Origin of the sequence: Micromonospora sp. Llam0 (assembly GCF_003751085.1) — a bacterium.
GTDB lineage: Bacteria > Actinomycetota > Actinomycetes > Mycobacteriales > Micromonosporaceae > Micromonospora_E.
The window spans coordinates 4026662-4084332 of sequence record NZ_RJJY01000001.1; the positions used below are offsets into that span (position 1 = coordinate 4026662).

Consider the following 57671-nt stretch of genomic DNA (forward strand, 5'->3'; position numbering starts at 1 on the left):
GAGTGGATTCTGGACGGCTTCGGCAAGGGCACCGACGAGTGGAAGAAGGACGCCGTCGCCGCGATGCAGGTGGACAAGGGTGCCGCCGCCTTCGCCACCCGGGCGCTCAACGGCATCCGGGTCCAGCTGGCCAGCCGGTTCGGCGTCATCGACGACATCCTGGAGGCTCGGCGGCAGCAATTCTGGGCGAGTCTGGTTACCGCACTCGGGCCCGGGCTGGCGCCGCTGCTGGACGACGCCGTGCCGGCGGTCGCGCTGTCCCGGCTGGCCGACCGTCTGGCCGACGCGTCGGCTCCCTGCCCCGGCCTGAGCCGGTCGCTGCGCGACGTGCTCGACATCAGGCTGGACTACCGGACCCGGGTACTGCCCCGACTGGTACGCGCGTTGCGACTCCTGCAACCGGAGCCGGGCAGCGGGATGCCGGGTGCGCTCACGTCGATCCTGCCGATCCCGCGCACCGCCGACGGCGCGGACGAGCTGTTCCTGCGGGTCACCCACCTGGCCAGGGAGGCAGCCCACGACGTGGCCGGGATCTTGTCCGGTGAGCCGAGCCTGATGGTGACCGCGTTGTTCGCCTACGGCGAGCAGTTCGAGGACTCGTTCATCCGGTCCGACACGTCGGAGGCGGAGTTCCGCCGGCTGGTGGAGAACTTCCGGGACCAGTTGTGGCCGTCCGAGACAGCCGGACCGGCCCTGGCCACCGCCCGGTACCAGCGGTTGCGGGGTGCGCTCGGCGCGGTCCGGGAAGCGCTCGACGGCACGACCGTCCCGGGGTCCGCCGCGGCACCGAGCCCGACGTCCGTCCCAGCGCAGGAGGGGAACCAGCGGTGACAGCCCAGACGTTCAAGGTCGCGGTGGTCGGTCCGTCCCGGGTGGGCAAGACCACCCTGCTGACCGCGATTCTGTCGGACACCAATCGGATGCTCGCCGGCACGCCGGTCAGCGTGGCGATGGACGAGGCGACCGAGAAGCGGGTCTCGGTCCAGCGCAAGGAGCTGCGCAGGGCGATCGAGGCGCAGGAGTTCAACCCCGCCGCGCTGGAGGGAAACCAGCAGATCGTCCACTACCACGTCTCGCTGCGCGCCGCCGGCGACGAGGCACTCGAGATTCCGTTCGACATCCTCGACTACCCGGGCGGTTGGCTCGACCCGGCGAAACGGGCCGACGTACCGCACGCCCAGCAGCGGTGGCCGCAGTGCGAGCGGCACATCGAGGACAGCGTGATGCTACTGGTGCCGATCGACTCGGCGGTGCTGATGGAAGCGGTCACCCCGGCGCACCGGCGGGCCGTGCCGGACCTGCTCGGTCTGGAGGACACCGAGGCGATGGTGCGCAAGTGGGCCCGGTCCCGCAACCGGGAGGAGCACCGTCAAGAGCCGGCGGTGCTGGTGCTCGCCCCGATGAAGTGCGAAAAGTACTTCGACGACAACGGTGGCACGGGACGCGACGCCGGCCGGCTGCGCGCGACGATCCGGGCGAAGTACGCCAACGTGCTGGAGATCGTGCGGGAGGAGGCCCAGGACCGGCCGGTGCGGATCGTGTACGCGCCGATCGACACCTACGGGTGTGTCGAACTGATGGACACCGAATGGGTCGACGACGGCAGTGGGCAGCTGTTGTTCCGCGGTCACTACCGGTTCCGGGGGAACCCGCCCAGGATCTCGGTGAAGGCCGCCGGGTCGGTGATGCAGCAGCTGTGCGGCTGCCTCATCGACGGTCGCGACGCGGCCGAGGCGGAGAATCTGGCCGGCTACCGGGTCGGCGTCCGAAACCTGTTGGATCGGCATGCGCAGCCGAAGGGTTTCTGGGGCACGCTCGGCTACCACCTCGGCGGTGAAGCCGCCGAGAACCGGCGCGACCGGACGTATCTCGGTGGCCAGATCGACGCCGCCACCCGGCGCCGGATCCAGCTGACCGAGGCCGTGGAGAAGCTGGCGAAGATGCCGCAGGACCAACGGATCGAGGAGTGGTGACGGTGCACGCGTACCTGCTGACTCGGGGCACCCCCCGCAACCTGGACTACGCCTTCCTGGGCTCGGAACCCGCGACGCACTGGTGGGACCGGCTGTCGGACGCCAACTTCATCAACATCGACAGGTTCGAGGTGGCCGCCAGGGCCGACGGCAGCGGGCTGAGTCTGCTGCTGTCCGGGCTGCCGTCCGCCCGGCGGGACAGCATCGGCACCCCGATCCGGTTCACCGTGGTGGTGGACGGCCTGCAGGACGACCCCGAGCTGCTCGCCGACCTGGTCGCGGTCGCGCTCAGCCCGGCCGGGCGGGCCGCCCTCGGTCGACAGCTGGACGAGGAGTTTCCCTACCCGGAGATCAACGCGATCCGCGCCGGCACGGATCCCGGCACCGACATCGGCGTACGGACGCTGCGGGCGTTGCGTTCGGGCAGCACCGACGAGGCCCTCGCCGGTGCCGGAACCCGGACCGGAACAGGCGATGGAACGGGTGGCGGAACAACTGCCGACGGCGGTGCTGCTCCGGCCGGCCGGGACGGGACGGACCGCACCGGTTGCTGGGTCGGCCCGGTCGACGATCCGCTCGCCCGGGGTGCTTTCCTGGCCCGAGTGGCCCGGATGGCCGACGGCTCGACCGGCTTCGCGTTCACCTCGCACGCGCTGGCCAGCGTGGCCGGCGCGCAGCGGGCGGCCGAGACGCTCGGCGCGGACGCGGTGATCCTGTTGCACGACGGCGGCCCGGCCGGAATCCAGCCACTGGGAAAAGCACCGGCGGGCACGGCGGGCGGCAGCTGGCCGCGGCCGGCCCTGATCGTGCTGCTCTCCCTGGCCGGGTTGGCGATCGCGCTGCTGATCCGGTGGCTCATCAGGTGGTTGTGACGGCGGCGCGACGGCCCGGGATCACCCTGCACACGGCCGACTTCGGCGCGCTGCGGGCGGAGGTCGTCGTCGATCCGCCGGTCGTGACCGGGTCCGTCACGTCGCCTGTCGACGGACAACGGTGGCCGGTCAGTGGCTGGTTCGCGATCCGGCCGGAACCGGTACGCGGCACGGCGGCGCTGCGGGCGCTGGCCCGGACCGGCTCGGCGTACACCCTTCACGGGCGACTCGTCCTGCGGCTCGGTGACGCGTCGGTCGAGTGTCAGCTTCGCCCGGACGGGCGGTATCCCACGGTCGTCGGCGCGGACCGGCCGCCGCGCATCCACCAGGCCACCGCCGATCAGGTGTTCGCGGCGGAGCTGACCCGGCTCATGGCCGATGCGCAGTCACGGATCGCCAAGCTGAGAGCGCAGCTCACCGCCGACGCCATCGCGGAACTGATCCGGCAGGAAGGCGGCAGCGGGCGGCAGGCGTTCCTGCGGCTGCGGCTCGCCGAGCAGGAGTTGCGGTTGGGCCAGTTCGGCGCCGCAGTGCACACGATCGACGAAGCTGCGTCCGACGCCGTCGACAGTGCGGGGTGCGGCGCTCAGCCTGCCGAGTTCCGGCGGCAGCGCGACCGGCTCGTCGAGGCCCTGGACCGGGTGGCCGGGCGGCTGGCGGCACCCGTCGCCGAGTCCCTCCACGAAGCGGCCGAGCTGCTGCGTCGACGCAGTTGAGCCGGTACGCCGGCAGTGCCGGCGTACCGGCTCGCCGGCCCGGTGTCCGGGGCTGGACGGGGCTGCGACGGCGGTCTCAGGATCCCTGTCCTACCTGGTCAGCGGCGTGGTGGTCGGGATAGCGTCCGGATTGCCCGGCGGGGACGCCCGCAGGCATCCATCGTCACCGACGCTCGTCGCGACCACCCACGGTCCGGCGACGCGAACCGGACGGCGCCCCGGTGATCGCGCGGTGACTCCCGTACGCCAGTGGGAGGACAGATGCATTCGTCGTTTTCTGAATCCGAAGACCCGGTGCCGGCAGCCCGGCATTCCGCACATCCACTCAGCTGTGATTCCGCACATCCGCCCGCCCGGCGCCCCCCGCACCGGTCCACACACCGGTCCGCGCGGCCGGACCGCGGCCGGCGTCGGGTTCGGGGTGTGCTCGCCGCGGCGACGGCCGCGCTGCTGGCGGTCGCCGGGCTCACGTTGATCCCGAACGCGAGCGCCGCCGAGAACCCGCTCGAACGGGGTCCGGCACCGAGCGCGTCCAGTGTCGCCGCCGCCCGGGGCCCGTTCGCGACGTCCCAGGTGACGGTGTCGTCGCGCGATGCCGGCGGGTTCGGCGGCGGCACGATCTACTTCCCGACCAGCGGCGCCGAAGGCACCTTCGGCGGGGTGGCGGTCGCCCCCGGCTTCACCGCGTCCCGGTCGAGCATGGCCTGGTTGGGGCCCCGGCTGGCATCACAGGGATTCGTTGTATTCAATATTGATACCGTTACCCGCTCCGACCAGCCGGCGAGCCGGGGCCGGCAACTTCTCGCCGCGCTGGACTTCCTGGTGGAGCGCAGCCCGGTTCGGGACCGGGTGGATCCGGACCGACTCGCAGTGATGGGTCATTCGATGGGCGGTGGCGGCGCGTTCGAGGCGGCCGAGGCGCGCCCGACATTGCGGGCAGCGATTCCGCTCACCCCGTGGAATCTCCGCAAGAACTGGTCGCAGGTGCAGGTCCCGACGATGGTGATCGGCGCCGAACGAGACACGATCGCCTCGGTACGATTTCATTCCGAGCCGTTCTTCGACAGCCTTCCATCCGATCTGGACAAGGCATATCTGGAGCTCAACAACGCCAGCCATTTCGCACCGAACATCCCGAACACCACCATCTCGTCGTTCAGCGTGGCCTGGCTGAAGCGCTTCGTCGACGACGACACCCGCTACGAGCAGTTTCTCTGCCCACCGCCCCGACCCGATGGAGAGATCTCCGAATATCAGGACACCTGCGCCCACGCGTCCTGATTCCATGGTGAGCCCGGCCGGCGGTACCGCCGGCCGGGCTCACCGTGGGCCTACCGCGCCCCGCACAACAGGGCCCGCAGCGCCTGTTCGGTCAGGTCGAGGTCCGGCTGCCGGCCGGCGAGCAACTCCGCGTAGATGGCAGACTCGACGATCCGGATGTAGAGGTACGCCAGCGCCTCCGGTGCGGCGTGGTCGGCCAGATCAGGGCCGAGCACGTCGACGAAGATGTCCACCTGGGCTCGGATGAACCGCCGGTGCACCCGGCCCGGCTCGGCGAACAGCACCCGGGCCGCCGTCTCGGGTTCGTCGGCGAGGAACTGCCGGAACGGCGCGGACCGACGCACCGCGGCGGCGTAGCGCATGGTCACCTCGATCACACCGTCCACCCCGGTCCGTCGACGTGCGCCACGTGCTTCGGCAAGTTGACGACTGCCGAGCCACCACAGGACCTCACCGAGCAGCCGGTCCCGGCTGCCGGTGACCCGGTAGAGCGTCGCCCGGCTGACCGCCAACGCGTCGGCGAGCCCGCCCATGTCGATGGTGCCGTGGCTGAGGAAGTACCGGCCGCCACCGCGTACCACCGTTTCCTCGCTCACCACCCGACGGGGTGCCGGATTCCGGGCGACCGGTATCTGCGCGGCCCTGCCGTTGCCGTGTCGCATGCTGCTGGCCGGGCGGACCCGGTAGGCCATTGACCCCATACTCTGGGCACGTTCCGTGATCGCCAATGGTTCAAGGCACCGCCATGATCGACCCGGCCAGCGGATACTCCGCCAACAGTTGGCGACTCACCGCAATCTCCCTGACTCGGCCGCCGGGTGAAACCGCGCCGGGCAGGATGGCGGCCGCTGAGGATCAAGCAACCAGGAAGAAGCAGCCGACCGATCGGCAATGTAAAGATCCATGCACTTCATTCCAATCGGAAGGCAGGCTTGCCATGACCGTTTGACTCCGCTCTCCTATTTCCCATCGCCGTGGCGATCATCATGCTCGGACTCGGGCTCACCCTGACAATGGAGGACTTCCGCCGGGTCCTGCGGTACCCGCGGGCCATGGTGGTCTGCCTGGTCAGCCAGATGCTGGTGCTGCCGGCGCTCTGCCTCGGTCTGGTCTTCGTCCTCGGCCTACGCCCCGAACTGGCGGTCGGCATGATGCTGCTCGCCGCCTCACCGGGCGGCAGTACGGCGAGCCTGTACAGCCACCTGTTCAAAGGTGACCTGGCGCTGAACATCTCGCTCACCGCGGTCAACTCGGTGCTGGCACTGTTCACCCTGCCGGTGATCGTCAACCTGTCGGTTGCCGGGTTCATGGGTTCGGACAGCTCGATCGGGCTTCAGTTCGACAAGGTGATCCAGGTGTTCGCCCTCGTGCTGATCCCGATCTCCATCGGCATGGCGGTCCGGCGGCGGTTCACCAGCCTCGCGATCCGGTTGGAGCGCGCGGTCAAGGTGCTGTCCGTCCTCGTGCTGCTGATGATGATCGCCAGCGTGATCGCCGGTCTCGGCGAAGAGGTGTTCGACGTCCTTGGGGAGATCATCCTCGCCGTCGTGCTGTTCAACCTGCTCAGCATGACGATCGGCTACTTCGGCCCCCGGCTGTTCCGGGTCGGCGAACGCGAGTCGATCGCCTCCGCCTTCGAGATCGGCCTGCACAACGCCAGCCTGTCGATCACCATCGCGATGACCCCGACGCTGCTCGGCAACACGGAGATGGCGATGCCCTCGGTCACGTACGGCTTCGTCATGTTCTTCACCGCCGCTGTCTTCGGCTTCATCGTCGCCCGGCGGGTCCCGGCGGCCAGCGCGACCGCTGAGCCGGCAGCACCGTCCAGCCGGGTCTGACCCCCGCTGACCCGGATGTGACCCCAGGGCCCGAACGTCGGCGCCGGCACCGTAGCGACAGCCCCGGTGCCGGCGCCGACCTGCGCCGGTGCGCGCAGCGTGCCACGCGGCGGCACAGCCGCCGGCAGCGCGTTGACGACCGGCGCCGTCCGCAGGTGACACCAACCGGTGGTCGGGGTCTGGTACAGCCGTTTCAACTCGGCCCGCACGACCGCCTCCGGTGGTGTCCCCCGGCCGACGACGGCGGCGTGTTAGTAGGTGGTCAGCTGGCGCATCCGTACCGGCCCCACCGACGGGACCAGCCGGGCCTCCGCTGATGGATCGGTCGCCACGATGATCGCCGCGGCTCGTTCACAGCGGTCGGGCAGGGTGCCGACGCCAGCGAGCAGCGTCGCCGGCGCGGCGAACGGCATCCGCAACGGGTGCGCCGGGCGTACCGTGTCATCGGCCCGCCGGACCAGCCACAGCCGGAGTGAAGAAGCGCAGGTCGAGGCGGTCCAGATCGATCAGATCGGCCAGCTGCGGATAGGCGGTGGAGCATCTGGAAGCCAGGGTGGTCGAGCCCGGCACCGACGATGACGACCTCTGCCACGACGGCCATCCGTAGAAGCTCCCCCGTTTGGACTCGAACCAAAAACCTGCCGGTTAACAGCCGGCTGCTCTGCCAATTGAGCTACGGGGGACCGCTGCGTAGCCGGCAGCGGATCTCTCCGGCCGCCTGGCGACGGGACAAGAGTACAGGACGCCACCGCCCGATGGGCGACCGGGTTCACCGTCCCGGACCGACCGGTCGAGCTCCGATCAGGAGACTACTGAAACGGACAAAAAGCCGAGTTGTCTGTGCTGACGCGTAAGATAGGGAGCAGGATGGGTAGACAGCACCGGACAGATGACGAAGGCACGACCGGGTCACTCATCGGCCAGCCGGCACCGAACCGGACCGGACCGACAGCCGACGGGAACACCGGGTCAGGTACGGAAGGAGCCGCCATGCGCGGAAAACTTTGGTTCATCGGCGGGGTGGCCGTGGGTTTCGTCCTGGGCGCCCGCGCCGGCCGGGAGAAGTACGACGAGCTGGTACTCAACGCACGCAAGGTGATGGACCACCCGACGGTGCAGGAGGCCGCCGGGGTGGCACAGGCTCAGGCCAACCGGATCTACGCGGAGGGCCGGGAGCGGCTCAGCCACACCCGACTGGGCGAACGCCTCAACGGCCACGATCACCTGACTGCCGCCGACAGCAGTCTCGCCGACGCCGGGATGGGCACGGCCTCCTCGCCCGGGTCCACCGGTTCGACGACGGCCGGGAACAAGTCGGGCAAGGGCACCGGGTCCGGCGGCAGCGCCAGCTGACGCCGGCACTCACCGTCGAGATCACGGCGTACCCGTGGGCCGGTCACCCCCCGTCGACGGGGGGTGACCGGCCCACGGTCGTCCCGGTGCGGTCGCCGCCGTCGGTCTGGCGGCGGCCAGGTCAGTCCCGGCTGCTGGAGAACGCCTCGTCGAACGCTGCCGTCGGGGCGTCGAACGCCTGCTGACGGACGAACCGCAACGCCTCGGGGGCGCCGACCAACCGGTCCATTCCGGCGTCCTCCCACTCGACCGAGATCGGCCCGTCGTAGCCGATCGCGTTAAGTGCCCGGAAACAGTCCTCCCACGGCACGTCGCCGTGCCCGGTGGAGACGAAGTCCCAGCCACGCCGCAGATCCGCCCAGGGCAGGTGGGAGGCGAGCCGGCCGCGCCGGCCGTCACCGGTACGGACCTTCGCGTCCTTGCAGTCGACGTGATAGATCCGGTCGGCGAACTCGAGGATGAAGTTGACCGGGTCCAGTTCCTGCCAGACGAAGTGCGACGGGTCCCAGTTGAGGCCGAATGCCGGCCGGTTGCCGATCGCCTCCAGGGTGCGGCGGGTCGTCCAGTAGTCGTAGGCGATCTCGCTCGGGTGCACCTCGTGGGCGAACCTGACCCCGACCTCGTCGAACACGTCGAGGATCGGGTTGAACCGGTCGGCGAAGTCCTGGTAGCCGCGTTCGATCATCTCCGGCGGCACCGGCGGAAACATGGCCAGGGTGTGCCAGATCGACGAGCCGGTGAAGCCGATGACGGTGGAGACGCCGAGCTTCGCGGCGGCCCGGGCGGTGTCCTTGATTTCCTCGGCGGCCCGCTGACGGACGCCCTCTGGCTCCCCGTCGCCCCAGATCCGGGCGGGCAGGATCCCCTGGTGCCGCTCGTCGATCGGGTGGTCGCAGACCGCCTGGCCGACCAGGTGGTTGGAGATCGCGTACACCTTGAGGTTGTACTTGGCCAAGGTTTGCAGCTTGCGCTCGACGTAGTCGTCCTCGGCCAGCGCCCGGTCCACCTCGAAGTGATCGCCCCAGCAGGCGATCTCCAGGCCGTCGTAGCCCCACTCCGAGGTCAGCCGACACACTTCCTCGAACGGCAGGTCGGCCCACTGGCCGGTGAAGAGCGTGATGGGTCGCGCCATGGTCCTTCTCCCGTTGTCGTCACTGGGATTCCAGCCCGCGCCGCAGGTGCGGCGCCTGGTTGGACCGGTGCGAGGTGACGGCCCGATGAGCTACCGGCGTGGATGCCCGGCCGTGGTACACCGACCGGTGGTGCGGGCAGCGGACACCGGCCGGCTGGTCGCGACGGCATCCGGCACGGTCACCGTGCCGACGCGGCGCTTCCCGACCGGGCGGGTTGCGCCTCCCGCCCGGACACCGGCCCGGGTACGGGCCTGCCCGCATCACTGTAGGCCGGTTGCCGGCCACCGCGATAGAGGCAGCCGCGATAGAGGCATCGAGGTACGACGCCGGCGGGGTACGAGCCCGGCGGGGTCAGTAACCCCACTCGGCGAGCGGCTTCTCCAGCACCCGGTCCACTGCGGCCAACTGTTCCGGGCTGAGTTCCCGGTGGTACGCCGCCCCGCGACCGCTGTGGAACTCGTACCGACGGAAGCCACGGTCGAACGCGGGCGACCAGTCGAGGCCGAGAAAGTCCAGCATCCGGGCTACTTCGTCGCGCGGGGCGACCAGCAGGTCCTCGTACCGTACGTCCAGCCACTGGCCGGCCGGGTGGCTGGCGCGGGCCTCGGCGAACGCGGCCATCAGCATCTTCCAGCCGAGCGCGGCCAGCACCGGAAACGACCGGTCGGCTTCCTCCCACTCGGCCCGCAGGTCGGCCGGCAGCGGGCCGAGGAACCAGTTGTCCGGCCCACGCCAGCCGTCCCACCAGCCCATCTGCAGCCACGAGTTGGCCACCGCCCGTCCGTCGCGGACCACGTTGACCACCCGCAGATCCGGGTACGCGGCGTGCAGCCAACCGGTGCGGGGCCAGCCGGTGACGTGTTGCAGCAGCACCTGGCAGCCCTGCCGCTCGACCCGGCGGTCGAAGAAGGCGCGCAGCCGCCGGCCCACGTACGGGGTGAGGTCGTCGGCCCGCAGGTCCCGGCACGGTCTGGAGTAGCCGGCCATCACCTGCCGGTCGATCAGCCGGTACGCCTCGGACGGCGCCACCCGCAGCCGGCCGCGCTCCAGCAGGCGACGGCTGTGCCCGAGCGAGGTCATGGCGGCCGGCCGGGGCGTCGAGCGGCGGTAAAGTCGGCCGTTGCGGCGGCCGGCCAGATTGAGCCGGGGCAGCTTGTCGTCCAGCCCGGACACGAAACCGACGGCCGGGTGCCGGGCCAGGATCTCCTGGACGAGGGTCGATCCGCACCGTCCGGTGCCCACGACGACGGACAGCATCGGGTCAGCCTTCCTTGCTCGGTGTCGTGGCGGGGACCGGCTCGCCGACCGGCCCGGCCGGCTCACCCTGGGCCGGCTCACCCTGGGCCCTGGCCGGGGGCACGGCCGGGGCCGGGGGCGCTGCGGGTCGCCGTACCGGGTAGCCGAAGCGGCGCAGCAGCGGCAGCGTCACCGCGGTGACCACCGCGAACGACCGGCCGGGCAGCGCCCGGACCCATTCGGCGTCGTCGCTGACCGGTACCGCTCCGGTACGGTGCCGCGCCGGGTTGCCCGCCACCGAATGGGTGGGGGCCAGAGTGACCCGGCCTTCGGCGTCCACCGGCAGCCCGGCAGGGTCCAGTCCGGCGAACAGCGCGATCCGGCGCAGCTCACCGGCCGGGTCGGCGACCACGTCCTCGTAGCGGACCCGCAGGTAGTGGTCGGGTCCGGCGGCTTCGAACAACCGCGCGGTGGCGGCGTTCCACACCCGCCACAGCAGGGCCGCCTTCCACACCGGCGGGCGGCTCATCAGCTTGCGGTCCGCCGCGCCGTCCAGCCCGCGCCGACGGCGCCAGGAGAAGGCGGTGCCGCGCGGATCCCGGACCAGGTGCAGCACCCGCAGGTCGATGCCGGGCAGGTCACGCAGCAACGCACCGTACGGTGGCAGCTTCGACGAGTCGACCACCACCACCGGTCCGTCGCCGCTGTGGCTCACCTGGCGGGCGACCGCCGGATAGACCGCGGCGATCGCGGCGTCGTCGGCGTGGTGCGGCACGGTCCGCTGTCCGGCGCCGGCTCGGCGCAGCATGGCTGGCAGGTCCCGCATCCGCAGCCTGGTCCGCAGGCGTCGGGCGATGCCGGCGGCTTCCGGGCCAGCGGCCGCAGCCGGGTCGGCGACGTCCGAGCCGGCAGCCGAGGCCGGGCCGGCATGGGCTGCCAGCTCGGCGGTGACCGCCCGCCAGACCGGACACGCGTCGAACGGCGCGCCGCAGCCGCAGGGACGGTTGTCGACCATCCCGCGCTGCCAGAGGTAGCGCAGCTCGCCGGCGGCGAAACAGCCGTCCAGCTGTCCCAGGACGGTGGTGATCAGGGTGCTGCCGCTTCGACCGCTGCCCGCCAGGTAGAGCACCCGGACCGAAGGGCTCGACGGGCCGGGTGTACCGGCGGCGGAGGGCGTGCCGGCGGAGGAGGGTGTGTCAGTCATCGTCGGGTTCCGGCCGGGGCGGTCAACGCTGCGGCCAAATAGGCGTCGCGGAGCCGGTTCAGGTGCAGCTCGGGCGTGAAGTCACGGTCGATCTTGTCCCGGGCGGCCCGGCCCATCGCGTACGCCCGGTCGGGGTCGGCGACCAGCCTGCCCAGCGCGTCGCCGAGCGCCACCGGGTCGTCGGCCGGGACGGTCTCCCCGTCGACGCCGGGACTGATCAGCTCCGGCAGCCCACCGAGGTCGGTGCCGACCACCGGCACGCCGCAGGCGAACGCCTCGAGCACCGCCATCGGCTGGTTCTCGTGCCAACGGGACGGCACCGCGACCGCCGCCGAGGACCTGATCAGCTCGTGCAGCCGGGACTTGTCCAGCCGGCCGTGGAACCGCACCCGACCGGGTGCCACCCGGTCGGCGAGGGCACGTACCGCAGGCAGTGCGGGGCCGTCGCCGGCCACGTGGACGGGCACCTGCCGGGGCAGCCGGTCGACCGCCTCGACCAGCGTGTCCACTCCCTTTTCGGCGGAGATCCGGCCGGCGAAGACCACTCCCCCGCCCGGCGAGTCCTTGACCGCCACGGCAGCCGTGTCCACGAAATGGTTGATCACCCGTAGCCGGTCCGGGTAGACACCGGCCCGGCGCATCACGTCGGCGAGGAACCGGCTGGGACTGACGAACACCCCCACCGGACCATAGGCCCGTGACTTTCTGTGTATCCATGACTCCACAGCGAGTAGCGTACTGGCGGATGCCGATCCGTCCTTGCACCTGCGCCGCGCGGCGTGTAGCGGGCCCCCATCGACGCACGCCTCACAGACCTTGCCCTGGTCCAGCAGCTGGTAGCTGGGGCAGGCGAGCTTGTAGTCGTGCATGGTCAGCACGCACGGCACCCCGGCGTCGCGGGCAGCGGCGAGCACCGACGGAGACAGCTGGTGGTAGATGTTGTGCAGGTGGATAACGTCCGGCCCGAAGTCCTCGATCACCCGGGTCAGCCCGTGGCGGCTCGCCGGCGACCAGATCATCCGACCGGCGGCGGTCAGCCGGGGGCGCAGCCCGCGCGGCGCCGGTTCCAGCTCGACGTGCGGCGGGAAGTGCCGGGCGTACGGCAACGGCCGGTCGTTGTCCGGGTGGGTCATCCCGAAGTACGCCACCTCGTCCCCGGCGGCGCGCTGCAGATCGGCGAGGTCGATCAGATACCCCTCGGCGCCACCCCGACGGTAAAGAAACTTGTTCACATGGAGGACACGCATCAGTCCGGCCCGCTCGCTCGATACCGGGGTGTGGCCACCCGGTTATGGTGGCGCAGGGCTCCCGCCCTGGCTGCTGCCTCACGCTATGCACCCACGCCGGGTTAGTCCAGTACCGAATCGCCAACTAGCTGATCGGATGATCTTGTGTGGCTGACCAGCCTGCGTTCTGGCGTTTCGCCCCGATCCGTGGGTAGCCTGACCGCGGCCCGACCTCGCCCCAGCCTGGCCATCGCGGCTGGTGACGTGCCCGAGGAGGACCGGTGAACGACGACGAGCCTTCCACCCTGGCCTGGACCGCGCGGCGGATCGCCCGGCACGCCCGATGGATCCGCACCGAAGGGCTCCGCCGCCTCGTCGAGGAGGACCGGCTCAACCCGGTCGACCGGGCCACCACCGCCTGGACCAAGCTGCGCTGGCGGCACCGCCACGGCGTACCCCGTGGTCAGGCCGTTCCGGTCTACCTGGTCGGCCTGCAACGGTCCGGCACCAACATGCTGGTCCGCGGGTTGGAGAACGCCGGCGAGTTCGAAGTCCGCAACGAAAGCGACCGGCGGGTCTTCCATCGTTTTCAACTCCGCGACGACGCGGTGCTGACCGCCGTGGTGAACCGGAGCCGACACGCGTACGTCCTGGTCAAACCGCTGTGTGAGAGCCACCGGGTGGACGAACTGCTCGCCCTGCCCGGGATGGCGCCGGGTCGGGCGGTCTGGGCGTGGCGCGACGTCGATGACCGGGCCCGCTCCGAGGTGGCCAAGTTCGGCGACGCCAACCTGCGGGCGCTCGCCGCCATCGCCGACGGCACCATCGGCCGCCGCTGGCAGGGCCAACGCCTCGACGCGGACACCTACGAGCTGATCCACGGCTTCGACTACCGGCAGATGGACCGGCACTCCGCCGCCGCCCTGTTCTGGTACGTCCGGAACACCCTCTACTTCCGCCTCGGCCTGGACCGCCGCGACGACGTACTACTCAGCTCGTACGACGCGTTGATCGCCGACCCGGCCGGGCAGGTCCGCCGGCTGTGCGACTTCCTCGGGATCGCCTACCGCCCCGACCTGTCCGCGCACATCGCCCCCCGCACGCCCCACCGCCAGCCGCTGCCGATCGACCCGGCGGTCCGTACGCTCTGCGACGAACTCACCGCCCGACTGACCGCCAACGGCCGCCCGCAGTCCCCCACCACCCCACCTCGACAAGCCGACACCGACCGGCGTTCCCCGGTGAGCGTGGAAAGGACCGACCATGGCTGAAGCCCCCGCGCAGGCCGCCGCCGAAGTGGCGCAGTCGCCGACGGCGCCCATCTTCCTGGTGGGCTGCCAGCGCTCCGGCACCACCTTCCTGCGGCTGGTGCTCGACTCGCACTCCCGGATCTCCTGCGGTCCGGAGACCCGGTTCCTGCCGGACCTGCGACGCATCGTCGGCTCCGACTGGGAGCGGCTGGCCCGCTTCGGCTTCACCCGGGAGGACTGGCTGCGCCGCATCGCCGACTTCTTCGGCGGCGTGCACGCCGACTACGCCGCCGGCCGGGGCAAGGCCCGGTGGGCCGACAAGACCCCGCTGTACGCGATCTCGCTCGACTTCGTCACCGAGGTCTTCCCGGACGCGCAGATCGTGCACGTCATCCGGGACGGCCGCGACGTGGTCGTCTCGCACCGGAAGCGGTTCGGATACTGGTCGGCGGTGAAATGCGTGGTCAAGTGGCCGCGCTACATTCGTACCGCCCGCGCGGTGGGCGCCACCCTGCCGGCTGACCGCTACCACGAACTGCGCTACGAGGACGCGGTACGGGAGCCGGAGAAGTCGATGCGCGCGCTGTTCGAGTTCCTCGGCGAACCGTGGGAGGAAGGCGTGCTCGACTACGTCGACAAGCCGCATGACGTGGCCGGAAAGTACACCAGTGAGGCGGACCGACGCCGCGCCTCGGCCGGCACCGACTCGGCCATCTACCGGTCCCGGGTGGGCAGCTACCGCCGGGAGCTGGACCCGTTCCTGCGGCTGCTCGTCGCGGTCTTCTCCGGTCGGATGCTGCGCGAGCTGGGCTACCGATGAACGCTGCGACCCGGCCGCACAACGCAACCCGGCCGAACACCGTGGCCCGGCGCTGTGTGGCGGCGGTCCTCGGCGGGCTGCTGCTGCTCGCCGGCTGCACCAGCGGCGACACCGACACCACCCCGCCACCGGCGCCGCCGACCGGCGCGCCGCCGCCGAGCCTGCCGCCGTACCCCGAGGACACTCACCCGTTCGGCGCGCACTGGGACTGGAACCGCTACGACGAGTTCCTGCCGTACCTGCGCAAACTGTCCGGGTCCGCCACCTACCACGAGATCAGCTGGTGCAGCATCGAGCCGAGCCAGGGTCAGCAGGACTGGTCGGCCCTGGACCAGATCGCCCAGCGCAGCCAGGAACTCGGCATCGTGCTGAACATCAAGATCCGGACCGAGATGTGCTGGGCCACCGGTGGCACGCCGGAACACGTCCGCGGCCAGGCCAACAAGACCGAGTCGACGATGCCGCTGGACATGGCCGCCTACCAACAGTTCGTCGGTGACGTGGTCCGCCGCTACACACCCTACGGCGTCCGCCAGTACGCGATCGAGAACGAGGTCAACGCCCCGCAGTACTGGCGCGGCACCCCCGAGGAGTACGTCGAGCTGGCTACCGCCGCCGCCGAGGCGGTGCACGCCGCGAACCCGGACGCGGTGGTTGTCGACTCCGGCATCAGCAGCGTCGCGTACGGCTTCGGGGTGGTCGACCGGCTGGTCCAAGCCGGCCGCGACGACGAGGCGATCGCCGCCTACAACGCGTACTTCCAGCGGCGGATCGGCACCCGGGGCCGCAAGATCCCCGAGGCGGACACGATCGGGACGCTGCGGACCGCGCTCGACAACGAAACCAACGTGCGCAACGTCGCCTTCCTGGCCGCCACCGAGCAGCTGATCGACGACGGGGTGGTGCAGCTGCGTCAGGTGCACTACTACGAACACTTCGACGGCGTACCGGCGCTGCTGGACTACCTGGCGGCACAGACCCCGGCCGACGTCCCGATCGAGGCGTGGGAGGTCGGGCAGTTCTGGCGCGACGGTGACGGTGACGACGTCAGCCGGGCCGAGGAGGTCGTCAAGGTCTCCACCATGCTGCTGGCCGGCGGTATCCGGCAGGTGATGTGGCTGCCGCTGGGCTACAACCCGAACAACCGGGCCGGCAGCGAGGTCCGCTACGGGCTGCTCGACCCGGACGGAACGGAACGTGAGGCCGGCCGGATGTTCGAAAGCCTGGCGGTGGCGGCGCGCGGTGCCACGGTCACTCCGGTCCGCCGGGACGGCCTGATCGGCGTCGCGTTCCAGCAGGGCGAGGAGAGCACCCTGGTCGTCTGGTCCGGCGAGATCAACGACGCGGTACGGGTGTCCGCAGTGCCGAGCCTGCACGCCGGACCGGCCGGTGCCGCGCCGACCAAGACAGCGGCCGAGGTGACCGTCACCGACCGGCCGGTGCTGCTGCACGCCACCGGCACCCCGGAGACGATCCTCGCCGACGTCGACTGACGCCGACCGGTGACCAACGGATCCGCCGTGACTGATCGGCGCGCTCAGGCTGATCACCGGCTTCGGCGTCCGTCGAGGATGGCCAGAATCTCGCGACGGACCTGCTGCGGCTCGGTCACCAGCCGGCGGTGTGCGAACCGCACCACCTGGATGCCGACGGTGGCCAGCAGCGCGTCGCGTCGCAGATCGATCTCACGCTGGGCGGGGCTGCCGTGCGAGGCGGCTCCGTCGAGCTCGAAGTCGACCCGTTCCCGCTCGGCGTACACGTCCAGGTAGATGGTGCGGCCGCCGTCGACCCGGACCGGATACTGCCGCTGGAAGTCGGGCATGCCGCCACCGACGAAGACGTGATCGTGGCCCCAGATCTCCAGTTGACTGCGGCAGCCGGCGGCCAGCTTCGCCAGCAGTGTCCGCAACGCGGCCCGGTCGGTGAGTCGCGGCAGTTCGTCGAGGGCTGCGCTGATCCGGCCCGCGTTCGTCCACCGGTCGTTGACCGCCCGGATCAGCGGAGCCGGTCGGTCGACGGCCGGCAGCAGCGGCCACGACTCGACCAGCGCCCGCTCCAGCCGCGTCACCGGCGCTTCGTCGCGTACCACCACCTGCGGCGGACCGACGGCGAACGCCCGCCGGTGGTGCACCGTCAGGCCGGCCCGGCTGCGCATTCCCGCACCGAACGGCACCGTCAGATGCAGTGTCTCGTCACCGGCTTGCCGGCGCAGCCCCCAAAGCTCGAGTGCCGTGGTGTGGCTGAACGCGGCCCGTCCGTCGGCGAAGGCCAGCACCGCTCGCCGCCGCAGCCGCGGTGCGAGCAACTGGATCGACGACACTCCGCCACGGTTGTCGTCGATCAACTCGGTGGTGACGTAGACGCCCGGCAGAACGCGCCGCAGTCGACCAGCGCGTACCGCGTCGTCCAGCACCCAGCGCGGCACCATCTGAAGGGCCTGGCGACGGGTCACCACACCGCCGCTGCGCCGGCACAGCTCCTCGATCACCTCGTTCATGCTCGGCCACGCTGCCGCAACCTCAGCCGCTGGACGGCCCGGGTGGGGTCACACTGTGGACGACTACTCGACTGTGGATCGGGTGGCGGATCTTTCGGCGACGCGCTACCGGACCATGATCACTTGATGCTCTGCTGGGCGCCCGTCGGCGTGTCGGCCGAATTTCCTCAACTGATCATGAGGGCAGCTACTGATCATGAGGCGGCGGGCTGCTGCTCCGGATCGGGCCGGCGGTCGTAGGCGGCCAGGGTCGCCTTGTTCGTGCTGGCATCCTGGAATACCAGCTCCCACGGGCCGGTGTTGACGTCCATCTCCTTGCCGAACCCGATCCACTTTCCGGTCAGCCGACGCCCGGTGGGCTCGGCCAGCAGTTGGATCGCGCCGTGGTAACGGGCACCCCGGTAGTAGCCCTGCGGCGCGGTCTGCTCGACCCAGGTTCCGGTGACCACGTTGCCGTCGACGGTCAGGTCCATGGTGAGCGGCGCGTCGGAGGAACCGGGCAGACTGCGCACGGTGAGCCGGTCACCGTGCTGCAGCAGCACGACGTAGTGCCGACCGGTGAACGTGGCACCACGACCCGAGCTGTGGTACTCGTACCTGGACAGCCAAACCCCGGAGTAGTTGCCGGTCGGCGCGGTCCGCGGGGCAGGGCCACCGCGCGGCACCGGAGTGGACGCCTGCCCGGTAGCCGGCACCTGAGCACCCCGCGCTTCGTCACCGCCCTCGCCGCTCCGGCCGCCGGCTCCATCCTCGCTGGCGTCGGCGCTGCGGGCATGCGGGACCGCCACGGTGAAGCCGAGCGAGCTGATCGGCAGGCCGGTGACCGACTCCAGGGCGCGCGCGTACGCCGGACGGGGCGAGGTGATCGCCCCGGCCTCCCAGCGTTGCACGAGGCGCTTGTTCGCATCGTTGGGCATTCCGGCGCGATCCCCTGCCTGCCGCAGTGCGCGGGCGAAGTCGTCCTGACTCATCAGCAGGCCCATCCGCACGGCCCGCAACGTCGCGTTCGGAGTGGTCGTCATGCCAGCGATCGTAGCTCTTGTGTCGCCGGAACGTCGCCCTGCAGGTCGCCGGAACGTCGTCATGGAAGCCGTCGCGCGGGGCGACACTTCGGCGACATCCTTGTTCCAGTGGCAGCCGGCACGACCGCCGGCGCGAGCAGGCAGGAGACATCCGATGGCAGAGGTTCAGATCCTGGTGGTCGGGCCACGGCAGCTACCCGCCAGCGGGACGGTCGAGGTGTGGGCCGACGCAGGCAGCGGCGCAACTGGACAGCGAATCAACGTACCAGTGACCGACCTGCAGACAGCCGAACTGGACAGTGGATCAGGCAGTTCGGCTGTCTACGTACTCCGCCCCCGTGGCTGATGCGACAGGGCACGGGGGGCTCGCCAGCGAGTGACCGGGTCAGCCGCGCGGCTGGAGGAGGAAGACCGGGTGGCGGTCCGCTTCGGTGCGGAACCCGGACGGACCGTCGCCGGGGGTGGCGTCGAAGGCATGCCGGACGAACGGGATGAACCCGAACGCGCGGCGGTAGCGATGCAGAACGTCCAGTTTGGTCTCGCCGTCGACCTCGACGAGGCCAACGGTGCGGAACCAGTGTCCGCGACCGAGTTCGGCGCGGCCGTTGGCGCGGATGTTGCGCACCCACTGCGTGGCGCCGAACGGTGAGACGAGCCAGTCGAGGTCGGCGTGCCGCAGCGTGACGACCGGCACGGTACGCGGCAGGCCGGTGCGCCGGCCCTGGGTACGCAGCAGGGTCAGCGGCCCCATCGGCACCCCCCAGCTGAGCAACCGGTACGGGATCCGACTGACCCGCTCCACTCCGGCGGGTAGGGCAGCGGCGTTCACGACGGGGCCACCGTGGTGGCGGCTTCCCGTTCGGCCAGGCGGCGGGCGGCCTGGCCGAGCATCCGGCCGTTGAGGCGGATGGACCGGGTCCGGGGCAGCAGCCGGGTCATGATCCGCATCGACCGACCAGGGATGTGGGTGGACCGACCGCGCAGGAATGCGGCCACGCTCTCCCGTACCGCGGTCTGGACCGGCTGGGGCCGGATCGGCATCGCCGCACGGTCGATGCCGTAGGCGTCGATGATCGGGGTGTCGACGTTACCCGGAAGCAGCACGGTGACGTCCACGCCGGCGGCGGCGAGCTCGTGGTGCAGGGCCTCGCCGAGGTTGAGCACGTAGGCCTTGGCCGCGCTCTCGTGCGCCATGTTCGGCAGCCCGTGCACCGCACCGAGTGCCGACACGAGGATGATGCCGCCCCGGCCACGGGCGACGAACCGCCGCCCGAAGGCGTGGGTCAGATCCAGGTGTGTGGTGGCGTTGACGGTGAGCCGGCGGTGCAGGTCGCCGAGGTCCTGGTCGAGCAGTGGGCCGGGGCGACCCACGCCGGCGTTGGAGACCAGCAGGCCGACGTCGAGATCCCCGGTCGCGTCGACGAGCTCGGCGGTGGATCCGGCCCGGCTGAGGTCGACGGTGACCACCCGGCAGCTGATGCCGTGGGCGCGGGTCAGCGTGGCGGCGAGGGATTCGAGCCGGTCGGTTGATCGGGCGGCCAGGACAAGGTGCAGCCCGGCGGCGGCAAGGTGCTCGGCGAAGGCCTGACCGATGCCGGACGAGGCGCCGGTGACCACCGCCCACGGACCGTAGGATCTGATTTCAACCATGGTTTAGACTGTAATCTGGATCGCGGTCCAGGACAAGCGGATAGGCTGTGCCGATGTGAAGACCCCTCCGGCCGACCTCGCGCGACGCCTGCTCGACATCAGCGAGCAGGTGCTCCACGGCGACCCCGCGCCCCGCCTGGAAGACATCGCCGGCATGGTCGGGGCGTCACGGGCCACGTTGTACTACTACTTCGCCGGCCGCGACGACCTGCTTGCGTTCCTGCTGACCGCGCACGCCCACGACGGAGCCCAGGCGGTGCAGGCCTCGATCGACCACACCGCCCCACCCGCGCAGCGGCTACGGGCGATGGTGGCGGCTCTCGCCACCTACCTGTCGCAGCACCCCGGGATCTGCGCCGGCCTGCTCAGCGCCCTCGGTTCCGCCGGCCGGATGACCGACGTGATGGCCGCCAACGACAGATGGATCGCCGGCCCGCTCCGGGAACTCCTCGCTGAAGCCGGCACCGACGGCGCAGGCAGCGCCACCGTCGCAGACACCGCCAACGCCGTGCTCGGCGCGCTGCTGCTCGCTGTGCTCGGCCGGTCCGTCGCCGGGGCCGACCCCACCGACGCCCGGTTCCGCGACCAGCTCACCGACCAGGTACTGCACGGCATCCTCACCCGTGAGCCATACGAGGCCGCCTGAGCCATGACCTTGCCGCCGGATCATGATCACTTGATGCTCTGCTGGGGGCCTGTCGGCGTGTCGGCCGAATTTTCGTCAAGTGATCATGACGCAGCGGACGGCTACTCCAGCGCGGGGGCCGTCAACGGCCGCTATGGGCAAGGGATCGTCTTCGCCGTGATATCCGAGTACACGGCGGATTTCCGGTGGACATCCCACCTGACGCACACGCTGACCTCGCCCCCATCGGAGAACCAGCCACCGCCGGACGGCACGTACTCATCCACGATCGCCTCCACCCGCCCATCGTCGTCGTCCACGTCGACCAGGTAGACCCGGCCGGCGAGCCCGAGTTCCGTCCGTTCCCGGCCCTCGATCACAGCGACGATTTGAGCTGTATGTCCCGCTGGTGGATCGTCCACACGCGACATGCTCAGCTTGCGGCTGAGCCGCTGTGCCCGTTCGGAGACCGATTGCTCCGCCGCCCGCAGCAGGGGATCCTTGCGGAGCTCCGCCACCACGACCGACAGACCCAGGAGGCACACGAGCAGCACTGCCACGAAGAACACCAGCAACAGCGAGCCAGCGGCGAAGAGAGGTGCACGGCGACCAGTCGACATGGGTCACCTCCGCCGTGCTCGCAGACGCCCAGTGTCTCAGCCACCGGCAAGTCCGGTCATACCCAAGACTGCCGGAGACGGACCAGAGACGGTGCCGTCAGCTCCGGGGTGACCAGGTGTGCGGCCAGCCGAGCAGGTCGGCGAGGTCGGCGTTGTGCGGGGCGAAGTAGCCGCCGAGCTGGGCGCGCAGCGCGTCGGTGAGCTCCCCCGGTCCCCGGTCGGTACGCCGGGTGTGCTGGGCGAACCCCGCTGGGGTGAACGGATCCAGGTCGAGGAAGCGCAGCACCCGGTCGTAGACGCCGGCCGGGTCGACGTACATGTCCTCGCTGCGCAGCACCAGCAGCCGGTCCGCCGGCAGTACGGCGTACCAGCGCCGCAGCTGCTCGGCGTAACGCCCCCGGGCCAGGTACGAGTGGTTGCGCAGCGCGGTGTGCGCGGCCGGGCTGTCCGGCCCGTCGCGCAGCGCGTCGGCCAGCCGTCGCTCCTCGGCGGCGACCGCCTCGGCGAACGGCAACGGCTCGGCACCGTACGAGCGGGTGTGCAGGTAGTGCGAGTAGGCCCGCTCGACCGGGTCGCGCAGCAGGGCGATGCAGCGGGCCTGCGGCAATCCGGCGGCGACCCGACCCGGCACGCTCGGATGGAACAGGTAGTACGGGCTGGCCTCGAAGCTGCGGACGCCGGCCGGGCGGGCCGGGAAGTGTGCCCGGTACCAGCGTTCGCCGCGCCCGTGGTGGATGCTGAAGTACTGCAGTTCCTTGCCGGTGGCCGGGCGCACCTGCGGATGCGCGGCGAGATAGTGGTGCAACGAGGTGGTGCCGCAGCGCTGCCCGCCGATGATCAGGAAGTCCGGCAGGGCGCCGAGCTGGCCGGGGACCATCGTGCGAGCCCAGGCCCGGGCACCGCGTACCGTGCGGCGCAGCCGGTCGGTGGTCCCCCGGTTGCCGGTCAACGCGTCGCCTCCTGCAGATTCCCCGCCGACTCACCGGGACGGCCCTGGCCGTCGGCACCACCGGGGTGGTCGGCCCCGCCGCGCCGGCCACCCCGGCGCAGGGTACGTAGCACCATGATGTCCTCCCGGCTCAGGCCCAGCGCCAGCACCACACCGACGTAGGTCACCACCACCACCGGCAGCCCGACCAGCAGCTGCTCCGGCCAGCCGGGCAGCAGCAGCCGGACGATCAGCCCGGCGGCCAGCGCGGCCAGCCCGGCACCGAGGCCTTTGACCATGCCCACGGTCACCGGCACCGCCCGGATCAGGGCCCGGACCTGCAGCACCCGGGCGACGTTGACCACCGCCAGGGAGATCGCCCAGGCGACCGCCGCCCCGATGATCCCGTACGCCGGGATCAGCCACAGGTTGAGCAGGATGTTCAGCAGCAGGGCGGCGATGTTGTCGTACATGTTGATCGCCACCCGGCCGGACATGTTCAGCACGGTGCCGCACGGCCCGGTGGCCGCGTTGACCAACTGCCCGACCGCAAGGATGAGGGTGACCGCCGCGCCGGCGGCGAACCCGCCGCCGAAGACCGTCAGCAGGCTCTCCGGGAAGACCAGCAGCGCCACGAACGCCGGCAGCGACAGTCGCACCACCCAGCCGGTGGCGGCACCGTAGATCCGGCGTACCTCGTCGGCCTGCCTCTGGTGGTGCAGGTACGCCAGGTACGGCCCGAACGCGGCGTTGATCGGCGCCAGCACGAAGATCGCCACGGTGACCAGTCGGGTGGCGACGTTGTAGACGCCGATCTCGTCGTTGGCGAAGAAGCCGAGCATCAGGGTGTCGACCCAGATCAGGCCGGTCGACGACAGCGACGACACCCAGCTGACCGTGGAGAAGCTGAACAGTTGCCGGGGCCGGTAGACGACCGGACCCGGCGCGACCCGGCGCATCAACCGGGCCAGCGCGCCGAGGGCCAGCAGCGCTGCCGACCAGCCGGCGACGACCAGCGCCCAGTAGCTGCCGGTGACCCCGGCCCCGAGGATCAGGGCCAGCGCGGTCAGTACGAGCCGGGTACCCGGCTCATAGATCTGCCCGATCAGGGTGAACGGCCGCTGGGTTCGCCAGCCCCGGGTGGCGGCGAGCGCCGCCTCGCAGACGGTCAGCGCCGGCAGGGTCAACGCGACCAGCCGCAGCCCGGTGACCAGGCCGGGGTCGTGCAGCGCGGCGGCCAGCGCGGGGGCGGCCAGGGCCAGCGCGATCGCGATCGCGGTCGCCGAACCGGCGGAGATGGCCAGGCCGAGCCGGATGGTGCCGCGGATCGCTGCCGGGTCGTCGTCGGCGAGGTGTACGGCGACGAACCGGGTCAGCCCGGCCCGGAACCCGGACAGCGACAGCAGGCTGAGCAGGGCCAGCACGGCGTAGCACTGGGCGTACTGGCCGACCTCGCTGATCCCCAGGAACCGGGCCAACAGCAGCATGACCAGGAAGACCGCACCCTGGTTGAGGATCGCCCCGACCAGGTTCAGACCGCCGCCGCGGGCCATGCCGCGAATGTGCTGGTCGCCGGAGTCAGGGCCCGACGGGGTGCCAACAGCGGGCGCCGACGAGGTGCCAGGGGCAGGGCCCGACGGGGGGCCGGCGGCGGGGGCCGGGGGCGGCTCGGCCGTCACGTCACCGCCCCGGGTGCGGTTCGAGCGAGCCGCCCGCACCGTAGACCCGACCGGCGGTACGGGACACCTGCCCGACCGGGGTGGCTCGGCCGACCCGGGCGGCCGGGATCTCCCGGGTCTCGTCGCCGCCGGTCGGACCGGGCCCGGGGGGCGGGGTGGGGTCGCCGCTGGGCGACGCCGGTGGTTCACCGGCCCGGTTGCGGGCGAGCATCTCCAGCATGGCGACGAGGACCACGGCGAGCAGCAGCCCGGCGCCGGCGACCGGCACCGTGGTGTTGACCAGGCTCCTGGTGCGGGACACGGCCCGGACCGCGCCGACGCTGGTCACCTCGGTCGGATCGGCGGCCTGGGCCTGCGCCCGGGCGGCCTGCAGGCCCTGCCGGGCCGAGGAGAGCGCGCTGGTCGCGGCGTCCCGCTGGGCGAGCAACGCCTCGTAGTCGGGCAGCTTCGGGCCGATGGTGTCGAGCCGGCGCTGTCCGGCCTCGATCGCCTCGGTGGCGGCGTCGACGCCCCGGCCGTTGCCGACCGCCTGCATCTGCAGTCGCTGCTGGCGCAGGCTGGCCAGCTCGTTCAGTGTCGCCTGGTAGATCTTGTCCGGCTGGGTGACCTCGTTCTCGTCCTCCCAGGCGGTGATCGCGGCGGTCGCCGCGTCGACGTCGGTGCTGGCCGCGGTGACCTGCTCGGTGGCGATCGCGACCTGGGAGGAGAAGAGGAAGGCGAGGGCCCGTTCGGCGGTGGCGGCGAGCACCGGGCTCACCATGGACCGGTCTGCCGACGCGAAGGTGATCTCCATCTGGCTGCTCGCCCCGACCTGGCTGACCACCAGCCCGGACCGCAGCCGGTTGGCGGCGACGCCGGTCTCGGCGGTCACCTCGTCCACCACCCGGGGCGAGGTTGCGGCGGCGCTGAACGCGGCGGCGAACTGGTTGGCTGCCTGGTTGCCGGTGTACTGCTGGGCGGCCGCCCCGCCGACCAGCGCCGGTGCCGCCACGTACGCGGTCGCGGTGTACTGCTGCGGGGCGATCAGCACCAGGGTCGCGGCCGCGCTGGCGGCCAGCACCGGCACACCGAGCAGCAGCCACAGCCGCCGGCGCGCGATGCGCAGGTAGTCGACGATCTCCACGCTATGGGCTCCTACTCGTACCGAAATTGTGGTGCCGGGGTGGTCACCGACCCGGTGCCGGCCCGGCCGTGGGTGATGGCGATCGCGGCTCGGCCGTGGGTGGTCGCGCTGGTCGTCCGACCGTGCGCGATGGCGCTGGCGGCGGCGGCGAACGCGACGAAGTACCACAGCGTCACCACGTTGGAGATGACGTTGGAGCCGAGGCTGACCGCGATGAACACCACCGCGCAGCCGGCGAAGCCGACCGCGACGCCGCGTTCCAGGCTGCCTGGCGGGGCGCGGCGCAACGCCGTACGGGCGGTGTGCAGCAGCAGCACCAGCATCGCCAGGTAGGCCAGCAGCCCGGCCAGACCGGTCTCCACGTACGCCCGCAGCAGGTCGTTGTGCGGCTTCTTCGCCTCTGACGTCTCGTGCTGGGTCATGTTCGGCCCGATCCCGGTGACCGGGTTGCGGTTGGCCAGGGTGACGATCTCCGCCCAGTAGTCGACCCGCCACTGCAGGGTGTTGCCGGTCGGCCCGCCGCCAGTGGGCCGGTCCTCGGCGAGCTGGGCGAACCTGTCCCCGACCGAGGGCAGCAGGCTGACCCCGGCGACCGCGACAACCAGCAGGGTGGCGAGCATCCGACCGCTGCGGTGCAGCACCGCGACGACGATCAGCCCGAGCGCCGCACCGAGGATCGCCGAACGGGTGTTGGTCAGCATCAGGAAAACCAGGGAAAGCCCGAGCAGTACGGCGAGGATCAACTGGGCGCGCCGGGCCAGGAACCGGTAGATCGCGAACCCGAAGATGATCATGAACATCAGGTACCGGCCGAAGGTGGTCGACTGGCTGAACGGGCCGCTGACCCTGATGAACTGGCCTTTGACCTCGGACGGCACCTGCCCGAAGGCGCTGACCAGCACGGTGTAGAGCAGCGCCAGGGCCAGCGAGCCGTAGCAGGCGATCAGGATCCGCCGGACCGCCGCCCGATCGGGCATCAACTGTTCGAGAACCACGAACATGACCACCACGGTCAGGATCCGCATCGCCTCGAGCAGGCTCGGCGTCGGCCGGTTCGCGCCGAGCGCGCTGACCAGCGCGGTCGCGCCGACCAGCAGCATCGCGAAGCCCAGCGGGGTGCCGCGTAACCGGCCGTTGCGGCGCAACTGGGCGGCGAGCCAGAGCCCGGCGGCGAGCAGGAAGAGCACCGCGACCATGGTCGACGGGTCGCTCAGCCGGGACGCCTGGTCGGTGTCCGCCCGGCCGGCGGTCGGTCCGCTCAGCTTGACCACGTCCAGCAGCGGACGCACGGCGAGCATCAGGATCACGTACCCGGAGAACCGGGTGATGGCCAGCACACCGACGGCGGCTCCGGCGACGAGGGCGATCGGCAGCACCACACCGCGCCGGTCACCGGCGGCGAGCGCCAGGCCGGCGGCGACGGCGACGGCCGCGGCGGCGACCGCGGCGAGCACGCTGAGCAGCCGGCCCGCTGGCCGGGGTTCCCGCTGTCGTCTGGTCACCGCACGCCGATCCGCTGTCCCGCTTCGCCAGTTGTCCCGCTTCGCCCGCTGTCGGGTCGAGCCGCGCCGCATACCCGGACCGCCGCCGACCCCGGGTCGGGGCGGACGGAGGTCGATCTGCCGTCCCGGTGGGCCGGCCCGGCCCCACCGCCGTTCGCCGGTGGGCCGGCCTAATCTAGCTGGATCCGCGACGAGGCAGTATGGGCCGACACGCCGGGGCCGGCCATCAGCCGTCCGGTTCGCTGCGGGGCCGGCGGCGGGGCCGGATCAGCTGCGGCCTACGGGCCGGCAGCAGATCCAGGTACAGCGCTTCCAGCTCGGCGGTGGCCGCGTCCCAGGTGTACTCGGCGCCGACCCTGTCACGCAAAGCTTTTGCTCCAGTGCGCTCCGCGGCCGGATCTGCGGCCACCTGGCGCAGCGCGCGGACCAGATCGTCGGCGTCACCATCACGGAAGATCCGGTGACCGGGGCCGTCGGTGGCGAGCACCTCGACGTGCGGGGTGATGTCACTGGCCACCACCGGCAGTCCGTAGGAAGCCGCTTCCAGCAGGGTCAGCGGCAGCCCTTCCAGCCGGGACGGCTGGACGAAACCGGCGGCGTGCGAGTAGAGCTCGGCCAGCAGATCGCCGTACGCGAAACCGGTGAAGACGACCCGGGGGTCGTCGACGGCCTCGGCGCGTACCCGGGCCACGAAGTCGTCGCTGAACGACGATCCGCCGACGATGGCCAACCGCAGGTCGGTGTCGACCTGGCGGAAGGCGCGGACCAGCAGATCCGCCGACTTCTCCGGCACGAGACGGCCGACCATCAGCAGGTACCGGCCGGGGGTGAGGCCGAAGCGGGGGCCGATCTGTCGGGCCGGGACCTGGCGTGGGGTGCCGACCCCGTTCGGGATGTAGCTGGCCGAACTGCCGAACCTGGTCTGGTAGTGGTCGGCCAGGCCGCGGGAGACGGCGACCCGGGCGTCGGGCACGTACCCGCTGAGCCAGTGGGCGGTGCCGAGCACCGTCTGGGCGAGCCGGCTCCACTTGGCCCGCTGCTGATCCAGGCCGTGCACGGTGAGCACCACCTTGCTGCGGGCCAGGTAGCGGGGCAGCGGCGCGACCAGGCCGGGTCCGAGACCGTGGTAATGGACGATGTCCGGCCGGTCACGCATGGCGGCCAGGGTCGAGGTGGTGGAGTGCACGATGGCGTCGAGGTGCTTGCTGGCCACGGTCCGCACCTGGCGCAGCCGTACGCCGCGGTACCGGTCCATCGGCACCGACCCGTAGCTGGGCCGGCAGTACACGGTGACGTCGTGTCCCCGCGCGGCCAGCCGGCTGGCCAGCTCCTCGACGTGGCGTTCGATCCCGCCGTACGTCGCGGGCATCCCCTTCTGGCCGATCATGGCTATCCGCAGCCGCCGGTGCTCCGTTCCCGGTTCGACACCATGCTGGTCGACCGGGTGTGAACCACCGGTCACCTGATGGGGTACGGCCACGATGCCCTCCTTGGGGTCCTGCGGGTCAGCTCTGCCGCTCGGCCACCGATTCAGCCAGGGCGGTCAATTCCGTGCGCGTCTCGGGGGTCAACGACGCATCGACGAGAATGGTCACCGCTTCCTGGGTACGAATCCGGATCATCTGCTCGATCGCCTCGAGAGCTCCCGTGTCGACGATGATGCCGCGCAGTTCGTCGGCCCCGGTCGGGTCCAGCTCCGGATTGCCGAACAGCTCTCGCAACCGGGCTGCCTGGCTGCGGTCCGCCAGGTTGCGGGCCTGCGCCATCATCACCGTCGACTTGCCCTCTCGCAGATCGTCGAGCACCGACTTGCCGGTGACCGCAGGGTCGCCGAACACCCCGAGTACGTCGTCACGGAGCTGGAACGCGTCACCCAGTGGATCACCGAAGGCAGCGTACGCGTCCAGCAGTTCGGGCCCGGCCCCGGCAAGGGCGGCGCCGATCTGCAATGGTCGGGTAACTGTGTATCTAGCGGCTTTCATCCGGATTACCGTCAACGCACTGGCCACCGAACCGTCGCCGACGCCGGACACCAGGTCCAGGTACTGCCCGGCGATCACCTCGGTCCGCATCCCGGCGAAGACCGCGTAGCCGCGCCGGATCTGCGCGGCGTCGAGCCCGCACTCGTGGAACATCTGGTCCGCCCAGGCGGCGCAGAGATCTCCACAGAGCAGCGCCGCGTTGCGCCCGTACCGGCCGGAGTCGCCCCGCCAGAACGAACGGGTGTGCAGGTCGGCGAAGATCCGGTGCACCGACGGCTCGCCCCGGCGACGGTCGCTTCCGTCCATGATGTCGTCGTGGATCAGCGCGAACGCGTGGAAGATCTCCAGCGCGGCGGCGGCCGCGACGATCTCCCGGCAGTCCGCTCCCCCGGCGCCGCGCCACCCCCAGTAGCAGAAGACCGGGCGTAGCCGCTTGCCGCCGACCAGGACGAACCGGCGCAGTGTGTCGTACACCCCGCGCGGCGCACCGTCCGGCCAGTGCGGGTCCTGCCGGTCGAGGAACGCCGTCAGCTCGGCGTCGCACCGCTCCCGCAGCGACCAGTCCACCGAACCGGCACCGGTCGGGGCGTCCAGATCCGGGGGGTCGTCGCCGGGACGGGCCGGCGCCACGGTCACCGGGACACCTCGGGCGATGGCGAGTGCGACGGTGCCGGTGCCGGCGGTGCTGCGGCGGCGTCGAGCCCGGCCAGGTCCAGCAGCAGCGACTTGACCTCGGTGGCGGCGAACCGGTCGCGGGCCGGCGCCGGATCCGAGCAGAGCAGCACCGGGCCGTCGGCCGGGTCGGCCGGCAGCCGGCCGTGCGATCCGCGGACCGCCCGCGCCCCGGCGTCCAGCCCGACCACGTTCATCGTGTACCGCAGGCCGATCTTCTTGCGGGCCAGGGCGATCGCCGCGCGCGCCTTGGCCGCGCCCGGGTTGGCCGGGTCGAACAACAGCTCCGCCGGGTCGTAGCCGGGCTTGCGGTGAATCTCCACCAACCGGGCGAAGTCCGGCGCGGCCGCGTCGTCGCGCCAGTAGTAGTAGGTGAACCAGGCCTGCGGCTGCGCCACCAGCACCAGCTCACCGGAGCGCGGATGGTCCAGGCCGGCAGCCGCCTTGCCGTCGGCGTCGAGCACTTCGGCCACCCCGGGCAGCCCGGCGCAGAGCTTCGCGACCAGCGGCACGTCGGCCGGATCCCGTACGTACACGTGGGCGACCTGGTGGTCGGCGACGGCGAACGCCCGCGACGTCCACGGATCCAGGTACTCCATGCCGGCCTGGGTGTAGACCCGCAGCAGCCCTTCGGCTCGCAGCAGCCGGTTGACGTGCACCGGCTGCGACACGTCGGTGATGCCGTACTCGGACAGCGCCACGATCGTCGCGCCGCGCGCGGCCGCCGCGTCCAGCAGCGGGGCGAGCACCGCGTCGAGTTCGGCCGCCGCCCGCTCGGCCTGCGGGCTGGCACCGCCGTACCGTTGCAGGTCGTAGTCGAGGTGCGGCAGGTACGCCAGGGTGAGATCCGGCGAGTGGTCGGTCATGATCTGCCGGGTCGCCTTGGCGATCCACGCCGACGACACCAGCCCGGCACCCGGACCCCAGTAGTTGAACAGCGGGAACGTGCCGAGCCGACTGGTCAGCTCGTCGTGCAGTTCCGGCGGGTCGGTGTAGCAGTCCGGGTCCTTGCGTCCGTCGGCGTGGTAGATCGGCCGGGGGGTGACCGTCCAGTTGACGTCCGCGCCCATCGCGTACCACCAGCAGATGTTCGCCACCGTGTAGTCGGGGCGGACCCGACGCGCGGCCTGCCACAGCTTCTCCCCGCCGACCAGGGCGTTGTGCTGGCGCCAGAGCAGCACCTCACCGAGGTCGCGGAAGTACCAGCCGTTGCCGACCACACCGTGCCCGGACGGCGGCTCACCGGTCAGGAACGTCGACTGCACCGAGCAGGTGACGGCCGGCAGGACCGTGCCGAGTTCGGCCTGGAAGCCGGTGTCGGCCACCGCGGCCAACCGGGGCATCCGGCGCAGCAACCGGGGGGTCAGGCCGACGACGTCGAGGACGAGCAGCGGGTTCATGCGGCCTCCGATCCGGCGGTGGTACGGGTGGCCGCGGTCAGTCCGAGCGCGACCAGTTCGTCGCGGGCCTGGGCGAGTTCGGCGGCGATGCCGTCGGCGAGCTGCCCGGGCCCGGTCGGGCGTTGCTCCACCGGCAGCACCCCCCACGTGTAGGTCTCCACGTCGAGGTGGTCGCAGCCCTCGCCGTCGACGACCGCGGCGAGACCGGCCCGCAGCTGCGGCATCGTCGAGGTCAACGGCGCGACCGGGGCGGCGTGCAGCGGTACGTGGTAGTGCACCCGCCACGGGCCGGGCAGCGCGGCGTCGAGTGCGGCGTCGAGGTCGTCGGTCGCCCCGGCGGTACCCGACCGGGTCTGGTGCAGGAACCGTGGTTCGACGTACCCGGCGATCGCGGACCGGTCCCGCACCGGGTCGGCGACCTCCAACGCGGCCGACACCTGGACCTTGACCACCGACAGCCCGGCGGCCCGCAGCCGGGCCAGCGCGGCGACCGGCTCCTCCCACGCGCAGGCCAGGTGGGCCAGGTCGACGCAGACGCCGAGCCGTTCGGTGTCGACGCCGGCCAACTGTTCGACGGCCTGCGTGGTGGTCTCCACCACACAGCCGGGTTCCGGCTCGAAGCCGACCCGGATGGTCCGGCCGGTGTCCCGTTCGACGTCGGCCAGGCCGGCGGCCAGCCGGTCCAGCATTCGGGCGCAGCCATCGGCCCGGTCGGCGCCCCACGGCTCACGCCAGGCCAGCGGCAGGGTGGAGATGGAGCCGCGCTCGGCGTCGTCGGGCAGCAGGTCGGCGAGAATCCGGGCCAGTGCCAGGGTGTAGTCGAGCCGGCGCGGATCGGCCCAGTCCGGGTGGTACACGGCGTGTTTGACCACCGGTGCCTGGAACGCCTGGTACGGGAATCCGTTGAGGGTGACCACTTCCAGGCCCCGGTCGGTGAGCGCGGTGCGCAGCCGACGACGGGCGGCCGGGTCGGCGGCGAGCCCGGCGGCTGCCGGCGCGGCCAGCCACAGACCCAGCCCCAGCGGGTCGGCGGCGAGCCGGTCGCGGACCGGCACCGCGTACGTGTCGAGCTGGCCGAGCACGCCGTCGAGGTCCTCGGCCGGGTGCACGTTGGTGCAGTAGCTCAGGTGGACCGTACGGTGGTGCCGGTCGGAGAGCCGCATCAGCCACCGCCGCGCATGATCGAACTGCCTTCGAAGGTCGGTGCGGGGGCGGCGACGTCGCTCAGGTCGAGCCGGCCGGACTGGCCGTAGAACTCCACCGGGTTGCGCCACAGCACCCGGTCGACGTCGTCGGCGCTGAATCCGGCGGCCAGCATCGCCTCGCCGGTGGTCCGGGTCAGCAGCGGATCGGACCGGCCCCAGTCGGCGGCCGAGTTGACCAGGATCCGCTCCGGGCCGTACTCCTTGAGGATCTCCACCATCCGCGGCGGTGACATCTTGGTCTCCGGGTAGATGGAGAAGCCCATCCAGCAGCCGGACTCCTTGACCAGCCCGACCGTCACCTCGTTGAGGTGGTCGACCACCACCCGACCGGCGTCGATGCCGGACTCGGCGACCACCGCCAGGGTCCGTTCGGTGCCCCGGGCCTTGTCCCGGTGCGGGGTGTGCACCAGGGCCGGCAGGTCGTGCTCGCGGGCCAACGCCAGTTGGGCGGCGAACGCCTCGTCCTCGGCCGGGGTCATCGAGTCGTAGCCGATCTCGCCGACCGCCACCACCCCGTCCTTGACCAGGTAGCGGGGCAGTACGTCGAGCACACCGGCGCAGCGGGGGTCGTTGGCCTCCTTCGGGTTCAGCGCGATCGTGGCGTGGTGCCGGATGCCGAACTGGCTGGCCCGGAACGGCTCCCAGCCGAGCAGCGAGTCGAAGTAGTCGACGAACGAGCCGACGTTGGTGCGCGGCTGGCCGAGCCAGAAAGCCGGTTCGACTAGGGCCCGGACCCCGGCGTCGGCCATCGCCTGGTAGTCGTCGGTGGTCCGCGAGGTCATGTGGATGTGCGGGTCGAAGATGTGCATTCACCCCTCCTGATGTGTCGTGGTGGGCCCGCCCGTGGCGGCAGCGGCATCGGCGGCGCGCAGCCGGGCGAGCAGGGCGAGCGCGTCGGCGGGCAGGGTGCGGTCGGCGGCGGTGCGCTCCTCGTCCAACCCGGCCAGCATGATCAGCAGCTCGCCGTCGGCGCGGGCGTCGAGGTCGTGCACGGCGGCCAGCGGCACGCCGGTGAAGACGCATTTGAGCACCGCCTGACGCCAGGCCGGCTGGTCGAGGTGTCGGGCGTAGCGGCCGAGCGCGGCGGCCAGCAGCCGGGTGTCGTTGGTCCGGATCGCGTCGTCGAGCAGCGGCACCGCCCGGTCGCCGACCGGCAGCAGCGGCAGCGCCTTGAGCACCGCCCGACGCTCGGCGGCGTCGCCGTGGTGGTAGCAGTCGACGACTGCGGCGGCCAGCTCCGCTCCGGTGGTGACGGTGGCCAGGTCAACGAGGAGCAGCACCCGGGCGGCTTCGTCGGCCGACCAGCCCGGTGCGTCAGCCAGGCCGGCCCGGCCGCAGCGGCGGCCCGCGCTGGCGAACAGCATCGGCAGGCTGGCCGGGTCGGTGACGATCCGGCTCCGCGCCTGCGCCAGCCAGTCCGGATCGGGTACGCCGGACAGTGCGGCGGCGAGTCGGCCGGCGACGTCGGCCGGGTCGTCGGCTGGCTGGGCGGGTCGGTTCACGGCTGGCCTCCTTCAGCGGCGGTGCTGGCCGATCCCGTGCCGGCCGATCCCGTGCCGGCCGATCCCGTGCCGGCTGGTGCCGTGCCGGGCGGTGCCGGGCGGGCCCGGAGTTCGGCGGATCGGAGGAACTCGATGGACCGGGCGGCGACCGCCGGGGCGGCGTGCGAATGCCGGGGCAGCTCGACGGCGACCAGGCCCCGGTAGCCGGCGGCGTCGAGGGCGGCCAGCACCGGCGGGAAGTCGATCTCCCCGGTGCCGAACTCGAGGTGCTCGTGCACGCCCCGGCGCATGTCGTCGATCTGGACGTTGGCCAGGTGCTCGGCCACGTCGGTGACGCACTGCGGCACCGGCTCCGGCTCCAGGCACCGGCAGTGTCCGATATCGAGGGTGATGCCGAACCGCGCCGGGCGGCCCAGCTCGTCGCGCAGCCGCCGCCAGCCGGCGATGTCGGCCACCAGCATCCCGGGCTCAGGTTCGAAGCCGAGGGTGACGTCGGCGGCGTCGGCCGCCTCGACGACCGTCGCGCAGCCGGCGACCAGCCGGTCCCAGGCGGTGGCGTCGTCGACGTCGGCCGGGCGCACCCCGGACCAGAAGGAGACCGCTTCCGCGCCCAGGTCGGCGCCGATCGCCACCGCCCGGCGCAGGAAGTCGATCCGGTGGGAGGCGGTGTCGTGCAGCAGGGTCGGGGCGTGTTTGTGCCAGGGGTCGAGCAGGTACCGCGCACCGGTCTCGACGACGACCGCAAGGTCGAGGTCCCGCAGTTGCTCGGCGACCCGGGCCACCTTGCGGGGCAGCCCGGCGGCGTACGGGTCGAGATGGTCGTGGTCGAGGGTGAGCGCGACACCCTGGTAGCCGAGGTCGGCGAGCAGCGCCAGCGCGTCGCCGAGCCGATGGTTGGCGAAGCCGTTGGTGCCGTACCCGAACCGCAGTCCGGCTACCGCGTCCGGGCCGGGCCCGCTGGTTGCCGCTTCGCGGTCGCCGGCCGGGCCGGTGCTCACGTCGGGGCCGGTGCTCACGTCGGGGCCGGTGCTCATGTCGGGGACACCTTGCGGGCCAGCCGCCGGCCGAGCGGCGCGGCGGCGGAGACGGCAAGCCCGACGGCGGTGGCCAGGCCGGTGCCGGTGGCCACGGCCCGAGCGGTGAGCGCGCCCTGCAGGGCGGGCAGACCGACGATGCCGGCGCCGACCGCCGCGCGTACCTGCTCGGGCCGGGGGTCGCGGGCCACTGCGGCCTGCGCGGCGCCGTATCGGGCGGCGTACCAGCCGGCGAGTCCGGCGGTGACCCCGGCCCGCCACCAGCGGGCGGAGGTGCCCCCGCCGGTCGTCGTCGTGGCACGCACCGGCGTGGCCCGGCCGGTCGGCGTCGCCGCGCGGACCGACCCGGCTCGGGCGGCCGCCGGCGCGACGCTGGCCAGCGCGACGGCGGCGGTCCCGGCCAGGGTGGCCGCCGGCAGCCGGGGATCGGCACCGCTGACCTCGCTGCGGGACAGCTCGGTCACGGTGTAGGTGTGCGCGGCGACGGCCAGCGCGGCAGGCAACGCGGCCCGGGTCCGGCCGGTGCCGGCCGAGCCGAGCAGGACGTCGAGCCCTCGGCAGGCGGCCATCACCGCCGGGCCGGCCGGGGTGTTCTTGGCCCACAGGTCGTACGCCCAGATGGCGGCGGTCAGCGGCACGCCGACGGCGAGCGCCCGGCGGCCGCCGGTGACGGCGGTGAGGGCCAGTCCGGCGGTGGTGAGCCCGGCGGCGACGGCGAGCGCGGCACCGGGTGTGACCCGCCCGGACGGGATGGGCCGCTGTGGCCGCTCGACCGCGTCGAGCTCCCGGTCGGCCCAGTCGTTGGCGGCCATTCCGGCCCAGTAGAGGCAGACCGACGCGCCGGCCAGCCCGGCGGTACGCGGGCCGAGCCCGCCGGCGGCGGCCGCTCCGGCCACCACGTCACCCGGTACGGACAGCGCCGCCGGGGCCCGGACCAGCTCGGCCAGGTCCGACCACCGTGGCGGCGTCATGCGGCACCGCCCGGCTCGCCGGTCTGACCGTGCAGGTACGCGGCGAACTCGACCAGGTCGCGCCACTGGTCGCCGAGGGCGTGCGGGCCCGACCCGATCGGGTCCTTGAAGAAGAAGGCCAGCTCCGGCAGGGGTCCGACGCGACCGGCGCGGGCGGCGGCGGCGGTCAGCCGGGCCAGGTCCAGCACCAACGGGGCGGCCAGTGCCGAGTCGCACCCGTGCCAGGTGAACTCCATCCGCATCCCGGTGCCGAGGAAGCCGGAGAAGGTGATCAGATCCCAGGCGGTCTTGAAGTCGCCGATGTCGTCGACGTACTCGATCCGGGTGTGTCCCTGCGGCTGGTAGCCGAGGATCTCGCCGAGCACCCGCTGTTTGCTGGCCGCCTTGGCCGCGTTGGCCGCCGGCTCGGCCAGGTTGGCCCCGTCGCCGCCACCCAGCAGGTTGCTGCCGGACCAGCTGCGGACCTGCAGGTTACGCAGCGCGAACATGGGGGCCAGCACCGCTTTCACCAGGGTCTCGCCGGTCTTGCCGTCGTGCCCGGCGTACGGTGCCCCCCGCTGTCGGGCGAGCTCGTCGAGGGCCGGCAACCGGGCCCCCACCGACGGGGTGAAGTCGACGTAGCCGCAGCCGGCACCGAGCGCGGCGTACGCTGCCAAAGCGCTCGGCGGCAGCACCGGCGCGCCGCTGGGCGCCTCGGTGAGCGCGGTGGCGAGGGCGGCCAGGTCGTGGTGCGCCGGGTGCGGCGGCGGCGCCGGTTCGGTGGTCGAGACGTTGACCACCACCACCTGGTCGAGGTCGTGCCGGCGGCGGAAGGCGACCAGGTCCGCGGCGATCGCCGCCGCCGTCTCGGCCTGGGTGGCCCCGGCCGGCAGCGGACGCAGCTGCGGTTCCAGGCCGGTCAGCTCGGTGTGCAGGGCGGCGACCAGCCGCCCGGGGACCACGCCGGCGCTGGCCAACGCGTCGGCCTTCTTCACCAGCGGCGTGGCGGCGATGTCGTGTCCGCCGAAGACGAGATCGGCGAAGCCGGGCAGGGCCGGGCCGCGCAGTGCCGGCAGTTCGGTGACGCAGCCGGTGGTGTCGGCCAGGCCGGCGCGCATGGCCAGCGCGCCGACGATGCTGGTGACCGCGACCGAGCCGCGGGCTCCGATCAGCCAGACTCCGGTACGCATTCCTGCCTCCAAACGCCCGCCGCTGGCGGTGCTCATACTGCTGCCGGTTGTCTGCCTTGCCGGTCTGGCAAGGCCCCGTCCGTCCGGGCGCGCCAGGGTGGCACCACCGTCGACGGCGCCGAGGTCGGCGTCAACGACGCCATCGCCGGGCCCGGTCGACCGGACGGACGGGGCTGTGGCAGGCAGGGACGTTCGGCGTTCGGCCCTGCCTCCCCCGCTTCGGTTGTCCCCGGCCGGGTTGCCCCGGCCGCGGTCCTGCTGGTCGGTTCCCGCCGGGACGAGCGGTACGCCCGCCCCGGCGGTCGCCGGTTGTCGTCCGTGGGTCGGTGGCCGGCCGGCCACCGACCCACGGACCGGGTCAGCTCGCCGGAACGAACTGCACCCAGTTGAGGTTGAACAGGTTGAACGTTGCTCCACCTTCGACGGTCCGGAAGACCAGGTACAGCTGGTGGGTGCCGGCCGGGTGGTCGACCGCCACGTCAGTGCTGGCCCAGTCGTTGGAGCCGGTGGTGGCGGTCAGCGTGGTGCTGGCCACCAGCGGTCCGTCCGGCGCGTCGACCCGCAGCTCGACGGCGGCCCGCGGGGTGCCCGCGGTCGACGAGGAGCCACCGGCGTGGCGCAGTGTCACCGTGTCGATCCCGCCCAGGTTGATCGGGTCGAACGCGATGTAGTCACCCTCGTTGATACCGGAGACGTGCTGGCCGCCGCCGGTGTCCGAGGTGTTGGAGACCGACACGCCCTGCTGGATCGGGGCGAACTCGGCCTGCTGCTGGTAGAGCTGGATGGTGGCCTGGCCGATCGTGGTCAGCGCCGGCTGACCGCCGCCGCCCAGGTCGGTGTAGCTGGCGCTGATCCCGCCGAACAGGTAGCTGCCGGCGTGGTCGGCCCCGTCGGCCGGGGTCGGCAGGTTACCGGTGCACCCGGTGGTGGTGGTCTGCGGGTGGCCGTGCTCGTCGTGGCCGAGCACGAAGCTGACCTCCACCCGGTCGCAGTCGATGGTGCCGTCCTCGGGGTCGGTGACGGTGACGGTGTACGGCACCGTGTCGCCCCAGTTGAAGAAGGAACCGGACAGCGGGGCGGTGACCTCCACCGTCGGTGCGGTGTTGCCGACCGTGATGGTCCGGCTCAACGTCGCCTGTTTGCCGTTGGAGTCGGTCACCGTCAGCTGGGCGTAGTAGACGCCGTTGCTGGTGTAGGTATACGACGGGTTGGCTTCGGTGGAGTCGGTTGTGCCGTCCCCGTCGAAGTCCCAGGCGATGTCGATGCTGGCGCCCGGCTCCGGGGTGTTGGTGCCTTCGCTGGAGAACTGCACGGTCAGCGGGGCCTGGCCGGAGGTGGGCGACGCGTCGAGTTCGGCGACCGGTCCACGGGTACCCTTGACGTACCGGATCTGGTAGAGCGACGCGTCCGGGTTGGGCCGGAAGAAGCCGTCACCGTAGTCCAGCACGTAGAGGGTGCCGTCCGGGCCGATCTCCATGTCCATCGGGTTGTCGAAGGTGAAGGTGGACAGGAACCGCTCGACGCCGAACAGCTTGCCGCTGCCGTTGGTCCGCATGGTGAACATCCGGTCCCGGCTGAACTCGCCGAAGAAGACGGCGTCGTGGAAGTACTGCGGCAGCTTGTAGTCCGACTCCAGCGACTCGTCGAACTTGTAGATCGGCCCGCCCATCGGGCCGACGCCGCCGGTGCCGACGACCGGCCACTGGAAGTCGCAGGAGCCGGCCGGGTCGACCAGGTAGCTGTCCCGGCAGGTGGTGGTGGCGTTGAACGTGTACCAGAACTGCGGCTGCTCGACCGGCGGCAACAGGCTGCGACCGGTGTTGCGGGGCGAGTCGTTGATCGGCGCCGCGCAGTTGAACGGCTCACCCGAGGTCTGCGTCTCGAAGTCGTAGTCGATGTACGGCAGGGTCGGCGAGTAGCAGTACGGCCAGCCGTAGTTGCCGGCCCGCTTGGCGGCGAACCACCGTCCGGTGCCCTCCGGCCCCCGGGTCGCGCTCGGGTTGCGCGAGTCCGGCGAGTAGTCGCCGATGTAGACCCAGCCACGCTCGTCCACGTCGAACCGGAACGGGTTACGCAGACCCATCAGGAAGATCTCCGGGCGGGTCTGGTCCTCGAAGTCCTGCGACTCGGGGAACAGGTTGCCGGCCGGGATGGCGTAGCTGCCGTCGTCCTTGACCCGGATCCGCAGCACCTTGCCGCGCAGGTCGTTGGTGTTGGCCGCGGACCGGGCGGCGTCGTACGCCGGGCCGCGGGTCAGCGACCGGTTGATCGGGGTGTAGCCGTCCGAGCCGCTGGCGTTGGTGTCGTCGCCGGTGACCAGGTAGAGCAGGCCCTTGCCGTCGAACTTGACCTCACCGGCGACGTGGCAGCAGGCACCCCGGTCGGTGTCGACCTTGAGGATCTCCTGTTCGGTCGACAGGTCCAGGTGCGGGGTCGGCTCCTCGACGAACTTGATCCGAGAAAGCAGGTTGTAGCCCTTGAACGCCGCCCAGACGCTGGGGTCCTCGCTGTTGGCCGGCGCGTCGCCCTCGTTGACGCCCGGGGTGGCCGGGTCGTCGACCGGGGTGTCCAGCGGTGGCGCGTAGTAGAGGTAGACCCACTTGTTCTCGGCGAAGTTCGGGTCGAGGGTGACCGACTGCAGGCCGTCCTCATCGTGCTGGTAGACGTCGATGTCGCTGATCACCGGGCTGGCGCCGCTGGCCGGGTCGTAGAGCCGGACCTCTCCGCTGCGGGTGTTGTGCAGCACTCGGCCGTCGGGCAGCACGGCGAGGCTCATCGGCTCACCGGGCTGGTCGTTGAGGACCACCCGCTCGTAGTTGGACTCGACGGTCGCGCCGCAGTCGCCCTCGGCTACGCCGGCGGCCCACTGGATGCCGCCGAGCAGGTGCTTGCGGAACGCGCCGATGGTGAACGTCTCCGGGGCGGAGCCGAGACCGGTGTACCAGGAGCGGCCGCCCTGGTAGTCCTGGCACCAGGAGACCGGGTGGTCATAGCCCATGCTGCTGTCGCTGACCGTGTCGGTGTCGACGGTGGCCAGTACGTGCTGGATGCCACGGACGTTCTCCGCGAAGTTGAGGTAGTTCTCGTCGATGGTCAACTGGCGGGGGACGGTGCTGGTCGACGGGTGGTAGCGGTCCGCGACATCGATCACGCCGGCGCCGCTGGCGGTGGTGCCGGTCGAGGTGGTGCCGACCAGGTCGCGGTAGAACGCCCAGTCCGGTTCGGCGTCGACGGCGGCGTGCACGCCGATGTACCCGTTGCCGGCCTTGACGTAGTTCTCGAACGCCTCCTGCTGCGCGTCGTCGAGCACGTCGCCGTTGTTGTTCAGGAAGACCACGGCGGCGTAGTTCGCCAGGTTCTCCTCGGTGAACACGGTTCCGTTGCGGGACACGTCGACGGTGAACCCGTTGTTCTTGCCGAGGGTGCGGACCGCGTTGACGCCCTTGGCGGTCGAGGGGTGCGCCACCCCTTCGGTGCTGGTGAAGACCAGCACCTGGTAGTTCTCGTCGTGGTCGTGGCCATCGTGGGCGACCGCTGGCGCGGTGGTGATCATGGGTGCGGCGAGTGCCGCGCCCGCGGCGACGGCAAGCCATCGCCGGGCGGATCTGCTCATCAGTCGTTCCTCCGGGGGTTCGGGAGGCTAGCGCCTCACCGTGGGCACTGATTCCGTTGTAGACGGACAGTTACGGTTGGTGCCTCACCCCTGGCGCGGTGCCACGTCCGCCAGAGTCTCTTCTGGTACGCCCTGCTGGCCGTCCGGCGTGACCGGGGAATCCCGATCCGGTCACGCCGGACGAGCCGTCCTCGTACCCGCGGATCACCCGGCGCGGGGCGCAACCGCGCCGGGCGACCCTCGCCCACGGGACGAGGAGTCTCGGTTCCAGGCGTCTCGACGAAGGTCGAGCCGCTCAGGCCGGTGCCGTGGTCTTCGCCTAGTCCACGGTGACCCATTCGCCGAGCCCCGCCGACTGCTCCACCGCGGCCAGCGCCTGCTGGACCTGGAGGGCGTCGTCGAAGGACGGTGTCGGGTCGTCTCCGGCCGCCAGCGCCGCGACGAAGTCACGGGCCTGGTGGGTGAAGGAGTGCTCGTACCCGATGCCGTGGCCGGGCGGCCACCAGGCGGACAGGTACGGGTGCTCCGGTTCGGTCACGATGATGCGGGTGAAGCCCTGCTCGGCCGCGGGCCGGGTGGCGTCGAAGAACTCCAGCTCGTTCATCCGCTCGAAGTCGAACGCGACCGACCCGAGCGAGCCGTTGATCTCGATCCGCAACCCGTTCTTGCGTCCGGTGGCGAAGCGGGTCGCCTCGTAGCTGGCCACCGCCCCGCCGTCGAGCCGGGCCATGAACAGCGCGGCGTCGTCGACGGTCACCTCGCCGGTGGCCGGTTCGGCCCCGTCGGCGGACCCGCCACCGGCCGCAGCGGTCAGCCCGCTGGAACCGGCCGGCAGCGGCCGCCGCTTGACGAACGTCTCGGTCAGCCCGCTCACCCGGGCGATCCGTTGGCCGGTGACGAACTGGGTGGCGTCGATGATGTGCGCACCGATGTCGCCGAGCGCCCCGGAACCCGCCTTGTCCTTGCGCAACCGCCAGACCAGCGGAAAGTCCGGATCGAGGATCCAGTCCTGCAGGTACACCGCCCGCACGTGCCGGATCGTTCCGATCCGGCCGTCGGCGACGAGTTGACGCATCAACGTCACCGCCGGCACCCGCCGGTAGTTGAACCCGCACATCGACCGGACGCCGCCGGCCCGGGCGGCCCGGGCCGCGTCGGCCATCTGCTGCGCCTCCGCCACGGTGTTGGCCAACGGCTTTTCGCACAGCACGTGCTTGCCGGCGGCGAGTGCCGCGATGGCGATCTCGGCGTGGCTGTCACCCGGCGTACAGATGTCGACCACGTCGATGTCGTCCCGGGCGATCAGCGCCCGCCAGTCGGTGGTGTGCGACTCCCAGCCGAGTCGGTCGGCGGCCTCGGCCACCTTGGACTCGTCCCGGCCGCACACCGCGGTCATCCGGACCCGCGCCGGCAGGTCGTAGACCCGGTTCACGGTTCGCCAGGCCTGCGAGTGCGCGGCGCCCATGAACGCGTAGCCGACCATGCCGACCCGCAGCTCGTTGTGTTCAGCGGACAAGGTAAGCCTCCCCGAAAAGGTCAGAACCCGAGCGGCAGGTACTCGCTCGCGTTCTCCTTGGTGATGGTCTCCGAGGCCAGGATGATCTCCTTGGGCACCTGCAGCTCGACCAGGTCGGACATGCCCTTGCCCTGGGCGATCAGGCGGGCCAGCGAGATCGCCGAGGAGGCCATCGACGGGCTGTAGGTGACGGTCGCCTTCAGTACGCTGTCGTCGGCCTGGATCGCCTCCATCGCCGCCCGCGAACCGGCGCCGCCGACCATGATGAACTCCGAACGGTTGGCCTGGCTGATCGCGGCCAGCACCCCGATGCCCTGGTCGTCGTCGTGGTTCCAGATGGCGTCGATCTCCGGCAGGGCCTGCAGCAGGTTGGCCGCCTCGCGCTGGCCGGAGTCGGCGGTGAACTCGGCCGCCCGCCGGTTGGCGATGGTGAAGCCGTGCACCTCGAGGGCGTCCTTGAAGCCGGCGGACCGTTCCTGGGTCAGCTCCAGCGCGTCGATTCCGGCGATCTCGGCGATCACCGGGTTGGCGATGCCCTTCTCCTGCATCTGGGCGGCGATGTAGTTGCCCGCCGACACACCCATGCCGTAGTTGTCGCCCTTGATCTGGGTGCGGTAGGCCAACGCCTGGGTGAACGCCCGGTCCAGGTTGACCACCGGGATGCCGGCCTCCATGGCCTGCAGGCCGCTGGCGGTGAGCTCGGCCCCGTCGTGCGGCAGCATGACGATGACGTCCGGGCTCTGCGAGATCAGCGTGTCCAGGGCGGCCCGCTGAGCGGCGGCGTCGGCACCGGCCTCGACCGTGAGGAACTCCACGTCCGAGTACGCCTCGGCCTGGGCCCGGGCGTTGTTGGTGATCGCCGCGAGCCAGCCGTGGTCGGCCGCCGGGGCGGAGAAGCCGATGGTGACGGTCTCACCGGGCTCGGAGTTGGGGTTGCCCTGGTTGGCGGCCTGAGTCTGGGTGTTGGTCGGGGCGGCTTCGTTGCTGGTGCATGCGCTCAGCAGTACACCGGCACCGACTGCGGCACCACCGGCGAGCAGCCGGCGGCGGGACATGTCACCTGCGGCGGCGCCGCGCGCGCCGAACAGTGTCCGACGGGAGAAAGCGGTCATGACGACCTCCTGGATCGCAATGGCGGGGGGTTATCGGGGTGTGCGGGGCCTGGCGACCGTCGGAGTCGACGGCCACCGGGCGGTGGATGGGTGGGTCAGGTGGAGCCTCAGGCGGTTCTTCGGTTGAAGAGCTGGCTGAGGGAGTTGAACCGGAACTGCTGGATGAGAACGGCCACCACGATGATCCCGCCCTTGATCATGTTCTGGGATTCGGTGGAGAGCCCGTTGATGGCGAACAGGTTGGTGATGGTGGAGAAGACCAGCACCCCGAACAGGGCGCCGATGATGGTGCCGCGACCACCGGTGAGCAGCGTGCCGCCGATGATCGCCGCGGCGATCGCGTCGAGCTCGTACAGGTTGGCCATGGCCGCCTGGGCCGAGTTGGCCTGCGCGGTCAGCATGATCGCGCCGATGCCGCAGCACAGCCCGGACAGGCCGTAGATGAGCAGGGTGTGCCACCGGACGTTGATCCCGGCGAGCCGGGCCGCTTCGGCGTTGCCGCCGATCGCGACGGTGCGTCGGCCGAAGGTGGTGCGGTTGAGCAGCACCCAGCCGGCGGCGACCACCGCGGCGAGGATGATCACCAGCAGCGGGATTCCGAGGATCCGCTGAGTGGCCATCCCGTTGATCACCGACGAGGTGGAGACCTGGGTCTGCTTGCCGGAGATGAGCGCGGCCAGCCCTCGCGCGGCCACCATCATCGCCAGGGTGGCGATGAACGGCACCAGCCGGCCGTACGAGATCAGCACTCCGTTGACCAGTCCGACGCACATCCCGACCACGACGGCGGTGAAGATCATGCCGCCGGGTCCGAAACTCTGGGTCGCCACCGTGGTGGCCCACACCCCGGCCAGCGCCATGATCGCGCCGACCGACAGGTCGATGCCGCCAGCGATGATCACGAATGTCATGCCGACGGTGACCACGCCGATCGCGGAGGCCTGCTGCAGGATGGTGAAGATGTTGTTGCGGACCCAGGTCGGGTCGCTGTACAGGTCGGGCCGGGTGGCGGCGCCGATGATGACCAGAATCACGAGGACGCCGACCAGCCACAGGTTGCGTCGGGCGTACTCGCTGGCGTCGGAACGCCACCAGCTCTGCCGGGGTGGTTCGTCCGCGCCGTGCGCCGGCGGCGCTGCCGGCTTCTCCTTACCGGGTACGGTCGCCGTGGCCTCTTCCGCGGTCACAGTCCTACTCCTTCGCTCACCGGCTGGCCGCTGGCCAACCGGTCGGGTCGCCCGGTCACGCCGCGGCACTTTCCAACGCCGACCCCGACATGACGAGGTCGAGCACGGTCTCCTCATCGATCTCACCGGCCGGGGCCTGGTGGACGACGCGTCCTTCCCGCATCACCAGCACCCGGTCGGCCAGCCCCAGCACCTCGGGCACCTCGCTGGAGACCAGCAGGACGCCCACGCCCTGCGCGGCGAGGTCGTGAATCACCTGGTACAGCTCGGCCCGGGCACCGACGTCGACGCCCCGGGTCGGCTCGTCGAGCAGCAGCAGCCGGGTGTCACCGAGCAGCCACCGGCCGACCACCACCTTCTGCTGGTTGCCGCCGGAGAGCTGACGCACCGGACGGTGCACGCCCCGGGGACGCAGCTCCAGCGAGCCGGCGACCCGTTCGGCGGCGCTGACCTCCCGGCCGGCGTCGGTGAACCCGGCCCGGGCGAGGCGCCCGAAGGTGGCCAACGTGATGTTCCGGAAGATCGGTTCGCCCAGCAGCAGTGCCTGGCTCTTGCGTTCCTCCGGTGCCATGCCCATGCCGGCCCGCACCGCGGCGCCGACGCTGCCGGGCCGTACCGGCTTGCCGGCCATCGTGACCCGGCCGGTGTCGGCGGTCCGGGCCCCGAAGATCGTCTCCAGCAGTTCCGAACGACCGGCACCGACCAGGCCGGCGATGCCGACGATCTCCCCCCGCGCGACAGTCAGCGAGACGTCGCTGAACTCCCTCGCGCGGCTGAGCCGGGACACCTCCAGCAAGGGCTCCCCGTGCGAGTTGGGCTCCCGCTGCGGGAACACGTACTCGATCGACCGGCCGGTCATCCGGCTGACCAGCTCCTTGGTCGGAGTGGTCTGCGCCGACAGGTTCTGCGCGGTGGTCCGGCCGTCCTTGAGTACGGTGACCCGGTCACCGATCTCGCGGATCTCCTCCAACCGGTGCGAGATGTAGATGACCGCGATGCCCTGAGCGGTGAGTTCACGGATGATCCGGAACAGGTTCTCGACCTCGTCGTGCGCGAGCACCGCGCTCGGCTCGTCCATGATGATCAGCTTGGCCTGGTGGGACAGTGCCCGAGCCATGCTGACCACCTGCTTGCCGGCCGCCGGAAGCGACCGGACCAGCCCGCGGGGTCGGATCTCGGCGTGGCCGAGTCGGCCCAGGATGTCCCGGGTGCGCCGGGCCATCGCCGCCCGACGGACGAAGCCCGCGGTCCGCGGCTCGTGGCCGAGGAAGGCGTTCTCCGCCACGGACAGGTCGTCGACCAGGTCGAGTTCCTGGTAGATGGTGGCGATGCCGGCCCGCATCGCGGCCTGCGGATTGGCGAACCGGACCGGTCGGCCCTGCCATTCGACCCGCCCCGAGTCGGGGCGGTGCACGCCGGCCAGCACCTTGATCAGGGTCGACTTGCCGGCCCCGTTCTGGCCGAGCAGGCAGTGCACCTCCCCGGCACGCACCTCGAGCTGCACCCCGTCCAGCGCGCGTACCCCGGGAAAGGTCTTCACGACGTCGGTCAGCCGCAGCACCACGTCGCCGCCGGCCGCCACGGCCGGGGTGGCGCCGGGCTCGTCGGCCGGCGCGGCGCCGGTGGCCTCGGGGGCGCTCACGACGCCTGCTCGAAGGCGACGTCGCTGGCCAGCACGGAGGCGCCGGTCACGCCGGCCCGCGAACCCAGCTCGGACAGCACGACCGGCAGGTTGCCGGTGGCCAGCGGCAGCGACCGCCGGTAGACCACGCTGCGGATCTCGGCGAGCAGGATGTGTCCGAGGTGGGCCAGACCCCCGCCGATCACGATCATCGACGGGTTGGCGAAGCTGACCAGACCGGCGAGGACGCCGCCGAGCCGCCGGCCGCCGTCGCGGATCAGCCGGATGCAGGTGACGTCGCCTTCCATGGCGCACTCAGCGACGTCGCGCGCGGTGAGCTCGGCCCGCTGGGTGAGCCGCTCGGCCAGCGCCGGGGAAGTGCCGGCCCGGGCGGCGGCGGCCGCCTCCTTGGCCAGCGCTGCACCGCTGAACAGCGCCTCCAGACATCCGGCGTTACCGCAGGAGCACATCGGACCGTGCGAGTCGACCTGGATGTGGCCGATGTCGCCAGCGCAGCCGTCGATCCCCCGGTAGACCTGGCCCGCGAGGTAGATGCCGCAGCCGACGCCGGTGCCGAGCTTGACGAACAGGAAGTCGTCGACCGAGTGGGCCACGCCGCCGTGCCGTTCCCCGATGGCCATGATGTTCACGTCGTTGTCCACCACCGCCGGGCAGCCGTGCTCCCGGGCGAGCAGCTCACGGACCGGGAAGCGGTCCCAGCCCGGCATGATCGGCGGGGAGACCGGCACTCCGTCGCGGTAGCTGACCGGCCCGGGCACCCCGATGCCGATGCCGTCGAGGCGCTCGTGCACCCCTTCGACCCGGGCCTTGGCGAGCAGCTCGTTGATGCGGTGCAGGATGACCTTCGGCCCCTGCCGGATGTCGGCCGGCTCGGTGTACGCGGCCACCGGCTCCAGCCGGCCGTTGGTGATCTCCACGTCGACCGAGCTCGCACCCAGGTCGATCGCGGCGAACCGCAGATCCGGGTTGAGCTCCACCAGGGTCGAGCGGCGGCCGCCCCGTGAGGCGGCCATCCCTGCTTCGGTCACGAAGCCGGAGGCGACCAGCCGCTCCAACTCGGACAGCAGGCGAGGGCGGGGAATCTCCAGCTGGTCGGCGAGCTCGGCCCGGGAGACCGGTCCGTTGTCCCGCAGCAGTCGTAGCAGCTGGAGGTGCAGAGGATCCGCCGTACGCATGGGGTCCACCTCCGACAGTGAGTTAACACCGAGGCGACCTCGGCGTGTCGTGACCGAAACACTAAGAGTCTTCTCAGTCTCGTGTCCAGAGTTTCGGTCTGCTGAAGCAAAACTTTTTCTGATCGTGACAGAAGTTGGTAAAGCGTGCTCGAACAGGGGTTGACCTGGCCCGATGAATCTGATTCAGAGCACGAGGCATCGATGGACCGACCCTCCACGACGAGGGCGGAACGGGCACGCGGAACCGGGGTGCCGGCCGCCGCCGTGGCGGCGGTCGGCACCCCGGACGGGCTCGCGCGGTTGGATCAGTGGCCGCCGCGCCGGGTGGCCGGCGACCGGTGGATCACTCGCTCTGGCTGTAGACGGTCAGCTCCGACATGTGCTGGTAGCTGCGCTCAGCGAACTCCAGCGACTGGCCCGGGTTCGCCGAGCCACCGGGAGCGGTGTCCTGCTCCCAGTTGGCGTGGTGGAAGTCGTAGTGCCCGATGGTCTGGAAGAACTGCTGGAAGTTGATGTCGCCGTCGCCCATCGGCGTCATCTCATAGCCGTTGGACAGGTCGGGGTTCTTGTTGCCGTCCTTGGCGTGGAACAGCGGGAACCGCCGGGGCCGACGGGCCACGGTCAGCAGCGGGTCGAACACCCGGGTCCGCTCCCGGCCGGCCGAGTTGACGAAGGTGTGGTGCTTGTGCCGGGCGACGTAGCCCCAGTAGATGTCCATCTCGAAGTAGACGTACTTCGCGTCGGTCTTGGCCATGAAGTACTCGAGCTTGCGGACACCGGACGACCGGGTCGGCCGTCCCTGCTCGTCCAACGGACCGGCGTCGAGCAGGAAGTTGTACGCCGCGTCGTGGTTGTGGGTGTAGAGCCGCATCTTGCGCTCCTTGGCCTGCCGGCCGAGCTCGTTCCACAGGTCCGCGGCCGCGTCCCAGTCCGACTGGTAGTCGCTACGGGTCGGGTCGCTGCCGGTGCCGATGTTCTTCATGCCGAGCTCTTCGGCGATGTCCAGCTGCTCCTGGAAGGTGTCCGCCCGGATCTGAGTGTGGGCTCCGTTGGCGACCAGCCCGTTGTCGTCCAGGATCTTGCGGATCTCGGTCGGCGTGATCTGCCGGCCGAGGATGTCGGGGTGCTGGTTGTAGCCGGCGAACTCGATCTCCTTGTAACCCAGCTCGGCGAGGCGGGCCAGGACCCGCTCGAAGCCGTACGGCACGCCGCTGTCGTCCGGGGCCGCACCGATCCGGTCGCGGACCGAGTAGAGGATGATGCCCCGGTTCTGCTCGGGGATCAGCGGGTCCACCGACCAGCCGCCGCCGGCTCGGGCCGGACGGCTGGTCTGCAGCACCGGCAGCCCGGCCGCGCCGAGTACGGCGGCGGCGCCGGCCGACGCGGCGAGGATGTTGCGGCGGGTGAGCGCGGGGTTGGGCGGAGTGAGCTGACCGTTGCGGCGTAGCACCTCGTCCATTCTTGTCCACCTTTCTGCAGCGGCTCCGCAGAGCCGCCGATGACGAGTGAGGAGGGTCGGGGTGTACGGAGTCGCACGCCGCCGAAACGCACGACCCCGGGGCGGGGGGTTCGGATGGGTGGGGTTCGGGTCGGTGCCGCGGTGGCGGCACCGACCCGAACCGCGGCTGCCTCCGCCACGCCCCTGGCGGGAGACAGCTCGGGCCCTGGTGGCCCTGGTCGCGACCGGCGTTTACGGCGCTGTGTCGCTGGTGTTACGTCTGGGGCAGACATTAACCCCAGAGACCAGGGGAAAGAAAGACCCCGACGAACCAAACTTTCAGGTGAACTACCGATGGCTTTGTCTTCTACCAGCAATAAGTCTCCGCCACCTGACACCGATAGATCGATGACTGTCGCAGAAGGGTGCTCGTACGACGTCAGTTGCAGAGCAGCCGGCCGACTCGACGCCCGGCGACGGTCAGCCCGAGCGCCGTCACCCCGACCAGATAGCCGACGTCGACCAGCTGCATCCACCCGACGGTGTCCACGGCGATCGTCCGGATCAGATGGACCGACCGGTACAGCGGGGTCAGCTCGACCAGCCAGCGCAGCACCGACGGGTACGCCTGCGCCGGCACGAACGTCCCGGAGAACAGGAAGACCGCGAACTGGGCCGAGCCCATCAGGTCGAAGTCCTGCCAGCTACGCATGTAGGTGGACAGCGCCATACCGAGCCCACCGAAGGCGAACCCGACCAGGACCGCCGCCGGGAACGCCAGCAGCGCCCGGGGGACCGTCGTCAGCCCCATCACGACCATCACCAGCAGGAAGGTCGCCGAGTAGATGCTGCCCCGCGCCATCGCCCAGCCAAGCTCGCCGAAGGCCAGCTCGGTCGGGCGGACCGGGGTGGCCAGGATCCCGTCGTAGAGCTTGACGAACTTCATCTTGGCGAAGAAGTTGAACGTCGTCTCCGACAACGCGCCGGTCATCGCCGAGGCGGCGAGCATCGCCGGCGCGACGAACGCGGCGTACCCGATGACGACCCCGCTGCCCGGTAGGGTGATGTCCCCGATCAGCCGACCCACGCCGACACCGATCGAGAACAGGTAGAGCAACGGCTCGACCACCCCGGAGATCATCACCACCCAGTACGCGGACTTCAGTGCGGCCGCGTTGCGCTCCATCACCGACCCGGCCCGCCGCACGGCCGCGCCGACCCCGAGCACCTGCGGCAGGACGAGGGTCACCACCGTTGCCTCCTGTAGTGGATCAGACGCTCTCTAGTGGATCAGACGCCTACGGAACCGGGTGACGGCCAGCCACCACCCGGCCGCCACCCAGAGGCCCAGGTAGCCGAGATGCCCGGGGACGGACCAGGCCGGGGTGCCCAGCGAGGCCGCCCGGCACAGGTCGACCCCGTGCCAGAGCGGCGACAGGTACGCCAGCCAGCGCACTGTCACCGGCAGCGACTCCACCGGAAAGAACACTCCGGCGAACAGGGTCATCGGGATGACCGCGAACCGGAACACGATGACCATGTAGCTGTCGCTGCGGATGGTGGCCGCGAAGGCGGCCACCGGCAGGGCGACTGCCGCGGCCAGCAGCATGGCCACCGGCAGGGCCAGCACCGCCCGACCCGAATGCAGCGCACCGAACGCGGCGGCCACCGCGAGAAAGGCGGCGGCGCTGGCCAGCACCCGCAACAGGACGAAGGCAAGCAGCCCACCGACGATGTCGGCGATCCGCAACGGAGCGGCTATCTGTGAGTAGTAGGTCCGTTGCCAGGTGAACCCGCCCAGCACCGGCCAGGAGGACTCCCCGATGGCCACCTGCAATGCGGTGGAGGCGATCAGACCGGGGACGATCCAGTCGAGATAGCTGAACCCGCCGATCCCCTGGTCGACGTATGCTCCCACCCCCACACCGAAGCTGAGCACCGTCAACAGCGGCAGCAGGAACGACGAGAAGACCGACGACCGCCAGGTCCGCCGGTAGCCGGTCAGGTTGGCTTCGAGGACGCTCAACGCCGGCCGGAGGCCGCGCGGCCCGGTCAGTCGCGCGGTTGTCGTGGCCGTCGGCGTCGCGCCAGTGTCTGTCCCGGACATCCGTCGTCGCCTCCCCGTACCCGGTCCCCGGCCGATGTTGTACCGCCCGCGTACGACATCGTGGAAACGACGCCCGGGACGACCGCCCGGGATCCGCCGGCCCGAGGAACTCTACGACGACGGCGGGACATCCTCACCGGGATTTCCGTCTCCCGGGTCCGCCGCCCGGGCTACGGTGCAGAGCACCTCGGCCAGCGGACGTCGCGGCGTGGCCTGGGCGGGCTGGCCGTAGCCGACCCGGACGACCATCTGGGCCACGGTCCCCCGCCGCTGGTTGGCCAGCAGTTGCCGGATCCCGGGTATCTCCAGCGGCTGACTGATCGGGGTGGTCGCCAGGTTCTCGACGGTGGCCAGCAACAGCACCCGTTGCAGCGCCTGCCCGGCGGCCAGCCACTGCCGCTCGGTGTCCCCCGTGGTGGACAGCACGAGAATGGTGGGGTACGGCTCGAAGCGTTCGGTCGACCGGGTCAGCCGCGGCGCCACCAGGCCGAAGTCACGGATCGGCAGGGTTTCCAGGGCGTCCCACGGGCCGATCGCCGAGCGGGGAATCCCCTCCCGCCGCCCGTGCCTGGGCATTGTCCATCGGGCCAGTTCCGCGCGGTAGGCGCCGTCGGCCCGCTGCCGCTGTTCGGCGCTGCGGGCCAGGGTGAGAATCGCCCCTCGGGCGACGGCACCGGCGACGGCGAGTTCTGCCCCCTCTCGACGTGCGGCGACGACCAGACCCTCGATCACGTCGGCCGGGACGACCGCCGGAGCGAACGGCCAGCGGTTGGTGTGTCGCCGGGCAATGGCGTCGGCCAGCGCCGTGAGCTGTGGGTACGGCGCGGCGGCGCGACCGGGGACGACCCGGGCCACCAGGTCCGGTTCGGCCGGGTCGGGAAACGGATGGACCTCGGGCAGCCAGCCCTGCTGCCGCACGGCCAGCCGCAGGTTGAACAGGGCCGCCCCGACACTGATCAGCAGTTCCCGACCCGCGGGATCGATGACGTCCAGCTGGCGGTGCCGGTCGGCGAGGACCTCGATGGCCGGCACGGGCATGCCGTCGGGGCCGTCCGTCGCCGGGTGGGTGCCGCCCTCGCCGGGCCCGGTCCGGCCACCGGGCCGGATCCGGAACCGCCACGGCTGGCTGTTGTGCAGCGACGGCGCGGCGACGGCAGCCCGTACGCAGGCGACGGGATCGTACGAGGAGTCAGCCCCGCCGGGCACGGCGGCGGTGTCGGGCGCCGGTGGTGCTACGCGTTCCTCGGTCACGATTCCAGCCTGATCCGCCGATGCCCGGCCGGCCCAGAGGCTTCCCGCCCGTCCGGGCAGGGTCCAATGGGCCGGGCCGACCCCCGCCGTCAGTGCGGGCGGTTGCCCTCGACCGCCGGCGGTATCCGGGCTACCGACATCGTCCGGGTGCCGCTGGCCGCCGCGGCGTGCGCCGCCCAGTCGACCCGGCGCACCTCGTACTCGACCTCGCCGTGCTCGACGCCCTCGATCGGATCGTCCCACTGCAGGTGGAAACAGCGGGCCAGGCGCAACCCGGCCGCCTCCATCACCCGCCGTGAGGCGACGTTGACCGCCATCGTCTCGGCGAAGACCCGATCGACGGTCGGGTGGTCGAACGCCATCCGCAGCAGCGCTCGGGCACCCTCCGAGGCGTACCCCCGGCCCCAGGAGGCGCGCCGCAGCCGGTATCCGAGCTCCACCTCGGTGATCGCCAACCGGCCACCCCGGCCGTTGACCACACCGCTGGCGGGACCGGCACCGGCCGGGCCGGTAACAGCCGGTCCGGCGGCAGCCGGCTTCAGCGCGAACCAGCCGATGAAGGCACCGCTGGAGCGTTCGATAGCGGCCCACTTGCCGAAGCCCGGGAAGCGCAGATAGTCACGCAGGATCGCGGGCAGGACCTCGCGGCGTACGGTTTCGGCCGGGGTCGGTCTGCCCCCGGTGAGGTACCGCATCACCTCGGGGTCACTGTCCAGCTCGACGAGCAGTGGCAGGTCGTCGATGGTGAAGCGGCGTAGTGACAGCCGGTCGGTCTGCGCGATCATGCCCGGCCGATTCTAGTCGATCAGGGTCCGGCCGGTGAGATGCAGGAAGACGTCCTCCAGACCGCTGCGCCGGATCAACGCGCTGGTCGGCGCCAGCCCACGGCGGTGCACCTCGTTGAGCGCCCCGTCGCCGTCGCCGGTGTAGAGCAGGATTCGGTCCGGCAGCACCTCGGTCCGTTCGGCGACTCCGCCCAGTTTGCCGGCGAAGCTGTCCTGGTCGTCGGTCGGGAACCGGAGTTCGACCACCTCACGGGTGGAGTAGCGGGTGATCAGGTCCCGCGGCGAGCCCTCGGCGACGATCCGACCGCCGTCCATCACCACCAGTCGGTCGCAGAGCTGCTCGGCCTCGTCCATGTAGTGCGTGGTCAGCACCAGCGTGACGCCCCGTTGCTTGAGCCGGAACAGCCGCTCCCACACCAGGTGCCGGGCCTGCGGGTCCAGCCCGGTGGTCGGCTCGTCGAGTAGCACGATGTCCGGCTCGTTGACCAGGGCACGGGCGATGGTGAGTCGGCGTTTCATGCCGCCGGACAGCGGCTCCACCTTGCTGCCCGCCCGGTCGCGCAGCTGCACGAAGTCGAGCAGCTCGTCGGCGCGGCGCCGGGCGACCGGTCGCGGGATCTGGAAGTAGCGGGCGTAACTGACCAGGTTCTCCCGTACCGTCAGTTCCTGGTCGAGGTTGTCCAACTGCGGGCAGACGCCGAGCCGGGCCCGGATCGCCGGGCCGTCCCGCTGCGGATCCATCCCGAGGATGCGCAGGGTGCCGCCGCTGGGCGGGGAGACGCAGCCCACCATCCGCATGGTGGAGCTCTTGCCGGCGCCGTTCGGCCCCAGGAAGCCGAACGCCTCACCGGCCGCGACGTCGACGTCGATGCCGGCGACCGCAGTGAACGCCCCGAACCGCTTGACCAGACCGCGTGCGTGGATGAGTGGCCCGTTACCCCGTTCAGTCACGGCCACGACGCTACCGCGCGGTCCCGACGGGGACGCCAGCGAGTTTCGCGAGCAGGCGTCTTTCGTCAGATCGAGGACAAAGTATGGTACGAACATCTTGAAGTTTAGACTTCAATGCACTAAGTTTGCCATCCTGACTCGCTACTCCCGGGTCGGCGGGCGAGTTCGTCACCTCGCCCGGTCCCTGCCCACGCCGGTTCGCTTCGCCCGCGTGTCCACCGGCACTCCACGTCGGACGACGCCACGTGCCGGACCCAGGTAAAGGACGATGTGACCAACGTGTTGGGAGTGTGGCCGGAGAACACGCACCAGGCGCAGATCCTGCGTCTGCTCCGCGACGGCCCGTGCTCGCGCGCCGAGCTCGGCGACGCGGTCGGCCTCTCCAGGTCGAAGGTGGCCACCGAGCTCGACCGGATGATCGAGCGGGGTCTGGTGGAGACCGCCGGTCCGGCCGCGTCCCGCGGCGGTCGTCCGTCGTCGATCGTCCGGATCGCCGCCGCCACCCGCTTCCTCAGCATCGACATCGGCGCGAGCACCCTGGACGTGGCGCTCACCGACGGCGAGCTGCAGGTCGTGGCCCGGCTGACCGAGCGCACCGAACTGCGCCAGGGGCCGACGACGGTTATCGCGCAGGCCCTCGAACTGATCACCAAACTGGCCGCCGACTCGGGAACCACGCGGTTCACCGGCGCCGGCATCGGGGTGCCCGGTCCGGTCAGTTTCCACGAAGGTGTGCCGGTCTCGCCACCGTTCATGCCGGGTTGGCACCGCTTTCCGGTACGGGAGATGTTCAGCACCGAACTCGGCTGCCCGGTGCTGGTCGACAACGACGTCAACATCATGGCGCTCGGTGAGAAGCACGCCGGCATCGCCCGTTCGTTCGACGACTTCCTGTTCGTCAAGATCGGCGCCGGGATCGGCGCCGGGATAGTGGTCGACGGAGACGTCTACCGGGGCGCGAACGGTTGCGCCGGCGACATCGGCCACACCGCCGTCGACGAGAACGGGCCGCAGTGCCTCTGCGGCAACGTCGGCTGCCTGGAGGCGTACTTCGGCGGTGCGGCGCTGACCCGCGACGCGGTCGCCGCCGCCCGAGCCGGGCGTTCCGACCAGCTCGCCGAGCAACTCGCCCGGATCGGCACGCTCACCGCGCTGGACGTCACCCGGGCGGCCGCCGCCGGCGACCCGGTCGCGGTCGGCATGGTCCGCGACGGTGGACGACGCGTCGGCCAGGTGCTGGCCCGGCTGGTGAGCTTCTTCAACCCGGGAATGGTGGTGATCGGCGGCGGGCTCGCCGGGATGGGCCACGCGTTGCTGGCCGAGATCCGAGGCGTCGTCTACCGCAGCTCACTGCCGCTGGCCACCGGCGACATGCCGATCGTCCTGTCCGAGCTGGGCGACCAGGCCGGTCTGATCGGCGCCACCAGGATGATCAGCGACCACGTCTTCACCGCCAGCTGAGCCGACGTACCGGCCCGGGCGCACCGGCTACCGGACGGCTCCCCCGCGACAGGCGGTCACGGCTGCTGCTCGACCGACGCCCTGGCCGCGGCCACCAGTTCGGCGGTCCGGTCCGGCAGCCAGGCCGCGTCGGTGTCGACGCCGGCGTCGTAGCGCACCGTCCAGCTCAGGCCGTCGATGCCGGACACCCGCCGGCCCACCACCCGAGCCCCGCCACCGTCCAGCTGGTGGTGCACGCTGTAGCCGACCGACCGGGTCACCCTGGTCCGGACCTGGTCCGGGAGGTCCCCCGGGTCCGACAGGTCGATCGAGATCGCCGGTCCGTCGGCGACGACGGTGTAGCCGTCGTGCTCCGACACCGTCTCGGCCGGCGTGACGACCAGCGTCTCGCCCGACCAGACCGCCTTGTGCACCTGGTGCCAGCCGAGCCGGGTGTCGCGGCCCGGCAACCACAGGCCCCGGTTGGTGACGACCAGCGCGCCGGTCGCGGTCCCGCTCCAGGCCAGTAACCGCTCGTCACGGTCCAGCGGCGGCCGCTGGTCGGCCGGCAGCCGTGCGCTCCGCCGAAACAGACTCCACACCGTCACAACCCTCCCACGGCTTGTTCGCGCAGCGCGCGCGCATGCTGTTCCAGGGAGAACAGCTCCCCGGCCAGGGTCAGATACTCGTCCTGGTTGGTCACCGGATTGATCCGCTGAACCTTCGACTTCAGCTCCCGGATCCGGGTGGTGACCGCCCCCCACTGCAGGCGGGCCAGGGTCACCGAGACGTAGTACGGGTCCGCGTCCCGGTCGACGTGCAGCGGTTCCACCGCCAGCTCGGCAACCAACGCCCGGGCCGCGAGGTCGGCACAGTTGTCCCGGACCCGCTCGATCCACACCGCTCCGGTGGCGGCGGCCGCGGCCCCGCCGGCCTGCGCCATCGCGTCTCGCAGCACGGCGTGTACCGGATGCTGGTAGACCTCCGCGCCGAGGTTGTCGAACATCGGACCGGCGAGCACCGGCACCTGGAGCCCGAGCTTCAACGCCTCCCGTTCGACCAGGGTCTGAGGATCATCCGGCTCGTTGCGCGGCTTCGGTGCCGCCGGCGCGGGCACCGCGCCTCGGCCGCCGGCGGTCCGCTGCGGCCCGGCCACCGCCGCGAGCACCGCCCGCTGCACCGGTTCGATCTCCATGCCGAGGTCGCCGGCGAGCTTGCGCACGTACTCCGGGCGTTTGTCCCTGTCCTTGAGCTTTGCCACCAGCGGCGCGGCCCGCCGCATCGCCTCCACCCGGCCGTCGACGGTGTCCAGGTCGAACCGGCTGAGTACCTGCCGCAGCGCGAAGTCGACCAGCGGTTCCCGGCGCGCGACCAGGTCGCGCACGGCGAGGTCGCCCTTTGCCAGGCGCAGATCGCACGGATCCATGTTGTCCGGGCTGACCGCGATGAAGGTACGCCCGACGAAGCGCTGGTCCTCCTCGAACGCACGCAGCGCCGCCTTCTGCCCGGCGGCGTCCCCGTCGAAGGTGAAGATGATCTCCCCGGCGACGGCCTCGGTGTCCATCAGCAGCCGGCGCAGTACGCCGATGTGGTCCGCCCCGAAGGCGGTGCCGCAGGTCGCGACGGCGGTCGGCACCCCGGCCAGGTGGCAGGCCATCACGTCGGTGTAGCCCTCGACGATCACCGCCCTGCCCTGCCGGGCGATCTCCCGCTTCGCCTGGTCGATCCCGTACAGCACGTGGGACTTCTTGTAGATCGGGGTCTCCGGGGTGTTCAGGTACTTGGGTCCGTCGTCGTCGTCGAAGAGCTTGCGCGCGCCGAAGCCGATGACGTCGCCGCCGAGTTCCCGGATCGGCCACAGCAGGCGGCGCCGGAAGCGGTCGATCAACGAGCCGGACCGGGCCTGGCGGGCCAGCCCCGCGGTGATCAGCTCCTGGGCGGTGTAGCCCCGCTGGCGCAGGTGCCGGGTCAGCTCGTCCCAGGCGTCCGGGGCGAAGCCGCACGCGTACCGCTCGGCGGTCGCCCGGTCGAACCCCCGGCGGGCGAGGAACTCGCGGGCCGGCCGGGCCGCCGGGTCGGTCAGCCGGTCGACGTAGAACTCGACCGCTGCGGCGTGTGCCGCGGTCAGCCGTTGCCGCTGACCGGTCTGCTGGCGTACCGGCGCGGGACCGGCCTCGATGTAGCGCAGTTGGATCCCGGCGCGGGCGGCGAGCCGCTCCACCGACTCGACGAAGGTGAGGTGCTCGGCCTCCATCAGGAAGGTGATCGCGTCCCCACCCTTGCCGCAACCGTGACAGAAGTACACGTTCCGGCCGGGTGCCACGGTGAACGACGGCGTCTTCTCGTCGTGGAAGGGGCAGAGCCCTTTGAGGTTGCCGCCACCGGCCGACTTCAGCGTGACGCTCTCCGAGATGATGTCGGCGATCGACGTACGCTCCCGCACCAGCGAGATGTCCTCGTCCCGGATCCGACCAGCCATGCTCTGCCGCCCTCCTTCGAGGTACATCCTGCCCTGCCGCCACCATCACCGACGGTGCGGGTGCCGGGAGCCGGGTTCCGGCACCCCACCGGCTGCGGCAGACCTCCCGAACCCCGCCCTGACCAGGCAGGCTTCTGTCAATACGCACTTTCCACGCCTCGCCGAAGAACAGACCTTGTCCTTCCCTGTAACCAGGGCAATACTGTCTGTGTCGTACCTAGTGAACCGTTCGCTGGCTTGTTTCTCTTTCTTCACGATTCACTGTGTCTTGTCTACATTGCCGGATCCCCAGCCCGAAGGAGGAGGCACCCCCATGCCCCAGCTGCTGCCCGAGACCAGCGCCACCGACCACCTGGACGTGATCGCCCTCGACGAAGCACCCCGACTGTGTGCCCTCTACCGCAGCCGGGACGCCGAGCTGGCACCGGAGGACGAACTTCCGCACATCGCCGGCTGGGTGCTGGCCTGGCCGGACGGCTCGGCCCTGAC

General features: G+C 71.3%; 52 protein-coding genes and 1 tRNA gene (2 of these 53 running past the window's edge). 14 read left to right on the forward strand and 39 right to left on the reverse strand.

Annotated features, from left to right (window positions below; all coding sequences use genetic code 11):
• From EDC02_RS17555 to EDC02_RS17580, 5 genes are all read left to right on the forward strand, one after another.
• Positions 1-831 carry the 3' end of a hypothetical protein gene (locus EDC02_RS17555; protein ID WP_148083500.1) on the forward strand. The gene continues 1467 nt to the left of window position 1, outside the view, so the window shows 831 of its 2298 coding nt (coding positions 1468-2298); the start codon falls outside the window, past its left edge; the stop codon is at positions 829-831.
• A complete protein-coding gene (locus EDC02_RS17560) occupies positions 828-1973 on the forward strand; it encodes a hypothetical protein (protein WP_123602898.1) in 1146 nt (381 codons plus the stop codon). Before EDC02_RS17555 ends, EDC02_RS17560 begins: the two co-directional genes overlap by 4 nt.
• Before the next feature lie 2 nt (positions 1974-1975).
• Positions 1976-2845, forward strand: coding sequence for a hypothetical protein (locus EDC02_RS17565; protein ID WP_148083501.1), 870 nt, complete (start codon positions 1976-1978; stop codon positions 2843-2845).
• Positions 2842-3561, forward strand: coding sequence for a hypothetical protein (locus EDC02_RS40280; protein WP_158632215.1), 720 nt, complete (start codon positions 2842-2844; stop codon positions 3559-3561). Before EDC02_RS17565 ends, EDC02_RS40280 begins: the two co-directional genes overlap by 4 nt.
• A 423-nt stretch (positions 3562-3984) precedes the next feature.
• Complete coding sequence (locus EDC02_RS17580; RefSeq protein ID WP_233605990.1) at positions 3985-4842, forward strand: dienelactone hydrolase family protein; 858 nt, start codon at positions 3985-3987, stop codon at positions 4840-4842.
• A gap of 50 nt (positions 4843-4892) precedes the next feature.
• Here EDC02_RS17580 and EDC02_RS17585 read toward each other — a convergent pair whose 3' ends face one another.
• On the reverse strand, positions 4893-5534 hold the full coding sequence (locus tag EDC02_RS17585) for a QsdR family transcriptional regulator (RefSeq protein WP_233605991.1): 642 nt from the start codon (positions 5532-5534) through the stop codon (positions 4893-4895).
• A 282-nt stretch (positions 5535-5816) separates the two neighbouring features.
• On the opposite strand from EDC02_RS17585, the gene EDC02_RS17590 reads away from it, so the two are divergent.
• Positions 5817-6683: a bile acid:sodium symporter family protein gene (locus EDC02_RS17590; RefSeq protein ID WP_255500427.1), complete on the forward strand. Its 867-nt coding sequence runs from the start codon at positions 5817-5819 to the stop codon at positions 6681-6683.
• 251 nt (positions 6684-6934) lie between these two features.
• On the opposite strand, the gene EDC02_RS40285 is transcribed toward EDC02_RS17590, so the two are convergent.
• Together EDC02_RS40285 and EDC02_RS17595 are read right to left on the reverse strand one after the other, a co-directional pair.
• Positions 6935-7096 carry a hypothetical protein gene (locus tag EDC02_RS40285; RefSeq protein ID WP_158632216.1) on the reverse strand — a complete coding sequence of 54 codons (162 nt, stop codon included), beginning with the start codon at positions 7094-7096 and terminating at the stop codon, positions 6935-6937.
• A gap of 197 nt (positions 7097-7293) precedes the next feature.
• Positions 7294-7366, reverse strand: a tRNA-Asn gene (locus tag EDC02_RS17595).
• Between the two features lie 307 nt (positions 7367-7673).
• Between EDC02_RS17595 and EDC02_RS17600 the strand changes: the two genes are divergently transcribed.
• Complete coding sequence (locus tag EDC02_RS17600; RefSeq protein WP_123602902.1) at positions 7674-8036, forward strand: hypothetical protein; 363 nt, start codon at positions 7674-7676, stop codon at positions 8034-8036.
• Between the two features lie 121 nt (positions 8037-8157).
• Here the strand turns inward: EDC02_RS17600 and EDC02_RS17605 are convergent, their stop codons facing one another.
• The 4 genes from EDC02_RS17605 to EDC02_RS17620 all read right to left on the reverse strand — a co-directional run bounded on the left by EDC02_RS17605 (position 8158) and on the right by EDC02_RS17620 (position 12841).
• Positions 8158-9168: a sugar phosphate isomerase/epimerase gene (locus tag EDC02_RS17605; RefSeq protein WP_123602903.1), complete on the reverse strand. Its 1011-nt coding sequence runs from the start codon at positions 9166-9168 to the stop codon at positions 8158-8160.
• Positions 9169-9520: 352 nt separating this feature from the next.
• A complete protein-coding gene (locus EDC02_RS17610) occupies positions 9521-10426 on the reverse strand; it encodes a sulfotransferase (protein ID WP_123602904.1) in 906 nt (301 codons plus the stop codon).
• A 4-nt stretch (positions 10427-10430) separates the two neighbouring features.
• Complete coding sequence (locus EDC02_RS17615; protein WP_123602905.1) at positions 10431-11609, reverse strand: sulfotransferase; 1179 nt, start codon at positions 11607-11609, stop codon at positions 10431-10433.
• Positions 11606-12841, reverse strand: coding sequence for a glycosyltransferase (locus tag EDC02_RS17620; RefSeq protein ID WP_158632217.1), 1236 nt, complete (start codon positions 12839-12841; stop codon positions 11606-11608). The genes EDC02_RS17615 and EDC02_RS17620 overlap by 4 nt, the downstream gene beginning before the upstream one ends.
• A 275-nt stretch (positions 12842-13116) precedes the next feature.
• Between EDC02_RS17620 and EDC02_RS17625 the strand changes: the two genes are divergently transcribed.
• The 3 genes from EDC02_RS17625 to EDC02_RS17635 are packed head-to-tail and all read left to right on the forward strand — an operon-like array spanning position 13117 to position 16398.
• Entirely contained in the window at positions 13117-14106 is a 990-nt protein-coding gene (locus EDC02_RS17625) for a sulfotransferase domain-containing protein (protein WP_123602907.1), read from the forward strand.
• Positions 14099-14905 carry a sulfotransferase gene (locus tag EDC02_RS17630; RefSeq protein WP_123602908.1) on the forward strand — a complete coding sequence of 269 codons (807 nt, stop codon included), beginning with the start codon at positions 14099-14101 and terminating at the stop codon, positions 14903-14905. The genes EDC02_RS17625 and EDC02_RS17630 overlap by 8 nt, the downstream gene beginning before the upstream one ends.
• Positions 14902-16398 carry a hypothetical protein gene (locus tag EDC02_RS17635; RefSeq protein ID WP_123602909.1) on the forward strand — a complete coding sequence of 499 codons (1497 nt, stop codon included), beginning with the start codon at positions 14902-14904 and terminating at the stop codon, positions 16396-16398. Before EDC02_RS17630 ends, EDC02_RS17635 begins: the two co-directional genes overlap by 4 nt.
• 53 nt (positions 16399-16451) lie before the next feature.
• Here the strand turns inward: EDC02_RS17635 and EDC02_RS17640 are convergent, their stop codons facing one another.
• Complete coding sequence (locus EDC02_RS17640) at positions 16452-17402, reverse strand: DUF559 domain-containing protein (RefSeq protein ID WP_123602910.1); 951 nt, start codon at positions 17400-17402, stop codon at positions 16452-16454.
• A 194-nt stretch (positions 17403-17596) separates the two neighbouring features.
• On the reverse strand, positions 17597-18424 hold the full coding sequence (locus EDC02_RS17645; protein WP_123602911.1) for an XRE family transcriptional regulator: 828 nt from the start codon (positions 18422-18424) through the stop codon (positions 17597-17599).
• Between the two features lie 154 nt (positions 18425-18578).
• Here EDC02_RS17645 and EDC02_RS39590 point away from each other — a divergent pair, with 154 nt between their 5' ends.
• A complete protein-coding gene (locus EDC02_RS39590) occupies positions 18579-18770 on the forward strand; it encodes a hypothetical protein (RefSeq protein WP_148083502.1) in 192 nt (63 codons plus the stop codon).
• Between the two features lie 39 nt (positions 18771-18809).
• Here EDC02_RS39590 and EDC02_RS17650 read toward each other — a convergent pair whose 3' ends face one another.
• Both EDC02_RS17650 and EDC02_RS17655 read right to left on the reverse strand, forming a co-directional pair.
• On the reverse strand, positions 18810-19253 hold the full coding sequence (locus EDC02_RS17650; RefSeq protein WP_123602912.1) for a nitroreductase family deazaflavin-dependent oxidoreductase: 444 nt from the start codon (positions 19251-19253) through the stop codon (positions 18810-18812).
• Entirely contained in the window at positions 19250-20074 is an 825-nt protein-coding gene (locus tag EDC02_RS17655) for an SDR family oxidoreductase (RefSeq protein ID WP_123602913.1), read from the reverse strand. Before EDC02_RS17655 ends, EDC02_RS17650 begins: the two co-directional genes overlap by 4 nt.
• A gap of 55 nt (positions 20075-20129) precedes the next feature.
• Between EDC02_RS17655 and EDC02_RS17660 the strand changes: the two genes are divergently transcribed.
• Complete coding sequence (locus EDC02_RS17660) at positions 20130-20720, forward strand: TetR/AcrR family transcriptional regulator (protein WP_123602914.1); 591 nt, start codon at positions 20130-20132, stop codon at positions 20718-20720.
• Positions 20721-20851: 131 nt separating this feature from the next.
• Here EDC02_RS17660 and EDC02_RS17665 read toward each other — a convergent pair whose 3' ends face one another.
• From EDC02_RS17665 to EDC02_RS17790, 26 genes are all read right to left on the reverse strand, one after another.
• Entirely contained in the window at positions 20852-21319 is a 468-nt protein-coding gene (locus tag EDC02_RS17665; protein ID WP_148083503.1) for a hypothetical protein, read from the reverse strand.
• A 97-nt stretch (positions 21320-21416) separates the two neighbouring features.
• A complete protein-coding gene (locus EDC02_RS17670) occupies positions 21417-22268 on the reverse strand; it encodes a sulfotransferase (RefSeq protein WP_123602916.1) in 852 nt (283 codons plus the stop codon).
• A complete protein-coding gene (locus tag EDC02_RS17675; RefSeq protein ID WP_123602917.1) occupies positions 22265-23800 on the reverse strand; it encodes a flippase in 1536 nt (511 codons plus the stop codon). Before EDC02_RS17675 ends, EDC02_RS17670 begins: the two co-directional genes overlap by 4 nt.
• Positions 23801-23927: 127 nt before the next feature.
• Positions 23928-25049 carry a Wzz/FepE/Etk N-terminal domain-containing protein gene (locus EDC02_RS17680; protein WP_158632218.1) on the reverse strand — a complete coding sequence of 374 codons (1122 nt, stop codon included), beginning with the start codon at positions 25047-25049 and terminating at the stop codon, positions 23928-23930.
• An 11-nt stretch (positions 25050-25060) separates the two neighbouring features.
• Positions 25061-26551 (reverse strand): O-antigen ligase, encoded by a 1491-nt coding sequence (locus EDC02_RS17685; protein ID WP_148083504.1) that lies wholly within the window; start codon positions 26549-26551, stop codon positions 25061-25063.
• 226 nt (positions 26552-26777) lie between these two features.
• Positions 26778-28031: a glycosyltransferase family 4 protein gene (locus EDC02_RS17690; RefSeq protein WP_123602920.1), complete on the reverse strand. Its 1254-nt coding sequence runs from the start codon at positions 28029-28031 to the stop codon at positions 26778-26780.
• Positions 28032-28056: 25 nt separating this feature from the next.
• Positions 28057-29100, reverse strand: a complete 1044-nt coding sequence (locus EDC02_RS17695) for a polyprenyl synthetase family protein (RefSeq protein ID WP_123604891.1) — start codon at positions 29098-29100, stop codon at positions 28057-28059.
• Positions 29101-29165: 65 nt separating this feature from the next.
• A complete protein-coding gene (locus EDC02_RS17700) occupies positions 29166-30605 on the reverse strand; it encodes an alkaline phosphatase family protein (protein WP_123602921.1) in 1440 nt (479 codons plus the stop codon).
• Positions 30602-31768, reverse strand: coding sequence for a metabolite traffic protein EboE (gene eboE / locus EDC02_RS17705; protein WP_123602922.1), 1167 nt, complete (start codon positions 31766-31768; stop codon positions 30602-30604). Before eboE ends, EDC02_RS17700 begins: the two co-directional genes overlap by 4 nt.
• The gene (locus EDC02_RS17710) at positions 31768-32619 is read right to left on the reverse strand and encodes a TatD family hydrolase (protein ID WP_123602923.1); all 852 of its coding nucleotides are present in this window, start codon (positions 32617-32619) and stop codon (positions 31768-31770) included. The genes eboE and EDC02_RS17710 overlap by 1 nt, the downstream gene beginning before the upstream one ends.
• A complete protein-coding gene (locus EDC02_RS17715) occupies positions 32620-33312 on the reverse strand; it encodes an EboA domain-containing protein (RefSeq protein ID WP_123602924.1) in 693 nt (230 codons plus the stop codon). It lies immediately after the preceding gene.
• Complete coding sequence (locus EDC02_RS17720) at positions 33309-34346, reverse strand: sugar phosphate isomerase/epimerase (RefSeq protein WP_123602925.1); 1038 nt, start codon at positions 34344-34346, stop codon at positions 33309-33311. Before EDC02_RS17720 ends, EDC02_RS17715 begins: the two co-directional genes overlap by 4 nt.
• Positions 34343-35317, reverse strand: a complete 975-nt coding sequence (locus EDC02_RS17725) for an SCO3242 family prenyltransferase (protein ID WP_123602926.1) — start codon at positions 35315-35317, stop codon at positions 34343-34345. Before EDC02_RS17725 ends, EDC02_RS17720 begins: the two co-directional genes overlap by 4 nt.
• Entirely contained in the window at positions 35314-36486 is a 1173-nt protein-coding gene (locus tag EDC02_RS17730) for an inositol-3-phosphate synthase (RefSeq protein ID WP_123604892.1), read from the reverse strand. Before EDC02_RS17730 ends, EDC02_RS17725 begins: the two co-directional genes overlap by 4 nt.
• A 358-nt stretch (positions 36487-36844) precedes the next feature.
• On the reverse strand, positions 36845-40099 hold the full coding sequence (locus EDC02_RS17735; protein ID WP_123602927.1) for a ThuA domain-containing protein: 3255 nt from the start codon (positions 40097-40099) through the stop codon (positions 36845-36847).
• Positions 40100-40418: 319 nt separating this feature from the next.
• On the reverse strand, positions 40419-41582 hold the full coding sequence (locus EDC02_RS17740) for a Gfo/Idh/MocA family protein (RefSeq protein ID WP_199757867.1): 1164 nt from the start codon (positions 41580-41582) through the stop codon (positions 40419-40421).
• A gap of 53 nt (positions 41583-41635) precedes the next feature.
• A complete protein-coding gene (locus tag EDC02_RS17745; protein WP_123602929.1) occupies positions 41636-42727 on the reverse strand; it encodes a substrate-binding domain-containing protein in 1092 nt (363 codons plus the stop codon).
• 107 nt (positions 42728-42834) lie between these two features.
• Entirely contained in the window at positions 42835-43914 is a 1080-nt protein-coding gene (locus tag EDC02_RS17750) for an ABC transporter permease (RefSeq protein WP_123602930.1), read from the reverse strand.
• Positions 43915-43969: 55 nt separating this feature from the next.
• On the reverse strand, positions 43970-45478 hold the full coding sequence (locus tag EDC02_RS17755; RefSeq protein WP_199757869.1) for a sugar ABC transporter ATP-binding protein: 1509 nt from the start codon (positions 45476-45478) through the stop codon (positions 43970-43972).
• Between the two features lie 74 nt (positions 45479-45552).
• Positions 45553-46731, reverse strand: a complete 1179-nt coding sequence (locus EDC02_RS17760) for an ROK family protein (protein ID WP_123602931.1) — start codon at positions 46729-46731, stop codon at positions 45553-45555.
• Between the two features lie 343 nt (positions 46732-47074).
• On the reverse strand, positions 47075-48190 hold the full coding sequence (locus tag EDC02_RS17765) for a sugar phosphate isomerase/epimerase (protein ID WP_123602932.1): 1116 nt from the start codon (positions 48188-48190) through the stop codon (positions 47075-47077).
• Between the two features lie 418 nt (positions 48191-48608).
• On the reverse strand, positions 48609-49421 hold the full coding sequence (locus EDC02_RS17770; protein WP_123602933.1) for an ABC transporter permease: 813 nt from the start codon (positions 49419-49421) through the stop codon (positions 48609-48611).
• A gap of 30 nt (positions 49422-49451) precedes the next feature.
• Positions 49452-50276: an ABC transporter permease gene (locus EDC02_RS17775; RefSeq protein ID WP_123602934.1), complete on the reverse strand. Its 825-nt coding sequence runs from the start codon at positions 50274-50276 to the stop codon at positions 49452-49454.
• 111 nt (positions 50277-50387) lie between these two features.
• Positions 50388-51527, reverse strand: coding sequence for a nitroreductase family protein (locus EDC02_RS17780; RefSeq protein ID WP_233605993.1), 1140 nt, complete (start codon positions 51525-51527; stop codon positions 50388-50390).
• Positions 51528-51616: 89 nt separating this feature from the next.
• The gene (locus tag EDC02_RS17785; RefSeq protein ID WP_123602935.1) at positions 51617-52312 is read right to left on the reverse strand and encodes a GNAT family N-acetyltransferase; all 696 of its coding nucleotides are present in this window, start codon (positions 52310-52312) and stop codon (positions 51617-51619) included.
• A gap of 12 nt (positions 52313-52324) precedes the next feature.
• Positions 52325-53263, reverse strand: a complete 939-nt coding sequence (locus EDC02_RS17790) for an ABC transporter ATP-binding protein (protein WP_233605994.1) — start codon at positions 53261-53263, stop codon at positions 52325-52327.
• 270 nt (positions 53264-53533) lie between these two features.
• On the opposite strand from EDC02_RS17790, the gene EDC02_RS17795 reads away from it, so the two are divergent.
• Complete coding sequence (locus EDC02_RS17795) at positions 53534-54724, forward strand: ROK family protein (protein WP_370461463.1); 1191 nt, start codon at positions 53534-53536, stop codon at positions 54722-54724.
• A gap of 56 nt (positions 54725-54780) precedes the next feature.
• Here the strand turns inward: EDC02_RS17795 and EDC02_RS17800 are convergent, their stop codons facing one another.
• Positions 54781-55305 carry a hypothetical protein gene (locus EDC02_RS17800; protein ID WP_199757669.1) on the reverse strand — a complete coding sequence of 175 codons (525 nt, stop codon included), beginning with the start codon at positions 55303-55305 and terminating at the stop codon, positions 54781-54783.
• A 2-nt stretch (positions 55306-55307) separates the two neighbouring features.
• A complete protein-coding gene (gene dnaG, locus EDC02_RS17805) occupies positions 55308-57209 on the reverse strand; it encodes a DNA primase (protein WP_123602937.1) in 1902 nt (633 codons plus the stop codon).
• Between the two features lie 286 nt (positions 57210-57495).
• Here dnaG and EDC02_RS17810 point away from each other — a divergent pair, with 286 nt between their 5' ends.
• Positions 57496-57671, forward strand: partial view of a hypothetical protein gene (locus EDC02_RS17810; RefSeq protein ID WP_123602938.1) — the 5' portion only. 121 nt of this gene lie beyond the right edge of the window; only the first 176 of its 297 coding nucleotides appear in the window; the start codon lies at positions 57496-57498; the stop codon falls past the right edge of the window.

Bases quoted from the DNA above. Each gene is read 5' to 3' on its own strand.
- EDC02_RS17585 (WP_233605991.1), bottom strand. From the start codon at position 5,534: ATGGCCTACCGGGTCCGCCCGGCCAGCAGCATGCGACACGGCAACGGC.
- EDC02_RS40285 (WP_158632216.1), bottom strand. From the start codon at position 7,096: ATGCCGTTCGCCGCGCCGGCGACGCTGCTCGCTGGCGTCGGCACCCTG.
- EDC02_RS17600 (WP_123602902.1), top strand. From the start codon at position 7,674: ATGCGCGGAAAACTTTGGTTCATCGGCGGGGTGGCCGTGGGTTTCGTC.
- EDC02_RS17605 (WP_123602903.1), bottom strand. From the start codon at position 9,168: ATGGCGCGACCCATCACGCTCTTCACCGGCCAGTGGGCCGACCTGCCG.
- EDC02_RS17610 (WP_123602904.1), bottom strand. From the start codon at position 10,426: ATGCTGTCCGTCGTCGTGGGCACCGGACGGTGCGGATCGACCCTCGTC.
- EDC02_RS17615 (WP_123602905.1), bottom strand. From the start codon at position 11,609: ATGACTGACACACCCTCCTCCGCCGGCACGCCCTCCGCCGCCGGTACA.
- EDC02_RS17630 (WP_123602908.1), top strand. From the start codon at position 14,099: ATGGCTGAAGCCCCCGCGCAGGCCGCCGCCGAAGTGGCGCAGTCGCCG.
- EDC02_RS17635 (WP_123602909.1), top strand. From the start codon at position 14,902: ATGAACGCTGCGACCCGGCCGCACAACGCAACCCGGCCGAACACCGTG.
- EDC02_RS17640 (WP_123602910.1), bottom strand. From the start codon at position 17,402: ATGAACGAGGTGATCGAGGAGCTGTGCCGGCGCAGCGGCGGTGTGGTG.
- EDC02_RS17645 (WP_123602911.1), bottom strand. From the start codon at position 18,424: ATGACGACCACTCCGAACGCGACGTTGCGGGCCGTGCGGATGGGCCTG.
- EDC02_RS39590 (WP_148083502.1), top strand. From the start codon at position 18,579: ATGGCAGAGGTTCAGATCCTGGTGGTCGGGCCACGGCAGCTACCCGCC.
- EDC02_RS17655 (WP_123602913.1), bottom strand. From the start codon at position 20,074: ATGGTTGAAATCAGATCCTACGGTCCGTGGGCGGTGGTCACCGGCGCC.
- EDC02_RS17665 (WP_148083503.1), bottom strand. From the start codon at position 21,319: ATGTCGACTGGTCGCCGTGCACCTCTCTTCGCCGCTGGCTCGCTGTTG.
- EDC02_RS17675 (WP_123602917.1), bottom strand. From the start codon at position 23,800: ATGGCCCGCGGCGGCGGTCTGAACCTGGTCGGGGCGATCCTCAACCAG.
- EDC02_RS17700 (WP_123602921.1), bottom strand. From the start codon at position 30,605: ATGAACCCGCTGCTCGTCCTCGACGTCGTCGGCCTGACCCCCCGGTTG.
- eboE (WP_123602922.1), bottom strand. From the start codon at position 31,768: ATGCGGCTCTCCGACCGGCACCACCGTACGGTCCACCTGAGCTACTGC.
- EDC02_RS17710 (WP_123602923.1), bottom strand. From the start codon at position 32,619: ATGCACATCTTCGACCCGCACATCCACATGACCTCGCGGACCACCGAC.
- EDC02_RS17720 (WP_123602925.1), bottom strand. From the start codon at position 34,346: ATGAGCACCGGCCCCGACGTGAGCACCGGCCCCGACGTGAGCACCGGC.
- EDC02_RS17725 (WP_123602926.1), bottom strand. From the start codon at position 35,317: ATGACGCCGCCACGGTGGTCGGACCTGGCCGAGCTGGTCCGGGCCCCG.
- EDC02_RS17730 (WP_123604892.1), bottom strand. From the start codon at position 36,486: ATGCGTACCGGAGTCTGGCTGATCGGAGCCCGCGGCTCGGTCGCGGTC.
- EDC02_RS17735 (WP_123602927.1), bottom strand. From the start codon at position 40,099: ATGAGCAGATCCGCCCGGCGATGGCTTGCCGTCGCCGCGGGCGCGGCA.
- EDC02_RS17740 (WP_199757867.1), bottom strand. From the start codon at position 41,582: ATGGTCGGCTACGCGTTCATGGGCGCCGCGCACTCGCAGGCCTGGCGA.
- EDC02_RS17745 (WP_123602929.1), bottom strand. From the start codon at position 42,727: ATGACCGCTTTCTCCCGTCGGACACTGTTCGGCGCGCGCGGCGCCGCC.
- EDC02_RS17760 (WP_123602931.1), bottom strand. From the start codon at position 46,731: ATGCGTACGGCGGATCCTCTGCACCTCCAGCTGCTACGACTGCTGCGG.
- EDC02_RS17765 (WP_123602932.1), bottom strand. From the start codon at position 48,190: ATGGACGAGGTGCTACGCCGCAACGGTCAGCTCACTCCGCCCAACCCC.
- EDC02_RS17775 (WP_123602934.1), bottom strand. From the start codon at position 50,276: ATGTCCGGGACAGACACTGGCGCGACGCCGACGGCCACGACAACCGCG.
- EDC02_RS17785 (WP_123602935.1), bottom strand. From the start codon at position 52,312: ATGATCGCGCAGACCGACCGGCTGTCACTACGCCGCTTCACCATCGAC.
- dnaG (WP_123602937.1), bottom strand. From the start codon at position 57,209: ATGTACCTCGAAGGAGGGCGGCAGAGCATGGCTGGTCGGATCCGGGAC.